The sequence below is a fragment of the Nocardioides sp. SRI_004 genome, assembly GCF_057586415.1.
Genome location: NZ_JBYCZV010000007.1, coordinates 113,087 through 169,445 on the forward strand (window position 1 = coordinate 113,087; position 56,359 = coordinate 169,445).

Annotated in this window: 54 protein-coding genes (2 of these 54 cut by a window edge); 21 read left to right on the forward strand and 33 right to left on the reverse strand. The window is 71.8% G+C overall.

Translation table 11 applies throughout. From position 1 onward, the window contains the following. The 6 genes from AC2YHB_RS11515 to dnaA all read right to left on the reverse strand — a co-directional run. Positions 1-717, reverse strand: partial view of a DUF2189 domain-containing protein gene (locus AC2YHB_RS11515; protein WP_036543849.1) — the 5' portion only. The gene continues 117 nt to the left of window position 1, outside the view; 717 of the gene's 834 nt are visible here — the first part of the coding sequence; it begins with the start codon at positions 715-717; the stop codon falls past the left edge of the window. A gap of 133 nt (positions 718-850) precedes the next feature. Beyond that, positions 851-1,453 carry a DciA family protein gene (locus tag AC2YHB_RS11520; RefSeq protein WP_207007788.1) on the reverse strand — a complete coding sequence of 201 codons (603 nt, stop codon included), beginning with the start codon at positions 1,451-1,453 and terminating at the stop codon, positions 851-853. Beyond that, a complete protein-coding gene (recF, locus tag AC2YHB_RS11525) occupies positions 1,446-2,615 on the reverse strand; it encodes a DNA replication/repair protein RecF (protein WP_487353962.1) in 1,170 nt (389 codons plus the stop codon). Before recF ends, AC2YHB_RS11520 begins: the two co-directional genes overlap by 8 nt. Positions 2,616-2,688: 73 nt before the next feature. Beyond that, positions 2,689-3,597, reverse strand: a complete 909-nt coding sequence (gnd, locus tag AC2YHB_RS11530) for a phosphogluconate dehydrogenase (NAD(+)-dependent, decarboxylating) (protein WP_036543855.1) — start codon at positions 3,595-3,597, stop codon at positions 2,689-2,691. Positions 3,598-3,635: 38 nt separating this feature from the next. Continuing rightward, positions 3,636-4,781: a DNA polymerase III subunit beta gene (dnaN, locus tag AC2YHB_RS11535; RefSeq protein ID WP_487353963.1), complete on the reverse strand. Its 1,146-nt coding sequence runs from the start codon at positions 4,779-4,781 to the stop codon at positions 3,636-3,638. A gap of 458 nt (positions 4,782-5,239) precedes the next feature. Continuing rightward, positions 5,240-6,826, reverse strand: a complete 1,587-nt coding sequence (gene dnaA / locus AC2YHB_RS11540) for a chromosomal replication initiator protein DnaA (protein WP_487353964.1) — start codon at positions 6,824-6,826, stop codon at positions 5,240-5,242. 598 nt (positions 6,827-7,424) lie between these two features. Here dnaA and rpmH point away from each other — a divergent pair. The 8 genes from rpmH to AC2YHB_RS11580 all read left to right on the forward strand — a co-directional run bounded on the left by rpmH (position 7,425) and on the right by AC2YHB_RS11580 (position 12,995). Beyond that, positions 7,425-7,562 carry a 50S ribosomal protein L34 gene (rpmH, locus tag AC2YHB_RS11545; RefSeq protein ID WP_036517902.1) on the forward strand — a complete coding sequence of 46 codons (138 nt, stop codon included), beginning with the start codon at positions 7,425-7,427 and terminating at the stop codon, positions 7,560-7,562. 51 nt (positions 7,563-7,613) lie between these two features. Then, entirely contained in the window at positions 7,614-8,024 is a 411-nt protein-coding gene (rnpA, locus tag AC2YHB_RS11550; protein WP_487353965.1) for a ribonuclease P protein component, read from the forward strand. Then, positions 8,021-8,332 (forward strand): membrane protein insertion efficiency factor YidD, encoded by a 312-nt coding sequence (gene yidD / locus AC2YHB_RS11555; RefSeq protein ID WP_051932076.1) that lies wholly within the window; start codon positions 8,021-8,023, stop codon positions 8,330-8,332. Before rnpA ends, yidD begins: the two co-directional genes overlap by 4 nt. Positions 8,333-8,368: 36 nt before the next feature. Beyond that, positions 8,369-9,409, forward strand: coding sequence for a membrane protein insertase YidC (gene yidC / locus AC2YHB_RS11560; RefSeq protein WP_218865015.1), 1,041 nt, complete (start codon positions 8,369-8,371; stop codon positions 9,407-9,409). Further along, positions 9,406-9,981: a Jag family protein gene (locus AC2YHB_RS11565; RefSeq protein WP_487353966.1), complete on the forward strand. Its 576-nt coding sequence runs from the start codon at positions 9,406-9,408 to the stop codon at positions 9,979-9,981. The genes yidC and AC2YHB_RS11565 overlap by 4 nt, the downstream gene beginning before the upstream one ends. A gap of 97 nt (positions 9,982-10,078) precedes the next feature. Next, positions 10,079-10,816, forward strand: a complete 738-nt coding sequence (rsmG, locus tag AC2YHB_RS11570; RefSeq protein WP_487353967.1) for a 16S rRNA (guanine(527)-N(7))-methyltransferase RsmG — start codon at positions 10,079-10,081, stop codon at positions 10,814-10,816. A gap of 182 nt (positions 10,817-10,998) precedes the next feature. Next, on the forward strand, positions 10,999-11,949 hold the full coding sequence (locus AC2YHB_RS11575) for a ParA family protein (protein WP_036543862.1): 951 nt from the start codon (positions 10,999-11,001) through the stop codon (positions 11,947-11,949). Then, positions 11,946-12,995, forward strand: coding sequence for a ParB/RepB/Spo0J family partition protein (locus AC2YHB_RS11580; protein WP_487353968.1), 1,050 nt, complete (start codon positions 11,946-11,948; stop codon positions 12,993-12,995). Before AC2YHB_RS11575 ends, AC2YHB_RS11580 begins: the two co-directional genes overlap by 4 nt. A 138-nt stretch (positions 12,996-13,133) precedes the next feature. On the opposite strand, the gene AC2YHB_RS11585 is transcribed toward AC2YHB_RS11580, so the two are convergent. After that, positions 13,134-14,501, reverse strand: a complete 1,368-nt coding sequence (locus AC2YHB_RS11585) for a calcium-binding protein (protein ID WP_487353969.1) — start codon at positions 14,499-14,501, stop codon at positions 13,134-13,136. A 159-nt stretch (positions 14,502-14,660) separates the two neighbouring features. Here AC2YHB_RS11585 and AC2YHB_RS11590 point away from each other — a divergent pair, with 159 nt between their 5' ends. After that, complete coding sequence (locus AC2YHB_RS11590; RefSeq protein WP_179648588.1) at positions 14,661-15,179, forward strand: SigE family RNA polymerase sigma factor; 519 nt, start codon at positions 14,661-14,663, stop codon at positions 15,177-15,179. Further along, positions 15,176-16,066, forward strand: coding sequence for a hypothetical protein (locus AC2YHB_RS11595; RefSeq protein WP_179648587.1), 891 nt, complete (start codon positions 15,176-15,178; stop codon positions 16,064-16,066). Before AC2YHB_RS11590 ends, AC2YHB_RS11595 begins: the two co-directional genes overlap by 4 nt. Positions 16,067-16,084: 18 nt before the next feature. Here AC2YHB_RS11595 and AC2YHB_RS11600 read toward each other — a convergent pair whose 3' ends face one another. Together AC2YHB_RS11600 and AC2YHB_RS11605 are read right to left on the reverse strand one after the other, a co-directional pair. After that, a complete protein-coding gene (locus AC2YHB_RS11600) occupies positions 16,085-16,867 on the reverse strand; it encodes a lysophospholipid acyltransferase family protein (protein ID WP_487353970.1) in 783 nt (260 codons plus the stop codon). A gap of 98 nt (positions 16,868-16,965) precedes the next feature. Then, the gene (locus AC2YHB_RS11605; protein ID WP_218864658.1) at positions 16,966-18,189 is read right to left on the reverse strand and encodes a pyridoxal phosphate-dependent aminotransferase; all 1,224 of its coding nucleotides are present in this window, start codon (positions 18,187-18,189) and stop codon (positions 16,966-16,968) included. A 54-nt stretch (positions 18,190-18,243) separates the two neighbouring features. Between AC2YHB_RS11605 and AC2YHB_RS11610 the strand changes: the two genes are divergently transcribed. After that, entirely contained in the window at positions 18,244-18,903 is a 660-nt protein-coding gene (locus AC2YHB_RS11610) for a GNAT family N-acetyltransferase (protein WP_179648584.1), read from the forward strand. A 25-nt stretch (positions 18,904-18,928) separates the two neighbouring features. On the opposite strand, the gene trxA is transcribed toward AC2YHB_RS11610, so the two are convergent. From trxA to AC2YHB_RS11645, 7 genes are all read right to left on the reverse strand, one after another. Further along, positions 18,929-19,261 carry a thioredoxin gene (trxA, locus tag AC2YHB_RS11615; protein ID WP_036543871.1) on the reverse strand — a complete coding sequence of 111 codons (333 nt, stop codon included), beginning with the start codon at positions 19,259-19,261 and terminating at the stop codon, positions 18,929-18,931. A 48-nt stretch (positions 19,262-19,309) separates the two neighbouring features. After that, positions 19,310-20,302, reverse strand: a complete 993-nt coding sequence (gene trxB / locus AC2YHB_RS11620) for a thioredoxin-disulfide reductase (RefSeq protein WP_036543873.1) — start codon at positions 20,300-20,302, stop codon at positions 19,310-19,312. A 115-nt stretch (positions 20,303-20,417) separates the two neighbouring features. After that, complete coding sequence (locus tag AC2YHB_RS11625; protein ID WP_487353971.1) at positions 20,418-21,248, reverse strand: hypothetical protein; 831 nt, start codon at positions 21,246-21,248, stop codon at positions 20,418-20,420. Between the two features lie 46 nt (positions 21,249-21,294). Beyond that, complete coding sequence (gene sigM, locus AC2YHB_RS11630; protein ID WP_051932080.1) at positions 21,295-22,017, reverse strand: RNA polymerase sigma factor SigM; 723 nt, start codon at positions 22,015-22,017, stop codon at positions 21,295-21,297. Next, entirely contained in the window at positions 22,007-23,929 is a 1,923-nt protein-coding gene (locus tag AC2YHB_RS11635; RefSeq protein WP_487353972.1) for a hypothetical protein, read from the reverse strand. The genes sigM and AC2YHB_RS11635 overlap by 11 nt, the downstream gene beginning before the upstream one ends. A gap of 43 nt (positions 23,930-23,972) precedes the next feature. Further along, a complete protein-coding gene (murJ, locus tag AC2YHB_RS11640) occupies positions 23,973-25,661 on the reverse strand; it encodes a murein biosynthesis integral membrane protein MurJ (protein ID WP_487353973.1) in 1,689 nt (562 codons plus the stop codon). Beyond that, positions 25,658-27,907, reverse strand: coding sequence for a DUF6049 family protein (locus tag AC2YHB_RS11645; protein WP_487353974.1), 2,250 nt, complete (start codon positions 27,905-27,907; stop codon positions 25,658-25,660). Before AC2YHB_RS11645 ends, murJ begins: the two co-directional genes overlap by 4 nt. 90 nt (positions 27,908-27,997) lie before the next feature. Here AC2YHB_RS11645 and AC2YHB_RS11650 point away from each other — a divergent pair, with 90 nt between their 5' ends. Then, positions 27,998-29,482 carry a CCA tRNA nucleotidyltransferase gene (locus AC2YHB_RS11650; protein ID WP_207007760.1) on the forward strand — a complete coding sequence of 495 codons (1,485 nt, stop codon included), beginning with the start codon at positions 27,998-28,000 and terminating at the stop codon, positions 29,480-29,482. Between the two features lie 8 nt (positions 29,483-29,490). On the opposite strand, the gene AC2YHB_RS11655 is transcribed toward AC2YHB_RS11650, so the two are convergent. Continuing rightward, entirely contained in the window at positions 29,491-30,534 is a 1,044-nt protein-coding gene (locus AC2YHB_RS11655; protein ID WP_487353975.1) for a hypothetical protein, read from the reverse strand. Further along, positions 30,531-32,288, reverse strand: a complete 1,758-nt coding sequence (locus tag AC2YHB_RS11660) for a hypothetical protein (protein ID WP_487353976.1) — start codon at positions 32,286-32,288, stop codon at positions 30,531-30,533. Before AC2YHB_RS11660 ends, AC2YHB_RS11655 begins: the two co-directional genes overlap by 4 nt. A 133-nt stretch (positions 32,289-32,421) precedes the next feature. On the opposite strand from AC2YHB_RS11660, the gene AC2YHB_RS11665 reads away from it, so the two are divergent. Together AC2YHB_RS11665 and AC2YHB_RS11670 are read left to right on the forward strand one after the other, a co-directional pair. Further along, on the forward strand, positions 32,422-32,904 hold the full coding sequence (locus AC2YHB_RS11665) for an SRPBCC family protein (RefSeq protein WP_036543882.1): 483 nt from the start codon (positions 32,422-32,424) through the stop codon (positions 32,902-32,904). A 69-nt stretch (positions 32,905-32,973) separates the two neighbouring features. After that, positions 32,974-34,071: an endonuclease/exonuclease/phosphatase family protein gene (locus AC2YHB_RS11670; protein ID WP_487353977.1), complete on the forward strand. Its 1,098-nt coding sequence runs from the start codon at positions 32,974-32,976 to the stop codon at positions 34,069-34,071. Between the two features lie 147 nt (positions 34,072-34,218). On the opposite strand, the gene AC2YHB_RS11675 is transcribed toward AC2YHB_RS11670, so the two are convergent. Next, positions 34,219-35,301, reverse strand: a complete 1,083-nt coding sequence (locus AC2YHB_RS11675) for an inositol-3-phosphate synthase (protein ID WP_036543884.1) — start codon at positions 35,299-35,301, stop codon at positions 34,219-34,221. Positions 35,302-35,368: 67 nt separating this feature from the next. Then, entirely contained in the window at positions 35,369-35,956 is a 588-nt protein-coding gene (locus AC2YHB_RS11680; RefSeq protein ID WP_036543891.1) for a PadR family transcriptional regulator, read from the reverse strand. A gap of 185 nt (positions 35,957-36,141) precedes the next feature. Between AC2YHB_RS11680 and AC2YHB_RS11685 the strand changes: the two genes are divergently transcribed. The 3 genes from AC2YHB_RS11685 to AC2YHB_RS11695 all read left to right on the forward strand — a co-directional run bounded on the left by AC2YHB_RS11685 (position 36,142) and on the right by AC2YHB_RS11695 (position 40,798). After that, positions 36,142-37,008 carry an alpha/beta fold hydrolase gene (locus AC2YHB_RS11685; protein ID WP_487353978.1) on the forward strand — a complete coding sequence of 289 codons (867 nt, stop codon included), beginning with the start codon at positions 36,142-36,144 and terminating at the stop codon, positions 37,006-37,008. A gap of 84 nt (positions 37,009-37,092) precedes the next feature. Continuing rightward, positions 37,093-39,345: a transglycosylase domain-containing protein gene (locus tag AC2YHB_RS11690; RefSeq protein WP_487353979.1), complete on the forward strand. Its 2,253-nt coding sequence runs from the start codon at positions 37,093-37,095 to the stop codon at positions 39,343-39,345. A 4-nt stretch (positions 39,346-39,349) separates the two neighbouring features. After that, entirely contained in the window at positions 39,350-40,798 is a 1,449-nt protein-coding gene (locus tag AC2YHB_RS11695; RefSeq protein ID WP_487353980.1) for a glycosyltransferase family 87 protein, read from the forward strand. 38 nt (positions 40,799-40,836) lie between these two features. Here the strand turns inward: AC2YHB_RS11695 and AC2YHB_RS11700 are convergent, their stop codons facing one another. The 8 genes from AC2YHB_RS11700 to AC2YHB_RS11735 form a co-directional block, all read right to left on the reverse strand. Beyond that, entirely contained in the window at positions 40,837-41,808 is a 972-nt protein-coding gene (locus AC2YHB_RS11700) for a hypothetical protein (RefSeq protein WP_487353981.1), read from the reverse strand. Between the two features lie 141 nt (positions 41,809-41,949). Further along, on the reverse strand, positions 41,950-43,026 hold the full coding sequence (locus tag AC2YHB_RS11705; RefSeq protein ID WP_487353982.1) for an alanine racemase: 1,077 nt from the start codon (positions 43,024-43,026) through the stop codon (positions 41,950-41,952). Between the two features lies 1 nt (position 43,027). Continuing rightward, positions 43,028-44,158 (reverse strand): lipid II:glycine glycyltransferase FemX, encoded by a 1,131-nt coding sequence (locus AC2YHB_RS11710; RefSeq protein ID WP_487353983.1) that lies wholly within the window; start codon positions 44,156-44,158, stop codon positions 43,028-43,030. A gap of 128 nt (positions 44,159-44,286) precedes the next feature. Continuing rightward, the gene (locus tag AC2YHB_RS11715) at positions 44,287-45,633 is read right to left on the reverse strand and encodes an NAD-dependent succinate-semialdehyde dehydrogenase (protein WP_036543898.1); all 1,347 of its coding nucleotides are present in this window, start codon (positions 45,631-45,633) and stop codon (positions 44,287-44,289) included. 64 nt (positions 45,634-45,697) lie between these two features. Continuing rightward, positions 45,698-46,498 carry an ABC transporter permease gene (locus AC2YHB_RS11720; protein WP_036543900.1) on the reverse strand — a complete coding sequence of 267 codons (801 nt, stop codon included), beginning with the start codon at positions 46,496-46,498 and terminating at the stop codon, positions 45,698-45,700. A 13-nt stretch (positions 46,499-46,511) separates the two neighbouring features. Next, positions 46,512-47,420 carry an ABC transporter permease gene (locus AC2YHB_RS11725; RefSeq protein ID WP_487353984.1) on the reverse strand — a complete coding sequence of 303 codons (909 nt, stop codon included), beginning with the start codon at positions 47,418-47,420 and terminating at the stop codon, positions 46,512-46,514. A gap of 2 nt (positions 47,421-47,422) precedes the next feature. Next, positions 47,423-48,601, reverse strand: coding sequence for an extracellular solute-binding protein (locus AC2YHB_RS11730; RefSeq protein WP_487353985.1), 1,179 nt, complete (start codon positions 48,599-48,601; stop codon positions 47,423-47,425). Between the two features lie 55 nt (positions 48,602-48,656). Next, on the reverse strand, positions 48,657-49,751 hold the full coding sequence (locus AC2YHB_RS11735) for an ABC transporter ATP-binding protein (RefSeq protein WP_487353986.1): 1,095 nt from the start codon (positions 49,749-49,751) through the stop codon (positions 48,657-48,659). A gap of 110 nt (positions 49,752-49,861) precedes the next feature. Here AC2YHB_RS11735 and AC2YHB_RS11740 point away from each other — a divergent pair, with 110 nt between their 5' ends. Together AC2YHB_RS11740 and AC2YHB_RS11745 are read left to right on the forward strand one after the other, a co-directional pair. Beyond that, positions 49,862-50,611: a FadR/GntR family transcriptional regulator gene (locus AC2YHB_RS11740; RefSeq protein ID WP_036543902.1), complete on the forward strand. Its 750-nt coding sequence runs from the start codon at positions 49,862-49,864 to the stop codon at positions 50,609-50,611. A 98-nt stretch (positions 50,612-50,709) separates the two neighbouring features. Then, positions 50,710-51,405 carry a cache domain-containing protein gene (locus AC2YHB_RS11745; protein WP_051932085.1) on the forward strand — a complete coding sequence of 232 codons (696 nt, stop codon included), beginning with the start codon at positions 50,710-50,712 and terminating at the stop codon, positions 51,403-51,405. 19 nt (positions 51,406-51,424) lie between these two features. Here the strand turns inward: AC2YHB_RS11745 and AC2YHB_RS11750 are convergent, their stop codons facing one another. Genes AC2YHB_RS11750 through AC2YHB_RS11770 form a run of 5 tightly spaced genes read right to left on the reverse strand, consistent with a single transcriptional unit; the run spans position 51,425 to position 55,704 of the window. After that, complete coding sequence (locus AC2YHB_RS11750) at positions 51,425-53,095, reverse strand: hypothetical protein (RefSeq protein WP_487353987.1); 1,671 nt, start codon at positions 53,093-53,095, stop codon at positions 51,425-51,427. Between the two features lie 58 nt (positions 53,096-53,153). Beyond that, a complete protein-coding gene (locus AC2YHB_RS11755) occupies positions 53,154-53,651 on the reverse strand; it encodes a group II truncated hemoglobin (RefSeq protein ID WP_179648569.1) in 498 nt (165 codons plus the stop codon). Beyond that, positions 53,648-54,196, reverse strand: a complete 549-nt coding sequence (locus AC2YHB_RS11760) for a hypothetical protein (protein WP_179648568.1) — start codon at positions 54,194-54,196, stop codon at positions 53,648-53,650. The genes AC2YHB_RS11755 and AC2YHB_RS11760 overlap by 4 nt, the downstream gene beginning before the upstream one ends. A gap of 40 nt (positions 54,197-54,236) precedes the next feature. Then, entirely contained in the window at positions 54,237-55,043 is an 807-nt protein-coding gene (locus tag AC2YHB_RS11765) for a deoxyribonuclease IV (protein ID WP_487353988.1), read from the reverse strand. A gap of 34 nt (positions 55,044-55,077) precedes the next feature. After that, entirely contained in the window at positions 55,078-55,704 is a 627-nt protein-coding gene (locus AC2YHB_RS11770; RefSeq protein WP_487353989.1) for a TetR/AcrR family transcriptional regulator, read from the reverse strand. A gap of 84 nt (positions 55,705-55,788) precedes the next feature. Here AC2YHB_RS11770 and AC2YHB_RS11775 point away from each other — a divergent pair, with 84 nt between their 5' ends. Both AC2YHB_RS11775 and rpsF read left to right on the forward strand, forming a co-directional pair. Beyond that, positions 55,789-56,196: a hypothetical protein gene (locus AC2YHB_RS11775; protein WP_487353990.1), complete on the forward strand. Its 408-nt coding sequence runs from the start codon at positions 55,789-55,791 to the stop codon at positions 56,194-56,196. A gap of 125 nt (positions 56,197-56,321) precedes the next feature. Then, positions 56,322-56,359, forward strand: the beginning of a protein-coding gene (rpsF, locus tag AC2YHB_RS11780; protein WP_036543915.1) for a 30S ribosomal protein S6. 250 nt of this gene lie beyond the right edge of the window; only the first 38 of its 288 coding nucleotides appear in the window; its start codon is at positions 56,322-56,324; its stop codon lies beyond the right edge, outside the window.

Consider the following 56,359-nt stretch of genomic DNA (forward strand, 5'->3'; position numbering starts at 1 on the left):
CACGACGGCGACGAGGTACCAGATGATCGCCGAGCCGACGTTGTTCTTGGTCAGGTCGATGCTGGCCTTGATCGCGTCGACCGGCGAGAGGTTCTTGTCGACGACGAAGAACAGCGAGTACATCGACAGGAACGCGAAGATGATGCCGGGGATGAAGCACAGCAGGTAGCCGATGAACGTCCCGGCGCCGACCAGCAGGGCGGTGACGATCACGTTGCCGATGTTCTGGAACTTGAAGACCCCGGCGGTGGTGAACGGGCGGCCCTCGGTGACACCCAGCGCCTCACGGATCAGGCCGGCGCCGATGACCTGCGCGTAGATGAAGAACAAGACACCGACGAAGGCCGAGATCAGGAACGTGAGGACGAACGGCCAGCCGTCGTCGTAGGTGTAGGTGCCGGTGCGGGCGTTGTACTCCGCGTCGGCCGAGCTCAGCGGCACGATCGCGAAGAGGTAGAGCAGACCGATGACCACGGCGCCCGCGAAGATCGCCAGCGACGCCAGGATCATCTGGCCCATGTTCTGCTGGAACTTCGCCCAGCCGTAGCCGACGGCCGAGCCGACGTCCCACGGCTGCGCACCGGCCGGCGGGCCACCGAAGCCGCCACCGGCGGGCGGACCGCCGTAGCCGCCTCCCGGAGGACCGGCGGGAGGCGGGGCACCGTAGCCACCGCCACCGGGGGGCGGGGGCGGTGCCGGAGGCTGGTAGTTGCTCATGTCGGTCTCCTTGCCGGGCGCGTGGTCATGGGGGCCACGTCGGACGAACGGGTCATCGAACAGTCCGTCATCGTAGCGAGATCGGCACCCCGGGAAGGGTCAAAAGAGAGGACGCTCCGCGCTCAGTCCTGGCTCAGCCGTAGGTGTCCCGCGGCCCGCGCCCGTCGCGGAGCCCACGCCGGCCGTGCTTCCACGACGGCGCGTGCGGTCCGAGGACCTCGACGAGGGTCACCGTCCCGTCACCGAGCTCCGCGTTGAGCCGCTGCACGAGGGTCGCCGCGAACAGCTTCAGCTGGGTGGCCCAGGCCGTCGAGTCGGTACGGACGACGAGGGTCCCGTCGGTCAGCGTCTCGGGCGTCGAGTGGGCGCCGATCTCGTCGCCGACGATCTCCGTCCACCGCCCGAACACGCCGCGGACCTGGAGGTCGAGCGCCCAGCCGCGGGCGCCGACGAGCTTGTCGACCTCGGCCCCGAGGCCCTGCGGGTCGCGGCCGTCGGGCCGGGCCCCGGAGAACTGCGCCTCGCCCGACCGGCCGCGGCTGCGGAAGCCGGTCCCGGCAGGGCGGCCGTCGGAGCTGCGCGGGAGACGGCGGCGGGCGGGCGTCGTACCCGCGGCGGCGGTGCCGAGGGTGAGTGAGCGGGCGAGGTCGAGCCCGTCGGCGCGGTGCTCCTCCTCGGCCGCCTCGGGCGCCACGGGGGTGGCGCCCTCCGTCGTCTCGTCGTCCGGGTCAGGCACGGGTCACCTCGCCGGCCGCCACGTGGAAGGTCGCACCCCGCAACGCGTCGGGGACATCGGCGGCGACGGCCGCGGTCACCAGGACCTGCTCGGCACCGGCGACGAGCGCCGCGAGCTGCTCGCGACGGTCGGCGTCGAGCTCGGCGAAGACGTCGTCGAGGATCAGGATCGGGTCGTCGCCGTCGGCCCGCAGCAGGTCGTACGACGCCAGCCGCAGCGCCAGCGCGAAGGACCACGACTCGCCGTGGCTGGCGTACCCCTTCACCGGCAGGCGGTGCTCGTCGCCCGGGCCAAGGGTCAGCAGGAGGTCGTCGCGGTGGGGGCCGACGAGGGTCACGCCACGCTGGATCTCCTCGGACTGGCGGCGGGCGAGCTCCTCGCGGAAGGCTTCGGCGAGGGGGTTGCGGGGGTCTCGTGACGGTTGCTGCGCAACCTCCTCGACCACCAGGGCGGGAACGGTCGCGGAGTACTCGATCCGGGCGTCGTCGCGGCTGGCGCCCCGCGCGACCGCCTCGTACGCCTTCCCCAGGTACGGCGCCAGGTCGGTCACCAGCCGCTGGCGGGCCAGCAGCAGCTCGGTCCCGGTGGTGACCAGGTGGTCGTCCCACACCGACAACGTCGCGAGCGCCGCGTCGCGGGAGGAGCCGCGGGCGGCGTACAGGGTCTTGAGGAGGGTGTTGCGCTGGCGCAGCACCCGCTCGTGGTCGGCGATGACGCCGGCGTAGCGCGGGGTCCGGAGCACGAGCAGGTCGTCGAGGAAGCGGCGCCGCTGCGACGGGTCGCCCTTGACCAGGGCGAGGTCCTCGGGGCTGAACACGACCGTGCGGACCAGGCCGGCGAGCTCGCGCACCCGCGGCAGCGGCGAGCGGTTGACCCGTGCCCGGTTGGCGCGGCCGGGGTTGAGCTCGACCTCGAGGACCGCGGTCCGGCCGTCGCGGACGACCGCCGCCCGCACGATCGCCTGCTCGGCGCCGGCCCGGATGAGCGGGGCGTCCGTGGCCACGCGGTGCGACGAGAGCCGCGAGAGGTAGTCGATCGCCTCGACCAGGTTGGTCTTCCCCTGGCCGTTGCTGCCCACGAAGGCCGTCACGCCCGGTTCGAGCGCGACGTCCACGTCGGCGTACGACCGGAAGTCGTGGAGGGTCAGGTGGGCGACGTGCACGACACCATTGTCCCTCTCTTCGCTCGGGCGCCTCGTGACGGTTGCCGCGCAACCTGCTCGACGACCGGAAGCCTCAGGCGTCGGGGTTGGCCTCGCCGCCCGGAGGCGGGTCCGTGTGCACGGCGTGGCCGCCGAACTGGTTGCGCATCGCGGCGATCGCCTTCATCGCCGGGCTGTCGTCCTGGCGCGAGGTGAAGCGGGCGAAGAGCGAGGCGGCGATGACGTGCATCGGCACCGCGTTGTCGATCGCGGCCTGCACGGTCCACCGGCCCTCGCCCGAGTCGTCGGCGTAGCCGCGCAGCGCGTCGAGGTGCTCGTCGTCCTCGATCGCCTCGGTGAGCAGGTCCAGCAGCCACGAGCGGATGACCGTTCCGTGGCGCCACGACTCGAAGATCGCGGGGACGTTCTCGACGATGTCGACCTTCTCGAGCAGCTCCCAGCCCTCGGCGTAGGACTGCATCATGGCGTACTCGATGCCGTTGTGGACCATCTTCGCGAAGTGGCCGGCGCCGGGCGTCGGACCGGCGTGGACGGCACCGCCCTCCTCGGGCTTGAGGGTGTCGAACGCGGGCTGCACCTTCGCGATGTCCTCGGCCGCGCCGCCGTACATGAGCGCGTAGCCGTTCTGCAGGCCCCAGACGCCGCCGGAGACGCCGCAGTCGACGAAGCCGATGCCCTTCTCGGCGAGCGAGGCCGCGTTGATCGCGTCGTCGGTGTACTTCGAGTTGCCGCCGTCGACGACCAGGTCGCCCTCGCCGAGGAGCTCCTTGAGGTCGGCGATCGTCGAACGGGTGGGCTCGCCCGCGGGCACCATCACCCAGACGACCTTCGGCGCCGGGAGCGCCTCGACCATCGCCGCGAGGCTGTCGACGTCGGCCAGGTCCGGGTTGCGGTCGTAGCCGACGACCGTGTGGCCGCCGTTGCGCAGGCGGGTGCGCATGTTGCCACCCATCTTGCCGAGTCCGACCAGTCCGATGTGCATCCGAGGGAGTCCCTTCAGGTCGCTGCGGGTGGGATGTGTCAGCTGAGCAGGCGGCGCGGCATCAGCAGGTAGCGGAACGAGCCACCGTCGTCCTGGGCGGACTCGTCGGCAGTGCCGCTGATGACGACCGGCTTCGACGCCTGCGTGAACGCCAGCTCCACCACAGCCTCGTCGATGGCACCAAGCCCGTCGAGGAGGAAGGTCGGGTTGAAGCCGGTCACCAGGTCGTCGCCCTCGATCTGCGCGGCGACCGACTCCGAGGCCTGGGCGTCGTCGCCGGAGCCGGCGTCGAGGACCAGGGCGCCGTCGCGGAAGCTCAGCTGGACCGCGGTGTTGCGGTCCGCGACGAGCGAGACGCGCTTGACCGACTCGATGAGCTCGGCGCGGTCGATCTTCGCGACGGTGAGCTTCTCGCTCGGGAAGAGGCTGCGGACCTTGGGGAACTCGCCGTCGAGGAGCCGGGTCGTCGTACGACGCACGCCGCCGGGGCCGGTGCCCTCGAAGCCGATGATGCCGTCGCCGGAGCCCGACGCGGACAGCGCGATGGTGACCTCCGGGCCGGCGGTCAGCGACTTCGCGGTGTCGCCGAGGACCTTCGCGGGGACGAGCGCGGCGAGGGTCGCGTCGGGGGTGCCGGGGTTCCAGGTGAGCTCACGCTGCGAGAGGCGGAAGCGGTCGGTGGCGAGCAGGGCGATGGTGTCGCCCTCGATCTCGATCCGGACACCGGTCAGCACCGGGAGCATGTCGTCGCGGCCGGCGGCGGTGACCGCCTGGGCGACCGCGTGCGCGAAGACGTCGCTCGGCACGGTGCCGGTCGCGGCCGGCATCTCGGGGATCGTCGGGTAGTCCTCGACCGGCATCGTCTGCAGCGAGAAGCGCGAGGAGCCGCAGGTCAGCGAGACGCGGGCACCGTCGAGGGTGAGCTCGACGGGCTTGTTCGGCAGGCTGCGGCAGATGTCGGCGAGGAGCCGGCCGCTGACCAGGGCCTTGCCCTCGTCGTGGACCTCGGCGCTGAGCGTGGCGCGGGCGGAGGTCTCGTAGTCGAACGTCGAGAGGATCAGGCCCTCGTCACTGGCCTCGATCAGCAGGCCGGCGAGGACGGGGGCACTCGGACGGACCGGCAGGCTGCGCGCGGCCCACGCCACGGCGTCGGCAAGGACATCGCGGTCGACACGGAACTTCACGTTCGTCGTACCTCATCTGGGTCGGGGTGGGCGGCGCTCGGCGACCGTGTGGTCAGCGGAGCGTGCACGCGGGTGGGGTTGCATCCTGCCACGTCGCTCCTGAGCGCGGCACTGCCTGTCGGCTCGTGTGGTTCGCCGGGGTGGTGACAGGAACGCGCCGAGGGTGGTCGATCCACAGGTCGGGGGTCGTGAGGAGTTCCGCGGAAGATCGATCCGTACGTCGGTAGGGAGTGGTCATAGGTTCGGTGGAAACTGTGGAGAACCACCGTTTGCGCAGGTCAGCGGCCGTGGGGCCGGTGGATGACCTGTGGGGAGAGCCCGGGACGAACTACCCGCTCGTGGGGATGACCGGCGTCGTGTGGAGCACCGGCCTGTGGACTCCACGGAATCCTCCCCGTGTAGTTCGCACAATTCGGACGTGGTTGTCCACAGGCTCGAACGACAGGAATCCGTGGCCCTCAGACCTGCCGGGCCTGCATCTTCACGCGGTTGGTGAGCTCGCTGACCTGGTTGAAGACGGCGCGGCGCTCACCGAGCAGCTGGTTGATCTTCCGCTCGGCGTACATCACCGTCGTGTGGTCGCGGTTGCCGAACTGCGCGCCGATCTTCGGCAGCGAGAGCCCGGTGAGCTCGCGGCACAGGTACATCGCGATCTGCCGGGCCATGACCAGGTGGCGACCGCGGCTCGGGCCGGTGAGCTCCTCGATCGAGAGCCCGAAGTAGGCCGCCGTCTGCGCGATGATCAGTGGCGCGGTGATCTCCGGCTCGCCGCCCTCGGGGATCAGGTCCTTCAGCACGATCTCGGCCAGGGTCATGTCGACGTCCTGGCGGTTGAGGTTGGCGAAGGCGGTCACCCGGATCAGCGCGCCCTCCAGCTCGCGGATGTTGGTCTGGATCTTGCTGGCGATGAACTCGAGCACGTCGGACGGCGCCGTGAGGCGGTCCATCGCGGCCTTCTTGCGCAGGATCGCGATCCGGGTCTCGAGGTCCGGCGCCTGCACGTCGGTGATCAGGCCCCACTCGAACCGGTTGCGCAGCCGGTCCTCCAACGCCTCGAGCAGCTTGGGCGGACGGTCGGACGTCAGCACGATCTGCTTGTTGGCGTTGTGGAGGGTGTTGAACGTGTGGAAGAACTCCTCCTGGGTCTGGGTCTTGCCCGCCAGGAACTGGATGTCGTCGATGAGGAGCACGTCCACCTCGCGGTACTTCCGCTTGAACCGGTCCTGCCGGTCGTCGCGGATCGCGTTGATGAACTCGTTGGTGAACTCCTCGCTGGAGACGTAGCGCACCTTGGAGCCGGCGTAGATCGTGCGCACGTAGTGGCCGATCGCGTGCAGGAGGTGCGTCTTGCCCAGGCCGGACTCGCCGTAGACCAGCAGCGGGTTGTAGCTGCGGCCGGGCGCCTCGCTCACCGCGACGGCGGCGGCGTGGGGGAAGCGGTTGGAGGAGCCGATGACGAAGGTCTCGAAGGTGTACTTCGGGTTGAGCCGCGACTCACCGCTCGCCGGCGGGCTGGCGCCGGGCGCGGGCAGCACGGCCGGGCGGTCGGTGCTCGCGTAGCCGTCGTCGAAGGCGGGTGCGGTGCGCGGGGCGTCGTACGTCGACGAATCGATCTGTGGACTTGTCGGCATGTCGACATTCGTGAGGTCGACCGGTGCCGGCTGCTCGAAGGAGGGCTGCTCGTAGGAGGGACCGTCGTCGTAGCGCTCCGCGGGGAAGCCCGGCTCGGTGACCGGCTCGTGCTGCAGAGAGCTGTCGACGGTGACCGCGAGCTGGACCTCGTGGCCGAAGCGCTCGGTGAGGGTGTCCTCGAGCTGGCCGCGCAGCCGGCCCTCCAGACGCTTGCGGGTGAAGTCGTCGGGCACGGCCACGATCGCGGTGGTGCCGTGCAGGGTCACCGGCTTGCTGGCCTGGAGCCAGGCCCGCTGGTGGGCCTGCAGGTCGCCGACGACGGCGGCCCACTCCCGCTCGAGGCGGGCGATGGGTGCCTCGGGGGCGCTGCCGTCGGTGGTCGGGTTCGGGGGCTGATCGGGGTTGCCGGTCACGCCTCACACCTCTCGCTGTTGTCTGTCTGTGGTCGGGGCCCGGTCTGGCTCCACAACTTTGTCCACAGGTTGTGAACAATTGCATCATCGACGTGACGATGCTCGACCGAGGCCGCCCGAACCATCCATCAGACCTCGTTTGCGCAGGTCAGAGGCACCGAGACGGTGACAGTGGCACGGCTGACGAGTGAGGTCGTCGGGGACTTTCGGGACCGGCGGGGAAACCCGGAGTAGTCGAACCTAACGGGCGACCGGCCTGTGGATCAACCCGCTATCCACAGGTTTCGCAGGCACCTGCGGAAATCGATGCACCGTGGTCGGCACTCGCGGGCGCGGATCATCTGGCCCGCGGGCCGGTACGACGGGGAGGCGCGCCGGTTTGACCCCCGATCCGGCCTCCGCGTACCGTTGATTGGTCAACCGGGGTCGACCGGTGCCGCATGTCCACGAATCATCCCTCCTCGCAGGTGCGCAGCAGCTGCAGGGATCGGACCTCGTGGCTGCGCGGTGCCGGCCGACGTGCCTCACGGCTCCTGATCGGAGTCGCTCGCAGGCTGCCGCGCGACCCTTCCCGATCCTGCACCTGAGAGGCCGATTCGTGAGCAAGCGGACGTACCAGCCGAACAACCGTCGTCGTCACAAGACGCACGGCTTCCGACTGCGGATGCGCACCCGCGCGGGCCGCGCGATCCTGGCGAACCGCCGCCGGAAGGGCCGCTCGAGCCTCGCTGTCTGAGGCCGGGCAGGTCCGGGGGTGTCCGCTCAGCGGAACCCGCGGGGCTGACCGATGCTCGCCGCCGGCAACCGGCTGACGGACCCAGAAGGATTCCGGGCCGCCAGCCGACGGGGCCATCGAGCCGGTGCCCGCACCGTCGTCACGCACCTGTTGCTCCCCCCGGAGCAACAGGTCGTCGGCATGTCCGGAACCTCGTCCCCCGCAGGTCCGACGCTGCCCGCTGCGCGGGTCGGCTTCGTTGTGAGCAAGGCCGTCGGCAACGCCGTCGTGCGCAACCGCACCAAGCGGCGGCTGCGGCACGCGGTGCGCGAACGACTCGCGGTGCTGCCGCCCGGCTCGCTGCTCGTGGTGCGCGCCCAGCCGGCGGCCGCCCTGGCGTCGTACACGGAACTGGTGGCGGACCTCGAGCGTTGTCTGCAACGCGTGACCGAGCGCGTCGTCCAGCCCGGGGAGGCCCGATGAAGTGGCTGCTGATCGGGCTGGTGCGCGGCTACCAGCTGGTGATCAGCCCGTACCTGGGCCCGACCTGCCGGTACTACCCCTCCTGCTCCGCGTACGCCGTCGAGGCGCTGCGGGTGCACGGTGCGATCAAGGGCAGCTGGCTCGCCGCACGGCGTCTGCTGCGCTGCCACCCCTGGTCGCCCGGCGGGGTCGACCACGTGCCGCCCCGGCACGACCACTCCCCCGCCCGCACCGAGGCCCCGGCCCGGAGCGACTCAGCACTCCTGCCGGCGACCGCCGGCGGTTCCGACTCCCAACTAGGAGCCTGACTCGTGGGTTTCATCGGCGACATCGGCCACTTCATCATGGTGCCGCTGTACTACATCATCTCGGCGGTGCTGCTCGGGTGGCACAAGCTGTTCACGGTGCTCGGCCTCGACGCTGACGGCGGCCTGTCCTGGGCCCTCTCGATCATCGGGCTCACGCTAGTCATCCGCGCTGCCCTGATCCCGCTGTTCGTCAAGCAGATCAAGTCCAGCCGCAACATGCAGCTGCTGCAGCCCAAGGTGAAGGAGCTGCAGAAGAAGTACGGCCACGACCGCAACAAGCTGGCCGAAGAGACCATGAAGCTCTACCGCGAGGCGGGCACCAACCCGTTCGCGTCCTGCCTGCCGATCCTGCTGCAGATGCCGATCTTCTTCGCCCTCTTCCGGCTGCTCTCGCAGGCGGCCAAGAGCGACAAGGCGCACGGCTTCCTGACCAAGGAGAAGGCGCACCAGTTCGGTGAGTCCGAGATCTTCGGCGTACTGCCGATCAACGGCTCGTTCTGGCAGTCGCGCACCTGGGGCGAGGACCCGCACACCGGCGTCATGCTCGTGGCGGCGTTCCTGGTGCTCGCGATGACGGCGACCACCTTCACCACCCAGCGCCAGCTGATGGCCAAGAACATGCCGGCCGAGGCGATGAGCGGCCCGTACGCCCAGCAGCAGAAGATGCTGCTCTACATCCTCCCGGTGGCCTTCGGCCTCGGTGGTGTCGCGTTCCCGATCGGTGTCCTCCTCTACTGGACGACCTCGAACCTGTGGACCATGGGCCAGCAGTTCTACGTGATCCGCAACAACCCCGCGCCCGGCACGCCGGCCTTCAAGGCCAAGCAGGACCGCGACCGTGCGAAGGCCCTGCGCCACGGCCACGCGCCGGAGGCCGAGACCGTCGCCGAGGGTACGACGACCACGACCGACCGGCGCCCGGCCACCCGCCAGCAGCCGAAGCGGCAGACGCGCTCGCAGCGCAAGACCGCCCCCAAGCCCGGCGCCCCGGGCGCCAAGAACAAGTCCGCCGACTGGGAGAAGTACGAGGCCCAGGACGGCACGGAGCCTGAGACGAACGAGGGAGACAGCAAGTGAGCGCCGAGATCGAGACCGAGGTCGTGACCGACGAGACCACCGCCGACGCGGGTGCCGTGGAGTCGACCGAGGAGGACGAGGCCGCGGCCCCGGCCGCCGAGAGCGACCGGGTGGCCCGCCTCGAGCAGGAGGGTGACATCGCCGCGGACTACCTGGAGGAGCTCCTCGACATCGCCGACCTGGACGGCGACCTGGACATCGACGTGGAGGCCGACCGCGCCGCCGTGTCGATCGTGGGTGCCGACCTCAGCCAGCTGGTCGGGCAGGACGGCAAGGTCCTCGAGGCCCTGCAGGAGCTGACCCGCCTCGCGGTCTACCGCGAGACCGGGGAGCGCTCGCGACTGATGCTGGACGTGTCCGGCTTCCGTGCGGACAAGCGCACCCGCCTCTCGCAGCTGGGCGCCGACACGGCCGCCCGGGTCGCCGAGTCGGGCGAGCCGGTCTCGCTCGAGCCGATGTCGCCCTTCGAGCGCAAGATCGTCCACGACGCCGTCGCCGCCGCTGGCCTGCGCTCGGAGTCGGCGGGCGTGGAGCCGCGGCGCTACGTCGTCGTACTGCCGCCCGACGCCTGATCCGTTCCACGACCGCGCCCTCGGTGTTTCACGTGAAACACCGGGGGCGCGTCGGTTCTCCATCCATCACCGCACGACCACCAGGGGGAAGCACCAGATGACTGTCGAGCTCCCCCCTCCCCCGCCGGCCGTCACCGCGCTGTTCCCCGCCTCCCGGGTCGACGCAGCCGTGGCGTACGCCGAGCTCCTGGCCACCGACGGGGTCGTCCGTGGCCTCATCGGCCCTCGTGAAGCGCCCCGCCTGTGGGAGCGCCACGTCCTCAACTGCGCCCTGATGGCGCCCGCCCTGCCTCCGGACGCCCGGGTGGCCGACATCGGCTCCGGCGCCGGCCTGCCGGGTCTCGTGCTGGCCATCGCCCGGCCGGACGTCACGATCACCCTGGTCGAGCCGCTGCTGCGTCGTACGACCTTCCTGGAGGAGGCCGTCGCCTCCCTCGGCCTCACCAACGTGGTGGTCGTCCGCGGCCGTGCCGACGCGCTCCACGGCACCTCCGACTTCGACGTCGTCACCTCCCGTGCCGTCGCCCCGCTCGACCGCCTGCTGGAGTGGTCGATGCCCCTCGTTGCCCCGCACGGCGCCCTCGTCGCGATGAAGGGGAGCTCGGCACCCGAGGAGGTCGAGGCGGCGGCTCCCGTCCTCGCCCGCCTGGGTTGTGCCGCTCCGGTCATCGAGACGTGGGGCGACGGGGCCGATGCTCTCCCCGACGTGAGTCCGATCCGCGTCGTGCGGGTGACGTGGGCCGACCCGGCCCGCGTATCGTTGCCGTCCCGGCCGCAGCGTGATGTTCGGGCATCACGTCCTTCCCGCGGCAGGAACAAGAGGAGGAAGTCGTGACCGACGCCGAGGCCCCTGGCGGGTTTTCCACCGATGGGGGTGGGGGTGCTGAGCGTGAGCATCCACAGACTGAGCCCGGTTATCCACAGGCAAGCCTGCAGCGCGCCCTGCGTGGGGATGACGACGTTTCACGTGAAACCGGCTCCTCGGAGGAGCCGCACGTTTCACGTGAAACGGGCACGGTGACCAGTACGGGGGTCCTGACCGCCGCGCAGCTCGCCGAGCGCAACGCCGGCTTCGAGGATGACCAGACCCCCCTCGCCCGGGCCGCGCAGGCCACGGTGATGGTGCGCGCCGGCATCCCCCAGGAGCAGCTGGGCCGGCCCTCGGAGACGCGCGTCTTCGTCGTCGCCAACCAGAAGGGTGGGGTCGGCAAGACCACGTCGACGGTCAACCTCGCCGCCGCCCTCACCCAGCTCGGGCAGCGCGTCCTGGTCATCGACCTCGACCCGCAGGGCAACGCCTCCACGGCGCTCAACATCGAGCACCGGCAGGGCACCCCTTCGACGTACGAGCTCCTCGTCGACGGCCTCGCGATCGTCGACATCGCGCAGCCCTGCCCCGACGCCGCCGGCCTCTGGGTGGTCCCCGCGACGATCGACCTGGCCGGTGCGGAGATCGAGCTGGTCAGCGTGGTCGCGCGCGAGCAGCGGCTGAAGAAGGCGATCGACGCGCACCCCCGGGTCGGCACCGCCGCCGAGATCGGCGAGGAGCGCTTCGACTACGTCTTCATCGACTGCCCGCCCTCGCTCGGCCTGCTGACCCTGAACGCGCTCGTCGCGGGCGCGGAGATGCTGATCCCGATCCAGGCCGAGTACTACGCCCTCGAAGGGCTCGGCCAGCTGCTCGCCACGGTCGACATGGTGCGCGCGCACCTCAACCCGGAGCTGGCCGTCTCCACCATCGTGCTCACCATGTACGACGCCCGGACGCGCCTGGCTGCCGGCGTGGCCCAAGAGGTGCGCGAGCACTTCGGCGACCAGGTCCTCAAGACGGCCATCCCGCGCTCGGTGCGCGTGTCCGAGGCGCCGTCGTACGGGCAGACCGTGATGACCTACGACCCGGGCTCGCCCGGTGCCCTCAGCTACCTCGAGGCAGCCCGCGAGATCGTCACCCGAGGAGCTGCCCTGTGAACGCGAACGCGCCCCGTCGGGGCCTCGGCCGGGGCCTCGGATCGCTGATCCCGACGGCACCGCCCGCCGCTCCCCCGGCGCCCGGAAATGCCCCGGCGACGGACGTGGTTGTCAACCCGGACGCCCAGAATTCGGACCTTGCCGCAGGAGCGCCTTCCAGCGCCTCGGTGGACCTGAGGTCCACGGACACCACGAGCGGCCCGCAGACGGCGGATTCGGCTCTGGCACCCGTCGAGGGCGCCTTCTTCGCCGAGCTGCCCGTCGACCAGATCCGGCCCAACGCGGTGAACCCGCGGACCGTCTTCGACGAGGAGGCGATGGCCGAACTGGTCCACTCGATCAAGGAGATCGGCCTCCTGCAGCCCGTCGTCGTCCGCAAGACGGCCCCGGACGCCTACGAGCTGGTCATGGGCGAGCGCCGCTGGCGCGCCACCCAGGCCGCCGGCCTCACCACGATCCCCGCGATCGTGCGCGAGACCGAGGACACCGACATGCTCCGGGACGCGCTCCTGGAGAACCTGCACCGCAGCAACCTCAACCCGCTCGAGGAGGCGGCGGCGTACCAGCAGCTGCTCGAGGACTTCTCCTGCACGCACGACGAGCTGGCCCAGCGCATCGGCCGCTCGCGCCCGCAGATCAGCAACACCCTTCGCCTGCTGAAGCTCTCCCCGGCCGTGCAGCGCCGGGTGGCCGCCGGCGTGCTGTCCGCCGGCCACGCGCGAGCGCTCCTCGGCGTGCCCGACGCCGACCAGCAGGACCGCCTCGCCCAGCGGGTGGTGGCTGAGGGCATCTCGGTGCGCGGCCTGGAGGAGATCGTCGCGGTGGGCGACGACACCGGTACGCCGAAGCGCACCACGCGTCCGAAGCCGAAGGCCCCCGGCTTGGCCGAGCTGTCGGAGCGCCTGGGTGACCGGCTGGAGACGCGGGTGAAGATCGACCTCGGCAAGGCCAAGGGGAGGATCAGCATCGAGTTCGCCAACACCGGCGACCTGCAGCGCATCGTCGACCTCATCGACCCGCGCAACCGCAACGACAGGATCATCTGAGAAGCAGTCCACCCCGGACGTACGACGGCCCGGCTCCCCACACGGGAGCCGGGCCGTCGGCTTTGTCGACATGGCGACATGTCACTTTGACAACTTGTCTCCCTCGAGTTGCACATGTTTCACGGGAAACGTCGTGCGTCAGGAGGCGGGCAAGGGCCATCCCGGGCAGCTGTCCGGGCCGGCGGGCTGCAGCTCGACCGACGTGAGCGTGGAGGACGCAGCGGGCGTGCCCTTCAGGCAGTCGGTGCCGGCCTGCCCGTCGACGTCGACGACGGTGCCTTCGAGGTAGACCAGGACGTTGTCGTCGCCGGCACCCGCGACGAAGGTGAGCGGCGTCAGCACGAAGTCGTCGGTCGCGGGATCGAAGAACGGCAGGCCGGCCACGACCGAGTCCGCGGCGGGCGAGCCGTGCACCGTCGCGCCGAGGCCACGCGGTCCGATCACCTCGACCGATGCCAGTGTCGCCAGGTCGCGGCCGCTCTCGTTCTCGACGACCCCGCTGCCTGCGCCGGTGAGGGAGACGACCACCTTCTGCGTGGAGCCTGTCGGAGGCAGCGCCGTGACGTCGGTCTGGTCGGCTCCCGACCCGCCGTCCAGCAAGCCGGTGCCGCCGCAGGCCTTGCCCAGGAGGTAGGTGTCGACGAGGGTGTCGTTGCCCGCCTGGCCGTAGAGCCGGTCGTACTCGGGTTGGCTGCTGACCCAGCAGGGCTCGGTGTCGGTGAGGCGGTCGTCGCCGTCGCCTCCCTCGAGCGTGTCCCGGCCGTAGCCCTCTGCGGTGAGGGTGTCGTTGCCCGTCCCGCCGACGAGGCGGTCGTCGCCACCGGAGTCCTCCACCCAGTCGTCGTCCGCGCCGGCCCACACCTGGTCGTTGCCCGACCCCGGGGACAGCAGGTCGCGGCCGCCACCGCCCCAGATGCGGTCGGCTCCCGGGCCACCGGCGATGGAGTCGCGGTCGTCCGTTCCGACCAGCCGGTCGGCGTACGCGCTCCCGACGAGTCCTGGGCGCGTGTTGAACACCAGACGGTCCGAGCCGTCGCCGGCGGCCGTCCCGGTCGCGAGGTTCACCGAGACGTCCCGCGGCGCGGTGTCGTAGAGCACCTTGTCCGCGTTGTGCAGCTCGTCCCGCGGGTCGACACCGGGCACGAGGGTGTCGTCGCCGGCCCCGCCGCGCAGCTTGTCGCCGACGTGCCAGGTCTGGTCGGACCCGTCCACGTAGACCTCGTCGATGCCGCCGTACAACCGGTCGTTGCCCGCATTGCCGCGGAGGTCGTCAGCCCCCTCGCCGCCGCAGATGGTGTCGTTGCCACCGAGCCCGTTGATCACGTCGTTGCCGCCACCACCGTCGATGACGTCGGCCCGGGAGGTTCCCCGGATGACGTCGCCTCCGGCAGTGCCGTGGATGGTCACCCGCTTCCCCGCGCACGTGGAGGCGGCGTCCGACGGAGCGGGCACGAGCACGAGTCCGGCGAGGGTGAGGGCGGCGACCGCCCCGAGCTGCGTGCGCATGCCCTGAGCCTATGTCGGCGACGGAGACGTGGTGGGCCTCGCCGACATCGACTTGTCGACAAGACGACAAAGCGACATGTCGAGAGGACGACATGGCGGCCACCTGTCACGGCGGCAGTCCCCCGTGCGTCGAGGAGGATGAGGACAGGAGGAAGCACCATGGGACGGCGCGGACGAGAGCGGGCGGCGGAGTTCAGCGACTTCGCACGCACCGCCATGCCCGACCTCTACCGCACCGCGTCCCTGCTGTGCGCCGACCGCCACCGTGCCGAGGACCTGGTCCAGGAGACCCTGGCCCGCGTCTACGCCCGGTGGAGTACGACGATCGACAACCCAGCTGCGTATGCCCAGACCACGTTGACCCGCACCTGGATCAGCCAGCAGCGGCGACGCAGCACCCACGAGCGTCCGATGGACCGGCTGCCGGAGCACCCGGTCCCGGCTCCGGACGACGCCCTCCGGCTCACGCTGCTCGACGCCCTCGCCGGACTCGAGCCGCTGGACCGGGTGATCGTCGTGCTGCGGCACGTCGACGACGTGCCGACCGCCGAGGTCGCGCTGCGCTTGGGGATGACCGACGTCGCCGTACGGGCGCGCCTGATGCGGGCCCTGCGAAAGCTGCGAGCGGTGCTCGACCTGCCCTTCCCCGACCTCGTCACCGAAGGGACCACGCCATGACCGACCACGGACTCACCGACCTGCTCCAGCGCGCGACGGAGCCGTTCGACCCGTCGAGCGCGGACCGGATCATCGCCGACAGCATCCACGGGGGCGCCCGCAGGCGTCGCCGCCGTCACCTCGCCGTCACCACGACCGCCGGGGTGGCCGCGGCCGCCGTCGCCGGGCTCGTCGTCCTGATCGCGGGCGGTGGCGACACGGTGCGCGGCGAGGACCCGCTCGCCACCCAGCCGGGCTCCCCCACCAGCGCGCCCGCGGACGGCCCGACCAGCTACGACCCCGGCTCGGAGACCGAGGTGCCCGGTGGACCCGAGATCCCGACCGACCGCGGCATCGTCGGCGACGCCCGGCTGGTGGCGGCCGTGCAGGAGCTGCTCGCGAGCAGCGGCACGGTCACCGGCGCCGAGGTGGAGCACGTCTCGACCGGGGTGACGGGGCACCTGGCCGACACGACCCGCGAGGGCCGGCGGATCGACCTCCTGCTGGACGGCATGGGCACCTCGATCACGATCCAGCGCTGGGACGGGTACTCCGCGGTCGGCGTCGCCGAGCCCGGGCCGACCAGCGAGGAGGACCCGGGCCAGCGGGTCGCCACCACCGCCCAGGAGGCCTGTGCCGGGGCCTACCGGGTGTTCCCGCCCGTCGAGTGCACGTCCGTCGCCGGCGGCGCGTACGAGGCCGGCTGGCCGTCCCAGGGAGCCGGGATGCCCGACACGTACAAGGAGCTGGTGGTCACCCTGTTCACCGACGACGGCTGGGCGATCCAGGTCGACACCTACAACACGCCCGGCGAGAAGACCGGCGGGCCGCTCCGGGAGCTGCCCCCGCTCTCCGCGGCGCGGGCGCTGGAGATCGCGCAGAGCCCGCGGTGGTTCACCGAGGGCTGAGCCGCGCGCTCGGGACTCCTACTTCCCGGCCTTCTTCTCGGCGGCCCGGGCCGCCCGCCTCGCCGCCCGCTCCCGCAGCTCGGCCTTGTCCATCTCGTCGGCCTTCTCCGGTGTCGGCGCCGAGCCGCCGAAGCGGGCGGGCGTCCACCAGGAGCCCGGCTCCTTCTCGGCGTCGGGGTACTCGGCGATGACCTCGTCGAGCATCCGCTGCATCGCCGCCCGCAGCTCGGCGGTCTCGGCGGCGATGTCCTCACCAGTCGGGTGCAGCGGCTCCCCCACCTTGACGACGATGGTCTTGGGCGAGCGCGAGAAGTCCTTCTCGTGGTCCTTGGTCATCAGCCGGTGGGCACCCCAGACGATGACCGGGATCAGCGGGACGCCGGCGTCCGCGGCGATCCGCGCGGCGCCGGACTTGAGCTCCTTGATCTCGAAGGAGCGGGAGATGGTGGCCTCGGGGTAGATCCCGACCACCTCGCCGGCCTTGAGATAGGCCAGCGCGTCCTTCATCGACTGCAGCCCCGAGCCGCGGTCGACGCGGATGTGGTGGAAGGAGCGCAGGAGGTGGCCCACACCGGGCTTGTCCATCATCTCCTTCTTGATCATGAACCGGACCAGGCGCTTCTGCGGCTCCGCGCCGGCACCGGCGTAGATGAAGTCGATGTAGCCAGTGTGGTTGATCGCGAGCAGCGCGCCGCCCTTGCGTGGGATCGACTCCGACCCGGAGACCACCACCCGCTGGCGCATGAGCTTGAAGAGCACCTTGGCGGTGACGATGACAGGCGGGTACGTGATGTCGAGCACCGGTGGAGTCTGACAGCCCGACCCGCGAAAGCGCGACTGCCTGTCGCGCAGAAGTGCCCGGAAAAGCTACTCCGAGCGAACAAAAATGGTGGCTGCCCTCAGCGTCGGGTGGCGAGGAACTCCGCGATCCGCCCGATCGCCTCCTCGAGTACGTCGACGTCCGGGAGTGTCACGAGCCGGAAGTGGTCGGGGGCGAACCAGTTGAAGCCGGTGCCGTGGGTGACCAGGATCTTCTTCGCCCGCAGCAGCTCGATCACGAACTGCTCGTCGTCGTCGATCGGGTAGACCTCCGGGTCGAGCCGCGGGAAGCAGTAGAGCGCGCCGCGCGGGCGCACCGAGGTCACGCCGGGGATCTCGTTGAGCAGCCGGTCGGCCAGCATCGCCTGCTCGTAGAAGCGCCCGCCGGGCACGATCAGCTCGTTGATCGACTGGTAGCCGCCGAGCGCGGTCTGGATCGCGTGCTGTGCCGGCACGTTGGCGCACATGCGCATGTTGGAGAGCAGGGTGAGCCCCTCGAGGAAGTCCTCGGCGAGCTCCTTCGGGCCGGACACCATGACCCAGCCGGCACGGTAGCCGCAGACCCGGTAGGCCTTGGACAGGCCGCTGAAGGTGAGGCAGAGGACGTCGTTGCCGGCCGCGGCGGCCGCGTGGTGGTGGACCGCGTCGTCGAAGAGGATCTTCTCGTAGATCTCGTCGGCGAACACGACCAGGTCGTGGCGGCGGGCGATGTCGACCAGCTTGGCGACCATCTCCTTGCTGTAGACCGCGCCGGTGGGGTTGTTCGGGTTGATGATCACCAGGCCGTGGGTGTTCTCGGTGATCTTCGACTCGATGTCCTCGAGGTCCGGCATCCAGCCGTTGTCCTCGTCGCACCGGTAGTGCACGGGCGTGCCGCCGGACAGCGACACCGCGCCGGTCCACAGCGGGTAGTCGGGCGCCGGCACCAGGATCTCGTTGCCGTCGTCGAGGAAGGCGGTGAGGACCATGGAGATCATCTCGGAGACGCCGTTGCCGATGAAGACGTCCTCGACGGCCGTGTCCTTGAGGCCGCGCGACTGGTAGTACTGCGCGACCGCGGTGCGCGCGGAGTAGATGCCACGGGAGTCGCTGTAGCCCTGGGCGTCGGGCAGGTTGTGCACCATGTCGGCGACGATCGCCTCGGGCGCCTCGAAGCCGAACGGTGCGGGGTTGCCGATGTTCAGCTTGAGGATCTTGTGGCCCTCGGCCTCGAGGCGCTGGGCCTCGACGAGGATGGGTCCCCGGACGTCGTACCGGACGTTGCGGAGCTTCCTGCTCTGGCTGATCTTGCGCACGAGCCCCATTCTCGCAGGTCCCCGCCACCCCATTTCAGGGCGGCGACGCCTACTGTTGGAGACGTGGCCCGCACCACCGTGCCGCTGACCCTCGACCTGCTCGACGCCCTCGACGCGCCGTGCCGGACCTGCCTGTTCTGGGAGCGCGACCCGGTGCACCGCGACGGGCTCTCGCCCGCCGAGCGGGCCCGCGAGAAGGAGGCCTGGGTCTCCGAGGTGCTGCGCGAGTGGGGCTCGTGCGGGCGGGTCGCGGTCGTCGACGGCGAGCCGGTCGGCTACCTCGTCTACGCCCCGGCCGCGTTCGTGCCGGGTGCCGCCGCCTTCCCCACCGCCCCGGTCTCCCCCGACGCGGTGCTGCTCACCACCGCGTGGATCCGCCCCGACCACGCCGGCGGCGGGCTGGGCCGCCTGCTCGTGCAGGGGATGGCGCGCGATCTCGTCGGACGCGGGGACATCCGGGCGGTCGAGGCGTTCGCCCGGACCGGTCGCATGTCGCCGGGCAGCCACGCGGAGTGCGTCGTACCGGCGGACTTCCTGGCCCGGGTCGGCTTCAAGACGCACCGGGCGCACCCTCGCACGCCGCGGATGCGGATGGAGATGCGCTCGCTGGTGACCTGGCGGGGCGAGATGGAGGCCGCGTGGGAGCGGCTCATCGGCGTCGTACGACGCCCGAAGCACGCTCCCGCACCGGTGCCCCGGGAAGCACGAAGCCCCCGGTCCTAGGGGGACCGGGGGCTCCGCTGCGACGTCAGGCGTCGATGAACTCGGAGAGCTCCTTGAGGATCGCGGCCTTCGGGCGGGCGCCGACGATGGTCTTCACGACCTCGCCGCCCTGGTAGACGTTGATCGTCGGGATGCCGGTGACCCGGTACGACGCCGGGGTGACCGGGTTCTCGTCGACGTTCAGCTTGTAGAACGTGATCTTGTCGCCGTGGGCGCCGGCGATCTCGTCGAGGATCGGGGCGACCTGGCGGCACGGACCGCACCACTCGGCCCAGAAGTCCACGAGGACGGGCTTGTCGGACTTGAGGACCTGCGCGTCGAACTCGGCGTCGGTCACGGCGGAGATGTTGTCGGCCACTGGGGGCACCCCTTCGGTATCGGTGAACGTGAAGTCTGTTGGTGGAACCTACGCGCCCGCGCTGGCATTCCCGGCGAGGGCGTTGCCGGCGGTCGCGGCGGCGTGGTCGAGCGCAGCGATGTAGCGCTCCGCGTCGAGGGCGGCGGCGCAGCCGGTGCCCGCGGCGGTGATCGCCTGGCGGTAGGTGTGGTCGACCAGGTCGCCGGCGGCGAAGACGCCGGGGACGTTGGTCGCGGTCGAGCCCGGCTGGACCAGGACGTAGCCGTTGTCGTCGAGGTCGACCTGGCCGGTCAGCAGCTCGGAGCGCGGCTCGTGCCCGATCGCGATGAACAGGCCGGTCGCGGGCAGCTCGCTGGTCTCGCCGGTGACGGTGTCCTTCAGGGTCAGCGACTCGAGGGAGTCCTCGCCGTTGATCGACTCGACCACGGAGTTCCAGACGATCTCCAGCTTCGGGTCGGCGAAGGCCCGCTCCTGCATGATCTTGGAGGCGCGCAGCTCGTCGCGGCGCACGATCAGCGAGACCTTCGAGCCGAAGCGGGTGAGGAAGGTGGCCTCCTCGACGGCGGAGTCGCCGCCGCCGACGACCGCGATGTGCTGCTCGCGGAAGAAGAAGCCGTCGCAGGTGGCGCAGTACGAGACGCCTCGGCCGGACAGCTTCTCCTCGTTGGGGAGGTCGAGCTTGCGGTAGCCGGAGCCGGTGGAGAGGATCACGGCCCGCGCGGTGTAGGTGTCGGTGGCCGTCTTGACGACCTTCACGTCACCGGTGAGGTCGACCTCGACCACGTCGTCGGCGACGAGCTCGGCGCCGAAGCGCTCGGCCTGGGCGCGCATCTCGTCCATCAGGGCCGGGCCCTGGATGCCGTCGCGGAAGCCGGGGAAGTTCTCGACCTCGGTGGTGTTCATCAGGGCACCGCCGGCGGTGACCGAGCCCTCGAAGACGAGCGGGTTCAGCTGCGCCCGCGCGGCGTAGATCGCTGCGGTGTAGCCGGAGGGACCGGAGCCGATGACGATGACGTTGCGGGGCTCGGTGGACTCGGTCATGGGACTCCCTGTCAGGGTGGAAGGACTGCACTCGCTGAACCCGATCGTAGGCTCCGGCATTCCCGGGGGCGAACCGCGCCCAGCGGATGGTTCAGCGGCTGGCTCAGAGGATGGTTCAGCTGGCGGCGAGGATCATCGAGTGCAGGACGTCGCCGGTGCCGCACGCCAGCACCTCGGCCGCCTGGTTGGACCCGACCGGCTCCCGGAACGCGACCACGGCCGGCTTGCCGTCGTACAGGACGCCGACGAGGTAGCCGCTGCCGAAGTCGGCGGTCTCGCACATGAAGTCGGCGGGGGCGGTGAGGGTCGCCCGGCCGTAGTCGGCGGCGGCCGGGTGCGGCAGGGAGTAGTGCTGCAGCGCGACCAGGTCCTCGCGCAGGTGGTCCGGACGGACCCGGCGCAGCTGTTCCTCGGTGACCACCCGGCGCGGCGTCGCGCTGGACGCCTCGGGCGCGGCCGTCGGGCTGGCGTCCTTCTCGGCGTTGCCGCTGACGAAGTCCTGGGCCTCGCCCAGCGCGTCGTCGTCAGCCGCCGAGCCCGCGGCGTCGCGGGCGGGCGCCTCGTCGGAGCTGGCGGTCGCGGCGTCGCTGCCGTCGCCCTGCCGGTCGTTGTTGACGATCCCGGCGCCGGCTGCGACGGCGACCACGGCCGCCGCGGCGCCGAGCAGCACCCGGACCCGGACCCGGCGGCGCCGGGCCGCGGCGTCGAGGGGTACGACGATGCCGGGGTTCTCGGGGTGGGAGACGGTCGCGCCGGACGCCGACCTGTCCGCGACCAGCTCCTCGATGACGCCGTCGAGGCGCGCCGTCACGTCGGCGGGCATCGGCTCGGGGCCCCCCGCGGCCGCGAGGGTACGACGGACCGCCGCCTCGACCTGCGGGTCGAGGGGCGCGTCGCCGGCGTCGGCGGCGTCGGCCGGGGCGTCCGGCTCGGTGGGATCGGTCATCTCGGGTTCCTGGTGGGGCGGTGCCGCACCTCGGGAGTGCGGCAGGTCAGTCGACGGTCGGGGCCTGCGGGACGGCGCCCGCCTCGGCGGCGGGTGGTCCCCGGCGAGTCAGGGATCCGACGTCCGGTCCGCTCGCGGGGTTCCCGTCGGTGGCGCCCGCGGCCGGCCCGGCGCCCGTGGGCTCGGTCACGTCGAGCACGTCGGCCAGCAGCACGGCCAGCTTCGCCCGCGCCCGCGAGCACCGGCTCTTCACGGTGCCCTCGGCGCAGTCGAGGATCAGCGCGGTCTCCGCGACGGAGTAGCCCTCCATGTCCACGAGGACGACGGCAGCCCGCTGCTCCTCGGACAGCCGCCCGAGGGCAGCCCTGACCAGCGCGCGCCGCTCGGTCGCGACGGACTGGTCCGCGGGGTCGACCGCGTCGCCCACCGTCTGGCGGACCGGCCGCAGGTCGTCGACGTCCTCGGGCAGGGGCTCGGCCCGTCGTACCCGGGCCGCCCGGAGGCGGTCGAGGCAGGCGTTGACCACGATGCGGTGGAGCCAGGTGGTGACGGCGGCCTCGCCCCGGTAGGACCCGGCGCGGCGGAACGCCGCGATCAGGCCCTCCTGCAGGCCGTCCGCTGCGGTCTCGGGATCGTTGCAGGTCCGCAGCGCGACCGCCCAGAGCCGGTCACGGTGCCGGGCGAAGAGGGTGCTGAAGGCGGAGTCGTCGCCGGCGACGTGGGCCGCCAGGAGATCGGCGTCGGTCGGCTCGCTCAGCTCACTCGCCACGAACCACCACCTCTGCGATCTCGCCACGGAAGTCCCCGCCGTCGACCTCGGGCAGCGAGGTCAGCCAGAGCACAAGGTAGCGGGCAGCGACCGGCTGGCGGTCGGCCGGCGCGAGCCCGACCACGCCGGTGCCGCTGGCCTGCGCCAGCGGCTTGCCCGTCGGGGCTCCCGTCGGCGCCGCGTCGAAGCCGTAGACCGCGAGGGTGGTCTGCCCGTCGAGGCGTACGTCGACCGCGCTGACCTGGCGCACCTGGCCGAGGTCGAGCAGCACGCCGACCCCCGTCTTCAGGCCGGGTGGCGGGCCGAGCTGGTCCTTGTAGGTGCTGGTGCGCCAGGTGGTCGAGGCCTTGCCGTCGACGAGGTTGTCGACGTCGCCGGCGTTCTCCTCGCCGTCGGTGCCGAGCGGGTCGAAGTCGCGCACGGTGACGCCGCGCAGCACCGAGGCCTGGCTGGCCGTGCTCGACGGCGTGGTCACCGGCTCGTCGTCGGGGTCGCCGCCGAGCGGGGTGCGGCCGCGGCCGAGGTTGAAGGCGATCGCGATGCCGACCAGCAGCAGCACGGCCACGGCGACGCCCATGGCGAGGCGCAGCCAGTTGCGCCCGGGCACGATCTCCCCGGTGCCGTCGAGGTCGGCCGACGGGGGCGCGCCGTCCTCGTCCCACGGCCAGTACCCCGTGGCCGGGGGGCCGTCGTCGCCGACCGACGCCGGCCAGCCGTTGCCGGCCGGACCCGGTCCGAGGTCGGGTCGCGGTCGTCGTACGCCTTCGGCGAAGAGGGGGCGCTCGGGCAGGTCCTCGAAGGGCGGCGGGGGCGGCGGCGGGGTGCTGCGGGTGCGCAGCCACTGCACGTCGTCGTCCTCGCCGTCGCCGAAGACGGGCATGCCCGCCTCGGTGGGCAGGTCGGTCACGTCGGCGGGCGTCGGCACGGGCGGGTCGGAGAGGTCGACGCTCTCGAGGTCGAGCTCGGGCTCGGCGGCCGGCACCACCGGGATGTCGTCGCGCGAGGAGTCGTGGGGCAGCGGGTCGTCGACGGCGGGCAGCCACACCGGCCGCAGCTCGTTGACCTGCGGGATCGCCTGGGCGAGCGACTCCGGCATGCCCGCCGGGTCGCCGACGAACGCCAGCAGCTCCTCGGCGATGCCCTGCGCGGTGCTGACGTCGGGGTGGTCGCTGCCCAGCATCCGGCGCCGGGTGTGCACGCCGGTGCACTCGAACTCCCGCCACACCAGGTCGAGCTGCTTCGGGACGCCGGCGCGGACCTGTCGCGGGCTGAGGAAGGTGCCGTTCTCGCGCGGGGCGGCCGGCACGATCGAGCCCGACGGACCGGGCCAGACGCCGGTGAGCGCGCAGTAGAGGAGGCCGCCGAGGTCCTCCAGGTCGCCCTGGACGTCGCCCGGGGGCAGCCCGTGCAGGGCGGCGTCGACGCACATGCCGATGAGGCGGACCGAGCCGTAGCGGTCGATGAGGACGTTCTCCGGGTTGAGCCGCCCGTGGGTGACGCCGGCGGCGTGGGCCCGGGCGATCGCGTCGGCGACGTCGGCGACCAGCCAGGCCGCGCGCCGCGGGCCGAGCGGGCCGGCGTGGGTGACCAGGATGTCGAGCGAGGTGCCGGTCCCCCACTCGTTGACGACGAAGCAGCGGCCGTCCTCCTGCTGGGCGTCGAGCACCCGGAGGATCCGGGGGTCCAGGACGCCGGCCGAGGTGCGGGCCGCCTCGACGAGACCGGGGGCGCGCGCGTCCTCGACGTCGATGACGTGGAGGGCGACGAACCGCTCGAGGACGGCGTCGTGGGCACGCCAGAACCGCCCGCCGCCGCTCTCGCTCAGCAGGTCGATCAACCGGTAGCGGCCGGCGAGCACATCCCCCGACCGCGTCGACGTCGCCACCTGGAAGTCCAGTCCCTCTCTCGTCACTCCATCCTAGGCACCAGCGGGCACCCTCGCAGGCACCTGGCCGTCAGCGCCGCACGCGGGCCAGCACGGTGCCCACGACCGAGTTCACCTCGTCGATCCGGAGCACCTTCGCGGCCGCCAGCAGCGCGGCGCCACCGGCCGCGGAGACCACGGCCAGCTCCACCCCGGCCCACACCCAGCCGGGCGCGCTGGAGACCTCGCCGATGGTGTCGTCGACGATGATCAGCACGAGCCGCGCGACGGCGTACACGACGGCGGCGGCGGCAAGCAGCCGGACCACGAAGCCCCGCCACTGGCGGGCGCCGCCGCGGGCCGGGTGGCCGCCCCGGCGCAGCAGCCGGACCAGCACGATGCTGGAGAGCACCGAGCCGACCGTGTACGACGCCGTGTAGGCCAGCACCAGCATCGGCGAGGTGTCCCACGGGTCCACCCGGCTGACGAACAGCAGCGCCAGCCCGATGTTGGTCGCGGCGATCACGCACTGCACCCAGAAGACCGTCCGGTTGCGCTCGAGGGCGTAGAAGCCGCGCAGGACCAGGTAGTGGACGGTGAACGCCACGACGCCGAACCCGAACAGCACCATCGAGGACTCGAAGCGGTGGTAGCCGTCCGCGGTCGCGCCGTGGCCCCAGATGACCTGGGCCAGCGGCAGGGCGATCGACGGCAGCAGTGCCGCGAACGGTACGACGACCGCGAGCGCCGTGCGCAGCGTGCTGCCCAGCGTCGCGGCCAGCGCCCCGAGGTCGCCGCGCGCGGCGGCGTCGGAGAGCCGCGGCAGGATCGCGGTGGCCAGCGAGACGGTGATGATCGAGTGCGGCACCATCACCACGAGCATCACGCTGGAGTAGATCGTGATGCCGGTGCCGTCGTCGGCCGAGGCGGTGCCGTTGGAGGCCAGGCGCACGACGACGATGTAGGCGATCTGGTTGACGATGACGAAGAGCACCGTCCACACGCCGAGCTTGAAGGTCTGGCCGAGGCCGACGCCCCGGAAGTCGAAGCGGGGCCGGTAGCGGATCCCGGCGGCGCGCAGGTAGGGCACCAGGATGAGCAGCTGGGCCGCGATGCCCAGGGTGGCGCCGATGCCGAGCAGCGCCTCCTGGCCGGGGGTGAACGGACCCAGCTGCTCGGCCTTCGTGGCCGGGCCGAAGACGACCAGGTAGGTCACCAGGACGGCCACCGAGATGACGTTGTTGGCGATCGGCGCCCACATCATCGGGCCGAACCGGCCGCGGGCGTTGAGGACCTGCCCGATCAGCACGAACATGCCGTAGAAGAAGACCTGCGGCAGGCAGAAGCGGGCGAAGTCGATCGCCGACTGCCGCTGCTCGGCCAGCGCGGGGTCGTCGAACTTCGAGCCCAGGACGACCTGCATCACCAGCGGGGCCGCGACGACGAGGAGCACGGTCACCACGCCGAGGAAGGCGATCGCGAGCGTCATCAACCGGTCGACGTACGCCGCGCCGCCGTCCTCGTCGCGCAGCATCGCGCGCTTGAGCTGCGGCACCAGGACCGCGTTGAAGACACCCCCCGCGATGAGGATGTAGATCATGTTGGGCACGGTGTTGGCCACCGTGAAGAGGTCGGCGTGCAGCGAGACGCCGAGCGCCGCCGCCAGCAGGGTGGAGCGGATGAAGCCGCTGAACCGGGAGACGACCGTGCCCGCCGCCATCACCGCGGTGTTGGCGAGGATCCTCCGCTCGTCGGCGCCGGTGTCGTCGGCCGCGCTCACGCGGTCTCCCCCGCGGTGTCGTCGCCCGCCGTGTCGTCGCCCGCTGTGTCGTCCCCCGCGTCGGCGGGCCGGCCGCGCCGCCGGAAGCGGCGGACCAGCCGGATCGCGATCGCGACGAAGAGGATGCCGACGCCGGAGCCGATGATCGCCCAGATCACCACGCCGGCCTGGCCGGTGCGCAGCGGCAGGGTGTCGTCGGCGCCGAGCGCGGTGCCGTCGACGTCGGTCAGGCGCAGGGTCACGTTGTGCACGCCGGTGCGGCTCATGGTGGCGTCGATCGGGACCGAGGTGCGGCTGTGCGCGGCGAGCCGGATCGGGTTGGCGACCTCGATCGTCGCGCCGGAGTCCGCGGTCGCGTCGATCGCGACCGTGACCGGCTCGTCGAGGTCGTTGCGCACCGAGACGTTGAAGCCGCCCGACGTGCCCGACAGGGTCACCCCGTCGGGGGCCTCGATCGTGATCTTGTCCAGCTGGCCCTCGACCCACATCCGGGTCGTCGCCAGCCGCCAGGCCGCCTGGGCGTCGCCGCGCTGTGCGTACGACGACCCGGCGAGCGCCTCGCGGAGCAGCTCGCCCCCGACGGTGTAGTCGTCGCCCAGGATCGCCTGGTAGGCGCGGGCGGCGCGGATCAGCTGCCCGGCCTCGACCAGCACGGTGCCCGGCAGCTCCTCGTCCTCCTGGCCGGGTGGGTAGCTCAGGTCGGCCGGGTCGATCTGCCGGTCGGCCGCCACCTTGCCGTCGGCGCCCGTGCCCGGCTCCACGACGAGGTCGTCGAGCCCGGACAGGTTGATCCAGGGCTGGTCGAGCCCGGACCAGAAGCTCGACGCCCCGGCCGCCGACACGGAGGAGGGCAGGACGACGACCAGCGGGTCCGGGTCCTTGTCGCCGGCGCGCAGCAGGCGGACCACCGCCTCCGCGAGGATCCGCTGGCGCAGCGCGACCGGCGACAGCTCGGCGTCGGGCCCCGGTCCACCGGTCGCGGCGGCCGTGGACGTGATGACCACCGGCCGGTCGCCGACGAGCCCGGCGACGGGCGGGCGCGCCGAGAAGGTCTCCCGGGGGAACATCTGGTCGCCGAGCAACAGCACGGCGCCGTCGTCGACGGCGGAGATCGCGTTCGCCGGCAGGTAGCCGTCGGGCGATCCCGCGATCGGCAGCGCGTCGAGGTCCCACGAGGACAGCTCGGGCCCGGTCTGCTCACGGGCGGCGCGGTAGAGGCTGGGCAGCGAGTCGGCCGCGGAGGCGAGGTCCGGGTCGCCGTACGGGAGCGTGGCGAGGGTGCCGTCGCCGACCTCGCTCTCCGCCTGGGCCAGCCACGAGCGGGCCGACCGGGCGAGCGGGGTGTCGGTGTCCGGCTCCTCCTCGGCCGCGCCGTCGCCGTCGTCGGACGGTTCGTTGCTCGGCGTCGGCTCGTTGGGGTCCGGCACCGGCGTGACCTTGCGCGCCGGGTTGCCGTCGGCCAGCTGGCGGACCGCGTCGGGCACGGCGGGGTCCAGCAGCCAGGTCACCGGCGCGAGGCCGGCCGCCGCCCCGAAGGCCAGCGGGCCGCCGAGCTGGCCGTCGACGCCGAGCGCCTCGGTCCAGGCGCCGGCATCGGCCACCGTGCCGTCCTCGGCGTGCGTGATCCGGCCGCGCAGGGGCAGCACGACCGCCGTGTCGACCTCGGGTCCGTTGGGGCTGCGCACCGAGGGCAGGAAGGTCCGCGCCCGGCCGTCTGCGGTGATGCTGTCGTCCGGGGTGTGGGCACTGCCGCCGAGCGCGTGCACGCCCAGCCAGTAGACGCCGGTCTTCGGGTCGGGGAAGAGGGTGCGCAGGACCGCCTGCGGCACGGTCAGCGTGTACGACGCCGACTGGCCCGGCTCCAGCGTGCCCAGGTCGAAGCGGACGTTCGTCTCCCGGACGCCGATCGGCGCGACCGGGTCGGAGTCGGCGGCGGCGGCGAGGTCGGCCGCGGTCGTCATCACCTCGGCGCAGGACGTCGTGGTGCACTCGGCGCCGACGTTGAACACCGGGTAGAGCCGGATCTTGCTCCAGGTCTCGAGGTCGGTGTTCGTCACGGTGCCGCGGATCTCGAGCGGCCCGTTGCGCGGCAGCACGCCGGGGGTGAGGTCCGCGATCGTGATCTCGAGCGGGGCGTCGTACGTGTCGTCGTCGGGTCGCGCGGAGGCCGGCGCGGCCATGCCGAGGAGGCCGATCAGGAGAGTCGTCAGCACACCCCAGGGCAGGAGCGAGCGACGGACGACCACGTCCCGAGGGTAGTGGGGTGCCCGGTGCGGCTCGGGGACCCCACGTCCCCGTTCGGTCCCAGCAGCGTCCGGCTCATAGACTCCCCACCCGTGACCGACGCCGACCGCCCCGCCTCGCCAGCGCCCGGCGCGCCCCTGCGCCTGGTCGACGTGCAGGCCGCTGTCGACGCCGAGCTGGACCGCATCGGACCGGTCATCGACGAGCTCGGAGCGCTGTTCACCGAGGCCGGCCACGAGCTCGCCCTGGTCGGTGGCCCGGTCCGCGACGCGATGCTCGGCCGTCGCTCCAACGACCTCGACTTCACCACCTCCGCGCGGCCGGAGCAGATGGACAAGCTGCTGCGTGCCTGGGGCGACGCCTGGTGGGACATGGGCCGCGACTTCGGCACCATCGGCTGCCGCAAGGGCGACTGGGTCGTCGAGGTGACGACCTACCGCTCCGAGGCCTACGACCCCGACAGCCGCAAGCCCGAGGTGCAGTACGGCGACAGCCTCGCCGGCGACCTCGGCCGCCGCGACTTCACGGTCAACGCCATGGCGGTGCGCCTGCCCGGCCGCGAGCTCGAGGACCCGTACGGCGGCCTGATCGACCTCGCGCACCGCGTGATCCGCACGCCGGGCACCCCTGAGCAGTCGTTCTCCGACGACCCGCTGCGGATGATGCGGGCCGCCCGCTTCGCGGCCCAGCTCGGCTTCTCGGTCGACCCGTCCGTCGTACGCGCGATGACCGAGATGGCCGACCGGATCCAGATCATCTCCGCCGAGCGGGTGCGCGACGAGCTGGTGAAGCTGATCTGCGCGCCGCACCCCCGGCTGGGCCTGAGCCTGCTCGTCGAGACCGGCCTCGCCGACCGCGTGCTGCCGGAGCTGCCGGCGCTGAAGCTCGAGCGCGACGAGCACCACCGCCACAAGGACGTCTACGAGCACACCCTGACCGTGCTCGAGCAGGCGATCGACCTCGAGCCCCGCCTGGCCGAGCGGGGCGACATCGCGCCCGGCCCGGACTTCGTGTCCCGCTTCGCCGCGCTCATGCACGACGTCGGCAAGCCGCGGACCCGCCGCTTCGTCGACGACGGCACGGTCACCTTCCACCACCACGACGTGGTCGGCGCCAAGCTCACCCGCAAGCGGATGAAGGCGCTGAAGTTCAGCAACGACGAGATCGACGCCGTCAGCGACCTCGTGGAGCTCCACCTCCGCTTCCACGGCTACGGCTCGGGCGAGTGGACCGACTCCGCGGTCCGCCGCTACGTCCGCGACGCGGGTGACCAGCTCGAGCGCCTCCACGTGCTCACCCGCGCCGACTGCACCACGCGCAACCGCAAGAAGGCGGAGCGCCTGCGCCGCACGTACGACGACCTCGAGGCCCGCATCGACCGGCTCTCCGCCGAGGAGGAGCTCGCCTCGATCCGGCCGGACCTCGACGGCAACCAGATCATGGAGATCCTCGGGATCCCCCCGGGCCGCGAGGTCGGGCAGGCCTACCAGTTCCTGCTGGAGCTGCGCCTCGACAACGGGCCGATGTCCGAGCAGGACGCCACCGCCGCGCTGAAGGAGTGGTGGGCGAGCCGCTGAGGCGCGGGTCAGGGAAGCGGCGTCGGCACCACTGCCCCGCCGGCGCGCGACTCCGGCAGGATCGCGCCGTCCTCGGTCCCCGGGACGACGCGGCAGGCACCGTCCGGCACCGTGCAGGTGACCAACGGGAAGGTCTGCGCGCCGTCGAGCGAGGCGCTGACCGTGGCGATGCCGGCGGCCGTGGCGTCGTCGAGCCAGGAGTCGAGCCTCCAGCCGAGGTCGCGTGGCTGCGGCTCGAGCGGGTCGACGCCGAGGTCCGCGGCGGTGAGCCGGGTGGTGACCGGCGCGCCGCCCGCCGCCGGCACCAGCTGAGGAGCACCGCGCGGCGGCTGCCGGATCGTCCACGCCCCGCCGGGGCTGGTCAGCTCCGGCTCGGAGGAGAGGGCGGCGTACCAGGGCTGGTCGTCGTAGCCGCTGTTCGCGTCGCTGACGACCTCGGCCTCGCCGGACGCGAGCTCGACCGCGACCACCTCACCGGGGGTGAGGAAGTAGGCGTGGTCGGCGCTGACACCGAGGACGGCGGGAGGCGCGTCCTCGTAGAGGTCGGCCAGGTCGTCGGTGGCGGGATCGCCCATGCCCTCGGCGCTGCGGTTGACCTCGCGCCCGGTCCGCAGGTCGACGACGACCGCCTCGGCGAGCGGGGTGTCGTAGGCGTCGCGCTCCCCGCCGTGGTCGAGGAACGCGAGATACCGCCGGTCCGGCGAGAGCGAGAGGCTGTCGGGCTCCGCGTGCACCCCGAGGCCCTGGCGTCCCTGCCCGTCCACCCGGACCAGCTCGGGCCAGGTCTCGTCGTCGGAGCGCGTGTCGGGTACGACATACGCCCCGCCCTCCCCGACGACGAAGGCGCGCACCGGGTCGCCGGCGTCGAGGGTGGTGCCGTCGCCGAGGTGGATCGTGGGGCCGGCGGCCCAGACCAGGCCACGCGCCTCCACGGTGCCCTCCGCAGCGGGCCAGCCGCTGCCGGCCTCCGGTGCCGGGTCGTCGCCGCAGGCCGCGAGCGCGGGGACGAGGAGGAGCGCGAGCGCGGGCAGCACGGTGCGGTGCGTGGTCACTGCTTCCAGTCCTTGTCGACGAAGGCGCCCAGCCGGGCCTGCAGGAAGGCGGACCCGAGGGCGGAGAGCTGGTCGGAGTGCTCGTACTCGATCGCGCTCTCGATGACGCCCCGCGCGGTCACCCCCGAGGCCAGCTTGCCAGCGTCCAGCCAGCGGGCGGTCTCGTCGAAGAAGGTGACGACCCCGGTGGCATAGGTGTGCGCCTGCGGTACGTCGCCCAGGCTGCTCGCCGGCAGGCCCAGGCCGTGGATCTCGGTCTCGCACACGTCGAAGGCGTCCTGCGCCTCCTTGAGGTGCTGGCCGGCCTTGTTCATGGACTCGTACTCGCTGTGCAGCTCGCTGCCGGCGTACGACGAGCGCGAGTAGAACAGGCTCGGCCACAGCGAGTCCGCGGAGCCGCCCTTCGGCGTCGAGTAGCCCTCCGACCCGCTCTCGTAGGTGCCGTGGATCCCGTCGTCGAGCGGGGCGATCCCCTCGAGCATGGTGGGCAGCGTCGTGGTCTCGACCGGCGCACCGAAGCCGCCGCCGTCGCCCTTGTTCGCCAGGTCGTAGGCGATGATCCGGCCCGGGTTGCTGTAGTCGCCCGGCTGGTGCCCGGTGTCCTCGTTGTGCCGCTTGTGCGACGTGCTGAAGTAGATCCTCCCGTCGCGGATCGCGACGCCCTGGGCGCGCTCCGGCGTCTCGTAGGGGCCGTCGACCCGGACCCACTCCATCCGGCCGCTCTTCGCGTCGTACTGCTTCTCGTAGACGTTGAGCACGCCGTTGTCGTCGTCGTCGAAGGTGCCGACGTAGAGCCTGCCGCCGTGGAACGTGGAGTACGCGCCCTCCGGCATCTCCTGCGGTGGACCGGTGACGCCGATGGTGCTTCCCGGCGCCTGGGCGCCCGGGCCGAGGATGTCGTTGCGGTCGTACTCGTAGACCAGCGGGTCCTCGCCGAACGGTCCGCCGCCCTTGGAGGAGTTCACGTGGACGGTGCCCGTCTCGGGGTCGACGCTCACACCACCCGCGTGGTCGGGGGCGATCCCGGCGTCCCCGGCGGCGCCGAGGCGGACGGTGTTGATGATCTCGCCGGTCGCCGGGTCGACCACGGTGAGGACGGCCTGCCCCTTGTCGTTGTACGACGTCTGGAGCAGGTAGCCCGTCTGGGGATCCACGCCCAGCCCCTGCGGGGTCCAGCCGTTGTCGTCGTCGCCGGCGGCGAGGGTGTCCGGGATGACCGGCCCCGGCAGCACACCCCGCTCCAGGTCGTCGAGCAGGGTGCGGGCCAGGCCGTTGGCGAACCACGCCTGCTGGTCGTCGGTCAGCTCGTACTCGAAGTAGTCGCGCGCGACGTCCAGCTGCTTGCCGTACGTGCTCTTGACCTTCTCGAGCGCCGCCACCGTGTGCAGGAAGGTGATGAACCATGCGAGGCTGCCCTTGACCGCGGTCTTCTCCCAGTCCAGCCAGAGGTGGTGGATCCGGTCGGCCTCGCCGCTCGCCCACGAGTACGCCGAGCCCGCCATGCCGAGCGAGACCTTCGCCCGGTTGAGGCGCAGGTGGCAGACCTCGGCCACGGCGCGGGTCGCCCAAGCGCTCATGTTGAACAAGGCGCGGGCGTCGATGCTCTCCCAGTTGGGGGTGTCCCGCGCGAGGTGGATCAGGTCGATCGCGGTGCGGACGTGCTCCATCGCCTTGTCGACGTCGTCCGCCCGCATCGTGATGGTGGTGAGGTTGCCGGAGGTGAGCTGGGAGTGCAGCTGTGCCGGAACCGCCATCCCTGCCGGGTGCCCGCGCCACGGCCGGCCGAAACCCCGCGCCGCCGCTGTGGCGGGCATCACGTACCGCCGGTCTGCTACCGGCAGGTAGGTTCCGGGGATCCGACACCGCCGTCACCCGAAGGGCTCCACCATGGCCGAGACGTACGAGAAGCTGCTCGAGGACTCCATCGACATCGCCGCCCCGGCCGACCGGGTGTGGGCACTGGTCACCGACATCCCGCGGATGTCGAAGTGGAGCCCGCAGGTGGTGAAGTCGACGGTCAAGGGCGGCGAGGTCAAGCTCGGCGCGACCTTCTCGAACCTCAACAAGCAGGGCATCAAGCGCTGGCCGACCGCCGGCAAGGTCGTCCGGTTCACCCCGCCGGCCGACGGCGCGACCGGGGACTTCGCCTTCAAGATCCGCGAGAACCGCACGGTGTGGTCCTTCGAGCTGGCGCCGACCGCCGACGGCGGCACCCGGCTGACCGAGCGCCGGGAGACCCCGCAGGGCATCTCGAACGTCTCGCTCGTGCTGACCAAGGCCGTCCTCGGCGGCCAGAAGGGCTTCACCGAGGAGCTGCGCCGCGGTATCCGCCAGACCCTGGAGAAGATCAAGGCCGAGGCCGAGGCCTGACCGGGTCCCGGGGGTCCCGGGTCCGCGGGTCCTGCCGCGGCCCTTCGGGGACCGGGGTTGAATGACCCCGTGAGCGACGACCTCCCCGACGAGCCCGGCCCGGACGAGTCCGAGCCCGCCGGGGACCAGTCCGCCGAGACGCCGGACGAGCAGCCGGCCGCGAAGAAGGCGAAGCCCGTGCCGCCGCCGCTGCCCGCGGCGCGGCCGGGCGCCAGCCCGGCCACCCAGGTGGCCACCGTCGCGGTGGTCGTCGTCGTGCTGCTCGTGCTCGGCATCGTCTTCGCGCTGCAGGGCGGCAACGAGGCGCCCCCGGCGCCGGACCGGAACGACGCGGTGACGACCGTCCCCGACGTACCGTCCTCCGGGTTCCAGCCCTCCGCGAACTCCTCGTTGGGCGCTCCCCCGCTCGACATCCCGTCGAGCCTCTGCCCGAAGGACCTCACCCTCGAGCACCCGTTCACGGTGCTGTCGTTCAACATCCACTCCGCCATCCGCAAGCACGGCGGCCTCGCGGCGGGGACGCTGATCAAGGAGATCGGCACCTGGAAGCCGGACATCGTCCTGCTCCAGGAGGTCGACAACAACCGCGGGCGCTCCGGGAACGTGATCCAGGCCCAGCAGATCGCCGACGCCCTGGGGATGAGCTGGGTGACCGGCAGCGGCGAGACCGGCAACGCGATCCTGTCGCGGTTCCCGGTCAAGGAGCACGACATCATCGGGCTCCCCCAGGCCGGCGGGAAGTTCCCGCGGCACGCCGTGCACGCGGTCGTCGACATCGAGGGCACCGAGGTCAGCGTCTACTCGACCCACTTCGACCACATGTCGCAGGGCGCCCGGATCGCGCAGGCGACCGCGCTGGCCAAGGTGGTCCGCGCGGACGCCCGCCCGACGGTCGTCGCCGGCGACCTGAACAGCCGGGTCTCCTCCACCGCCGTCAGCACGCTGCGGGGCGCCGGCCTCGGCGACGTCTGGGCGGTCGGCTCGGGCGCGGGCGACACCGCCCCGGCAGCGAACCCGCGGGTCCGCATCGACTTCATCCTGCACGACGCCTTCCTGCAGCCGCTGCAGGCCGTCGTCCTCGCCTCGAGCGTCTCCGACCACCGGGCCGTGTGGTCGCGGCTGCAGCTGAGCGAGACCATCGGCTGCCTCGACGTCGGCCTGGGCTGACGCGGGGCTGCGCGGCAGCGCGGCGCGAGCCGCTCCACCTGCGAGCTTGCTCGCCGCCCGGCGGCGCAGACGCGCTCGCGCCGAAAAACCAGTCCGCCCCGGTTCGTCGTACGAACCGGGGCGGTGCTGCTGGTCAGCGACGCGAGGTCACTCGCCGGCGATGAACTTCTCGAGGAGCGCGCGGCCCTCGGTGTCCTCGATCTGGACCGGCGGGCTCTTCATGAGGTACGCCGACGCCGGGATGATCGGGCCACCGACGCCACGGTCCTTGGCGATCTTCGCGGCACGGACGGCGTCGATGATGATGCCGGCCGAGTTCGGGGAGTCCCAGACCTCGAGCTTGTACTCGAGGTTCAGCGGGACGTCACCGAAGGCGCGACCCTCGAGGCGGACGTAGGCCCACTTGCGGTCGTCGAGCCACGCGACGTAGTCGGACGGGCCGATGTGGACGTTCTTGTCGTCGATCTTGTCGGCCAGCGGGCCGGTGAGGTTCGACGTGACGGCCTGGGTCTTGGAGACCTTCTTGGACTCGAGGCGCTCGCGCTCGAGCATGTTCTTGAAGTCCATGTTGCCGCCGACGTTGAGCTGGTAGGTGCGGTCCAGCGTCACGCCGCGGTCCTCGAACAGCTTCGCCATCACGCGGTGGGTGATGGTGGCGCCGACCTGCGACTTGATGTCGTCACCGACGATCGGGACGCCCGCGTCCTCGAACTTCTTGGCCCACTCGGGGTCGGAGGCGATGAAGACGGGGAGGGCGTTGACGAAGGCCACGCCGGCGTCGATCGCGCACTGGGCGTAGAACTTGTCGGCCTCCTCGGAGCCCACCGGGAGGTAGGACACCAGGACGTCGACCTGGGCGTCCTTGAGGACCTGGACGACGTCGACCGGCTCGGCCGACGACTCGTCGATGGTGGCCTTGTAGTACTTGCCGAGGCCGTCGAGCGTCGGGCCGCGCTGCACCTCGACACCCAGGGTGGGCACGTCGGTGATCTTGATGGTGTTGTTCTGCGAGGCGTTGATGGCCTCGGAGAGGTCCTTGCCGACCTTCAGGTCGTCGACGTCGAACGCCGCGACGAACTCCACGTCACCGACGTGGTAGTCGCCGAACTGGACGTGCATGAGCCCCGGAACGGTGCTCGTGGCGTCGGCGTCCCGGTAGTACTGCACGCCCTGGATGAGGGACGTGGCGCAGTTGCCCACGCCCGCGATCGCTACTCGAACCGAACCCATGGGGTTTCCTTCCTTGGTACTCATGACATCTCGTGAATGTTCTGTGCCTGATCGGGGGGTGGGGTGATCAGGACGTCGTCGGGGACGTCGGCGTCTCCGGCGCTGGTGCTGCCTGGCCTTGCACGCTTCGCTCGGCGTTGATGAGGTCCGAGAGCCACCGGACCTCACGCTCGACCGACTCGACACCGTGACGCTGCAGCTCGGCGGCGTACCGGTCGGCCTCGGCCTGGGTCATCGCGAGCTCGCGCTGGACGCGGTCGAGTCGCTCCTGGAGGCGCGAGCGACGTCCTTCGAGGACGCGCAGGCGGATCTCCATGTCGGTGGACGAGAAGAACCGGAACCGGATGTCGAAGTTGTCGTCCTCCCACGCGGCAGGACCCACCTCCGACATCAGGCGCGAGAACTCCTCGGTGCCCAGGTCGGTGACCTTGTAGACGATCCGCTGCCGGCGGGTCTGGGGACCCGAGGGCACGGTCTCCTCGATGAGGTTGCCGCGGAGCATCTTCTTCAGCGCCGGGTAGAGCGACCCGTAGGACAGCAGTCGACCCCAACCGAGCATCAGGTTGAGCCGCTTGCGCAGCTCGTAGCCGTGCATGGGTCCCTCGTGCAGCAGTCCGAGGACCGCCAGCTCGATGGTGTCGCCACGCCGTGCCATGCGATCTATCGTAGCGATATATCCGCGGAACGTGAACTCCCGATGGATCGGGAGTGTCTTCCGAGGGGACGGGCAGCACCCGTGCCGCGCCCGTACGACGGGACGCGCCGCCTCCGATGAGTCCGGCCGGCGGCGGCGGTCTCCCCCTCGTCCGACCCGCGACCCCACCCGGCGAAGGAGCCCCGATGCCGACCACGACCACCCACCAGCTGCCCGTCCCCGGCGCCGTCCTGACCTACGACGTGCACACCCCGGACGCGCCGGGCCCGCACCGGCCGGTCATGGTGTTCGGCTCCCCGATGTCGGCCTCCGGATTCGAGCAGCTGGTCCCGCTGCTCGACGACCGCACGGTCATCACCTACGACCCGCGGATGGCCGAGCGCAGCAAGCTCGACGAGGACGGGGAGGTCTCCTTCGAGATCCACGGCGACGACGTGCACCGCGTCGTCGAGGCCACCGGGCTCGGACCGGTCGACGTCTTCGCGTCGAGCGGTGGGGCGGTGGCGGCGCTGCCCTGGCTGCTCGCCCACCCGGATCAGGTCGGCACGGTCGTGCTGCACGAGCCGCCATTGCCGGCGATCCTGGAGGACCGCGAGGTGCTCGAGAGCGCCTACGCCGACATCGTGGCGACCTACCGCGCCCACGGCCAGGGCCCCGCGATGGCCAAGTTCATCCAGCTCGTGATGGTGCGGGGTCCGCTGCCGGAGGACTACCTCGACCGACCGGCACCGTCGCCCGAGCAGTTCGGTCTCCCCACCGAGGACGACGGCAGCCGCGACGACGCGCTGCTGGGCCACAACATGGCGATCCCGGCGTACCAGCCGGACGTCGAGGCCCTGCGTGCCTCCGGCGTCCGCATCGTGCCGGCCGTCGGGGCCGCCAGCACCACCGAGATGCCGCGCCGCGCCGGCGAGGCGCTGGCCGCGCTGCTCGGCGTCGAGGTGGTCGAGTTCCCCGGGGACCACGGCGGCTTCGTCGCCAACGAGTGGTCGCCGGGCAACGACCCGGCCGCCTTCGCCGCGAGGCTCAAGGACGTCCTCGACCAGCGGTGAGCCGGTCCGGTGAGCTCGCGGTGACCGCTGCGGCCCGGGGTGGGAAATCGAGACCGTGCCCCTCCGCGCCGTACCCTGTCACGCGTGGTCGAGGGAAAGCGCAAGGCAGGCGGGTCCTCCTCCGGACGCAGCGGGCGGTCGGGGAAGAAGGGCGACCGCGCTCCGCGGACGTGGAAGCAGCGGCTGAAGCGACTCACCCTGTGGGGCCTGGTCACGGCGGTGGTGCTCGGCCTGCTGGGCGTGCTGGGCTTCTGGATCGCGTACAAGAACGTCGACATCCCGAACCCCAACGAGGAGTTCCTCACCCAGACGACCCGCGTCTACTACGACGGCGGCAAGTCCGAGATCGGCCAGTTCGCCGTCCAGAAGCGTGACTCGATCGCCTACGACGACATGCCGCAGACGATGAAGGACGCCGTCGTCGCCGCGGAGAACCAGAGCTTCTGGACCGACAACGGCATCGACCCGAAGGGCATCCTGCGGGCGGCGTTCAGCAACGCGCAGGGCAACGCCCAGCAGGGTGCGTCGACGATCACGCAGCAGTACGTGAAGATCCTCTACCTGACCCAGGAACGCACCTGGAAGCGCAAGGCCAAGGAAGCGATCCTCTCCCTCAAGATCAAGAACCAGCTGAGCAAGCAGGAGATCCTCGAGGGCTACCTCAACACCATCTACTTCGGCCGGGGCGCCTACGGCATCCAGGCGGCCGCGCAGGCCTACTTCGACGTCGACGCGAAGGACCTGACCCTGGCCCAGTCCGCGACGCTTGCGGCGGTGCTGAACAACCCCTACTCGCTCGACCCAGCCAACGGCGAGGACGCCGAGGCGCGCCTGCTGGGCCGCTACCAGTACGTCCTGGACTCGATGGAGGACATGGGCACCGCCAAGGCGAGCGACGTCGCCAGCGTCCGCAAGGCGCTGCCGAAGTTCCCGAAGATCAAGAGCGACGAGCAGTACGGCGGCCAGCGCGGCCACGTGCTGACGATGGTCCGCAAGGAGCTGCTCCGGCTCGGGTTCAGCGAGCAGGAGATCAACGGCGGCGGCCTCAAGATCACCACGACCTTCACCAAGAAGGCGATGAACGCCGCGAAGGACGGGGTCAAGGAGGAGCGGCCGGAGGGCTTCGGCAAGAACCTCCACGTCGCCGTCGCCTCGGTCGAGCCGGGCACCGGCGCCGTCCGCGGCATCTACGCCGGCCAGGACTACCTGGAGTCGCAGCTCAACTGGGCGGTCTCGGGCGGCCAGGCCGGCTCGACGTTCAAGCCGTTCGCGCTCGCCGCCGGGATCCAGGACGGGTTCGAGCTCAAGGACACCTTCGACGGCAACTCGCCCTACGACCTGCCCGGCGGCGGCGAGGTCGAGAACCAGGGCGACCACAGCTACGGCCGCGTCAACATGATCAAGGCCACCCAGGACTCCATCAACACCGCCTACATCGACATGACGCTGGCGATGGACGACGGTCCGCAGAAGATCATCGACACCGCGAACAAGATGGGCATCCCGCCGGAGAAGGCGGCCAACCCGCCGTACGGCTTCCCGACCTCGACGCCGGCCCTCGAGCCGCAGACCGGTGTCTCGCTGGGCTCGCAGACGGTCAGCCCGATCAACATGGCCAACGGCTACGCCACCCTCGCCAACCGCGGGGTCGCCGCCGACGCGTACATCATCGAGAAGGTCGTCGACCGCGACGGCGAGGTGCGCTACTCGCACAAGGTCACCGACCACCGCGCGATCCCCGAGGGCGTCTCCGACGACGTGGGCTACGCGCTCCAGCAGGTCGTCCAGCAGGGCTCCGGCACGAAGGCGCTCGCCCTGGGCCGGCCCGCCGCGGGCAAGACCGGCACCGCCACGAACGGCAAGGGCGAGGTCTCCTCGGCCTGGTTCGCGGGCTACACGCCGCAGCTGGCGACCGCGGTGATGTACGTCCGCGGCAAGGGCAACGAGCAGCTCAAGGACTGGCTGCCGTCGTACTTCGGCGGCTCCTACCCGGCCGCGACCTGGACCAACGTGATGCTCAAGGCGCTCGAGGGCGAGCCGGTCGAGGACCTGCCCCCGCCGGCCTACGTCAAGGGTGACGCCCCGAGCGAGGGCCACGCCCCGATCGTGCCGAAGCCGACGAAGAAGCCGAAGCCGAAGCCGAGCAAGACGAGGGACGTCCCGAGCTCGAGCGCGCCGACGGAGACGCCGTCGGAGACGCCGACCACGAAGGACCCCGGCCCGCCGACCGACACCCCGACCGACCCGACGGGCGACCCGACGTCGTCGACGCCTCCCATCCTCGGCGGCAAGCCCACCAAGTCGCCGCGCGGTCGCCGACGTCGTCACGCCGCCTGACGCCGTGACCGAGCGCGCGCCGCACGTCCACCCCACCCTGGACGACCCGGTCGTCGCCGGCCTGAGCGAGGTCGTCGGCGGTCCGATGGGCCAGCGCGCGCGGCCGCACCGGTGGTGGACGCCGCTGCGGGTGCTGCTCCTCCTGACGGCCTGCACGTTCGCGCTGGGGCTGGTGCAGAAGTCGCCGTGCACGCTCGCGGAGGGCAAGGACCAGAACTGGGTCTACTCCCACATGTGCTACACGGACCTGAAGCCGCTCTACGTCCCGCGCGGCATGGCCGAGCACGCATGGCCCTACTCCGGCGACGAGCAGACCCGGGCGCGCTACGAGGTGATGGAGTACCCCGTCGGGATCTCCTACTGGGCGTGGGGCACGGCGTGGATCACGCACTGGCTCAACGGCTCCCCCGACGTCGAGGCGCGCTACCGCGCCCCCGTCTCCGACCTGTACGACGACCCGGAGGTCGACCAGGAGCAGACCATCTTCCTCCTGGTCAACGGCCTCGGCTTCGCTGCGCTGGCGCTCGTCGCCACGTGGCTGCTCTCCCGGGCCCACCCCGTGCGACCGTGGGACGCGGCGGCGTTCGCGCTGTCACCGACCCTGCTGCTCACGGGCCTGATCAACTGGGACCTGATCCCCGTCGCGCTGGTGGCCGGCGCCCTGTGGGCGTGGTCGCGCGACCGGCCGCTGCTGACCGGCATCCTGATCGGTCTCGGCACCGCCGCGAAGCTCTACCCGCTCTTCCTGCTCGGCGGCCTGCTCGTCATCTGCCTGCGCCGGCGCCGACCGGGCGACCTGGCCCTGGCGGTCGTCGGCGCCGCGGTGGCGTGGCTGCTGGCCAACGCGCCGGCGTACCTGCTGGGCAAGGAGCAGTGGAAGGTCTTCTGGAGCTTCAACGCCGAGCGCACGGCCGACCTCGGGTCGGTGTGGATGCTCATCGACCAGGCCGGCGACGTCGGGTTCTCGGCGCACACGATCAACCTCTGGTCGTGGATCCTCTTCGGCGCCTGGTGCGCCGCGGTGTTCGTGATCGGCATGACCGCCGGGCGCACCATCCGCCCCGAGGCCGTGGTGCCGCGGCTGGCCCAGCTCGGCTACCTGATCGTGGTCGGCTTCCTGCTGGTCAACAAGGTCTACTCCCCGCAGTACGTCCTGTGGCTGCTGCCCCTGGCCGTGCTCGCCCGCCCGCGCTGGCGCGACCAGATCATCTGGCAGGCCAGCGAGGTGCTCTACTTCTGCACGATCTGGTGGTACCTCGGCGGCTACCTCTCGCCCGCGGGCGGCGGCGACGCCGGGTTCTACTGGGTCGGCATCGCGGTGCGCGTGCTCGGCGAGCTCTACCTGGCCGCGGTGATCGTGCGCGACATGTACCGCCCCGACCGCGACCCGGTGCGCGAGCAGGTGGGCTTCGACGGGGTCCATGCGCTTGCGATGCGGCCTGCTCACGCCTGAGGTGAGCAACGCGCACCCGAGGTCGTCGCGAAGCTTGCTCAGGCCGCCGCGCGCACCACGGGCGGGCACCGGGGACAGCGTCGAGGGGTGCCCTCCCAACCGAGCCGCTGGAGGACGGTCGCGATCCACGCCGCCGTGCGGCAGCCGGTCCGGAAGACCAGCCCGTAGGTGATGCGCAGGGACTCGGACCCGCCCACCGCCCGCTCCGCCAGTTCGCGCTCGGCGTCCGCGTCGTACGCCTCGGGTGAGTCGTGGAAGGCACGGCCGTGCAGCTCGACGATGAGCCCGAACTCGTCGTAGCGCACATCGATGACCGTACGACGGCCGGTCGACCTGCTCACCACCTGGCGTGAGCCCGTGGGCAGGCCATGGGGCCGCTCGACGTGGTGGAGGTAGCCGCGCTCGAGCACGGAGCACGCGCCGTCGCGCAGGTCCACCAGCAGGGCCTCGATCATCCGGCGATGCGCGACCCGCGGGCGTTCGGCCAGGCTGCTGAGGATCGTGCGCGGCAGGTCAGGGCGGCCGAAGCAGGTGCGCGCCAGCTCGCTGAAGGCGGCCGCGACATCGTCACCCGCGAGGTGCTGGACCATCAGGTCGATCACCGCATGCTCGATGCGGACCCGGGGTGGCTGGGTGCTTCGCCGCAGGCGTCCGGCCAGGCCCGAGACCCGGCGGAGCGCCACGCCGGCCGGAACGCGCACCGTGCGGCCGCGTTCGACGGCAACGGTGATGGTCGGCGGGCGGCGGCCGGGGATCGCTGACTCCCCGCAGAGCGCGGCCGGCCATGCGGCGAGGACGGCGACCCACTCCCGCTGCTCGTAGGTCAGTGGTCCGGTGTGGTCGACGTACACGCCGGCGTGCACGCGGCGGATCTCCTTGCGCCGCCGCATCCGAGTGATGTCACCCTCGCTCGCTCCGGCGCCGATCAACTGCGCGCGGGTCAGCACGCCGCACTGCACCCGCAGCAATCTCACGAGCTCCGGGTGCCCCAGGTCGACCCGAGCAGCCATCCGTCGACCGTGCCACGCGGTGCGGCGCCCGTGCCACGCCCGTCCCCGGCGCCTGTGGACAACGGACTGCAGCGTGCTTGCGGTGCGTTCCGCTCACACCAGGCGTGAGCGGAGCCCACCACAGGTCGTCGTGGAGAAGACTCAGGCCGTGACGGTGATGCGGTCGAACGTCGTGGCGGTGTAGCGGACCCGCACGTCGACGTCCTCGCCGACCTCGGGCACCCGCGCCCCGTGCGGGACGAAGAGCATCGAGGCCTGCATGTGCGGCGGCTCGGCGAAGAGCCGCTGCTTGCCGTCGATGGAGTACGGCGAGCGGACGAACCCGACCGCGTCCATGCCCCCGCGGGCGATGGTCGCGGCGCGTGCCTTCATCGACTGGTCGCCGGTGGGCGCCTCGAGGCCGATGCCGTGCGCGGTGCCGCCGCTGACGACCAGCACGTGCCCGGACTTCGGGGCGGTGCGGCCGCGGTAGCCGAACGCGTCGCCGCGCTCGACGGGGTGCACGTCGAGCACCGTCGCCGTCACCCGCAGGGCGCCCCGGTCGCCGAGCCAGAGGCCGGTGCCGATGCGGGGGCGGAAGCCGAAGTCGCCGTACTGGCTGCGCAGGGTGGCCAGCTCGGCGTCGGTGAGGTGGCTGACCCACACGTCGGGGGCGCCGTGGGCGGGGACCTCGGCGGCGACGAAGTCGTTCATCAGCCGGGTGACCTCGCCGAGGTGGGTGCCCTGGCCGAGCGGCAGGTGGAGGGCGAGGCCCTCGATCCGGGCGCCGGGGTGCTTGCGGAGCAGCTCGCCGGCCTCCCACAGCTCACGCGCGGCCATCCCGTGGCGGCGCATCGAGGTCATCCGCTCCAGCACGATCCGGGCGGACGGGTCGGCGTGCAGCAGGTCGCGCAGGTCGCCGACGCGGCTGACGGTGTGAACGAGCCGTCGGGACAGCGCGGGCTCGGGGAGCGGCACCCACGGGCGCCACGGGGTGAGCACGAGGAGGTCGCCGTGCCAGCGCTGCGCGACCTCGGGGAGCTCGTCGTAGGTGCCGACGGCGAGGGTACGCACGTCGTGGCCGCGCTCGGCGAGCCACTGCGCCTTGCGGGCCAGGCGGCCCAGGGTGAAGCCGTAGCCGTTGCCCTTGGCGACCGGGACGATGCCGGGGTGGGTGTCGGCGACCGACTCGAGGTGGGTCCGCCAGCGCGGGCCGTCGACGGTGAGCGACAGGCTCATGTCAGCCCCTCCGCGCCAGGTAGACCTGGAAGGCCTTGTAGAGGGCACGGTTGACCGGCAGGTCCCACTCGCCGGCGTGCTCGACCGCCTCGCCGCCGGTTCCGACCTTGAACTGGATCAGCCCCACGTGCGGGTCGTCGGCGTCGAGGGTCTCGGTGATGCCGCGCAGGTCGTAGACCGCCGCGCCGGCGGCGATCGCGTCGCGGATCATCGCCCACTGCACCGCGTTGGAGCCGCGGACCTCGCGCTTCTCGGTGGAGGAGGCGCCGTAGGAGTACCACGCGTGCTCGCCGACCCGGATCGCGATCGTCGAGGCGACCAGGTCGCCCTCGTGCCGGCCCATCCAGAGCGTGAACCGCTCCTCGCCGTCGGCGCGGAGGGCGTCGTACATGGTCTCGAAGTAGCGCAGCGGACGCGGGGTGAAGTGGTCGCGCTCGGCGGTGTGCACGTAGAGCTCGTGGAAGGCCTTGAGGTCCTCGCGGCTGCCGGTGGCGACCTCGACGCCTTCCTTGGCGGCCTTCTTGATGTTGCGGCGCCAGAGCTGGTTCATGCCCTTGAGGACCTCGTCCTCGGTGCGCTGCGTGCCGTCGGCGTGGCGGAGCGGGACCTGGAAGACGAACTGCGGCTGGCCCGCGGCGAAGCCGCCCTCGACACCCTGGTGGCGCCAGCCGAGCTCGTGCAGCTGGGCGACGGTGCGCGCGCCGATGGGGTTGCGCTCGGCCGGCGGGATCTGGCTGAGCAGCCGCACCTCGGCGTCGGCGATGCCCTCCTTGACCTGCGCGGTGGTCCAGCGGCGGGTCACCACCGGCGGGCCGATCCGTACGGCGAACGCACCCTGCTTCCTCAGGTGCGCCACCATCGGGTCGAGCCACGCGGCGAGGTCGTCGTCCGCCCAGTCGATCACCGGCCCCTCGGGCAGGTAGGCGAGGAAGCGCTTGAGCCTCGGCAGCTGGCGGTAGAGCACCAGGGCGACGCCGACCTGCTTCCCCTCGTCGTCGAACCACCCGAGCGACTCGCTGCGCCACTCGGACTTCACCTTCCCCCAGCCGGGGGTCTGCAGGAAGCTCGCCGACGGCAGCGTGGCGAGGTAGTCGCGGTGCTCGGTCGGGCTGATCGGGCGCACGCTGGGCATGGGGATCAGGCTATCGGGCGAGCTGCGGGGTTCCGGAGTCGGCGACGCAACTACCGAATTCGCTGCGATCTCGGCGGATCGACGACGAATTCGGTAGTTGCGTGGCAGATCAGGAGCCCCGGACAGGGTCAGACGGTGCGGATGAGCTTCTTGTTGACGAACTCCTCCATGCCGAAGCGGCCCAGCTCGCGGCCGAAGCCGGAGCGCTTCACGCCGCCGAAGGGCAGCTCGGCCGCGTCCAGGCCGACGCCGTTGACGAAGACCATGCCGGCCTCGATCTGCTCGGCGACCCGCTGGGCCTGGGCCGGGTCGCTGGAGAACACGTAGGAGCCCAGGCCGTAGGGCGTGTCGTTGGCGATCCGGACGGCGTCGTCCTCGTCGGCGGCACGGAACACCATGGCGACCGGGCCGAACAGCTCCTGGTGGTACGCCGGGTTGTCGGTCGTGATCCCCGACAGCACGCCGCTGGGGTAGAACGCACCCTTGCGCTCGCCCGCGGTGGTCAGCTCGGCGCCGCCGGCGACCGCCGTCGCCACCTGGGCGTCGAGGTTGTCGGCCGCGGTGACCGACGACAGCGGGGAGCCCTCGGAGGCGGCGAGGAGCTTCTCGGTGAAGCGGCCGACGAAGTCGTCGTACAGGCCGTCGGCGACGATGAAGCGCTTGCCGCCGTTGCAGACCTGGCCGGCGTTGTCCATCCGCGCGAACACCGCGGCGTCGACGGTGGCGTCGAGGTCGTCGGTCGAGAGCACGATGAACGGGTCAGAGCCGCCGAGCTCGAGCACGACCTTCTTGAGGTTGCGCCCGGCGATCTCGGCGACGGCCGCACCGGCGCGCTCGGAGCCGGTGAGCGAGACGCCCTGGACGCGGGGGTCGGCGATCACGTCCGCAATCTGCTCGTTGGTGGCGTAGATGTTGACGTAGGCGCCCTCGGGGAAGCCGGCGTCCTTGAAGATCTGCTCCTGCAGCGCGGCGGAGCGCGGGCACTGCGGGGCGTGCTTGAGGACGATCGTGTTGCCGGTCGCGAGGTTGGGGCCGGCGAAGCGGGCGATCTGGTAGACGGGGAAGTTCCACGGCATGATCCCGAGCAGCACGCCGACCGGCATCCGGCGGATGACCGCGGTGCCCTCGCCCTCGCCGAGCGGGATCTCCTCGTCGGCGAGGAAGCGCTCGGCGTTGTCGGCGTAGAACTCGTAGATCGAGGCCGAGAAGTCGACCTCGCCCTCGGCGTCGCTGAGCGGCTTGCCCATCTCCTCGACCATCGCCGCGGCCAGCTCGGCGCTGCGCTCGCGGTGCAGCTCGGCGACCCGGCGGATCAGCGCGGCCCGGTCGGCGACCGTCGACGTCCGGCCCCAGCTCGTGTACGCCGCCGCCGCGGCGTCGACCGCCGCACGCACCTCGGCGTCGGTGGCGGTGGGGAAGGTCTCGACCAGCTCGCCCGTGGCGGGGTTGCGGACGGCGTACTCGATCTCGGTCATGCGGGGTTCTCCTGGGGGTGGTGGTGCGGTCGTCGGTGGTCGGTGCGGTGCGGTGCGGGGCAGGTCAGCGGGCGGCCTCGACGTCGGAGGACAGGCGCTGGGCCAGCCACACCGGGACGATCGAGAACACGATCAGCACGACCGCGACCACGTTGACCACCGGCGCCTGGTTGGGCCGGAACATGTTGTTGAGGATCCAGATCGGCAGGGTGTTGGCGCCCTGGCCGGCCGTGAAGGTGGTCACGATGATCTCGTCGAAGCTGAGCGCGAATGCCAGCATGCCACCCGCGAGAAGGGCCGAGCGGAGCTGCGGCAGGGTGACCAGCCAGAAGGTCATGAAGACCCCCGCCCCGAGGTCGGACGACGCCTCCTCGAGGCTGGTGCCCATCCGCCGCAGGCGGGCCTGGACGTTGTTGAAGACGGTGACGATGCAGAAGGTCGCGTGCGCGATCACGATCGTCCACAGCGACAGGTCCACCCCGAGGATGGTCCGGAAGCCGTTGTTGAGCGCGATACCCGTGACCACGCCGGGCAGCGCGATCGGCAGGATCACCAGCAGGTTGACGGAGTTCTTGCCGAAGAAGGAGTACCGCTGCAGGGCCAGCGCCAGCAGCGTGCCGAGGACGAGTGCGATCAGCGTCGCGACGGCGCCGACCTGCAGGCTGGTCAGCAGCGCCTCACGGGCGCCGTCGCTCCGGGCCGCCCGGCGCCACCACTCGAGGGTGACGCCGTCCAGCGGCCAGGTCATCGACTGGCTCGGGTTGAGCGAGTTGGCCACGACCACCAGCAGCGGCACGTAGATCAGCGCGAGGACACCGAACGTGAGGGCCGCCAGCAGGCGGCGGGCCAGGGGGCTGAGGGTCATCGGACGCTCTCCATCACAGGTTCTCCAGTGCTCCGGTACGACGGATGGCCGTCAGCAGCACGAGCATCACCACGATCGGGATCATCGCGATGGCCGCGGCGAGCGGCAGGTTGTTGGCCGCACCGGCGTTGACGAAGACGAGGTTGCCGAGCATCTGGCTGGCACCGCCCACGATGTTGACGGTGATGTAGTCGCCCATCGTCAGCGAGAAGCTGAAGATCGCGCCGGCGACGATGCCCGGCACCAGCAGCGGCAGCACGACCGAGCGCATCACCATGCCGGATGGCGCGCCGAGGTCGCCCGCCGCCTCGAGCAGCGAGTCGGGGACCCGCTCGAGTGCCGCGAAGATCGGCAGGATCACGTAGGGCAGCCAGATGTAGGACTGGGTGATGACGACGGCGGTCAGCCCGTAGCCGGGGGTGCCGAGGCCGGTCCACTCGGCCAGGCCGCCCTCGGACAGGACGACCCGCCAGGCGAACACCTTCACGAGATAGCTCGCCCACAGGGGGGTGAGCACCGCGACGACGAGCATCCGCCGGGCTCGCGGGGTGGCGACCTTCGCCATGTAGAAGGCGATCGGCAGGGCGATCGCGACGTCGACCACGGTGACCGCGGCGGCCACGCCGACGGTGCGGATCGTGACCTTCCGGTAGACCTCGTTCTCCCACAGGGTGCGGAAGTTCTCGAGCGTCCAGGTCTTGTCGATCTCGCTGCTCAGGCTGTCCACCGACCACAGCGACGTGATCAGCAGCGCGGCCAGCGCCACGACGTACACGAGCAGCATCCACGCGAGCGGCGCGGACAGCAGGAGGGACAGGCGCACCCACACCCAGCGGTGCAGGAACCGGGAGACCGGCCGGGCGGCCGGCCCCCGCAGGGCGGGGGCCGGCGCCTGGTCGGGCGTGATCGACGAGGTCGACATCGTTAGCCCTTGATCTCCGTCCAGGCCTGCGTCCACTGGGCGTAGTCGGTGCACTGGACGTCGGTGCGTCCGTCGAGGCACTCCTTGACCGGGGTGCGCCAGAACCACAGCTGCTTGGCGTACTCCTGGTCACCGGCGTGGAAGGTCTCGCAGTGCTTCGGGTCGGTGGTCTTCTCGCAGGCCTGCGGGCTGTTCGGCGCCTCGCCGAAGTACTCCGTCGCCTGCGCGTTGGCCTCCGGGCTGAGGATGTAGTCCATCCACGCGTAGGCGCAGTTGGGGCTCTTCGCCTGCGAGGACAGCATCCAGGTGTCGTTCCACGCGGTGGCGCCCTCCTTGGGCAGCGTGACGTCGACGTCCTTGTTCTTGATGTTGTTCTTGATGACCTGCCAGGTGGTGCCGACCACCGAGTCGCCGGTCTCGAAGGCCTGGATCTCCTTGAGGTAGTCCGACCAGTACTCACCGACGTACTGGCGCTGCACCTTGAGCAGGTCGACGGCCGCGGCGAGCTGGTCCTCGTCGAGCGCGTACGGGTTGGTGATGCCCAGGTCGGGCTGGGTCTTCATCAGGTACAGCGCGGCGTCGGCGATGTAGATCGGCGAGTCGTACGCCGTCACCTTGCCCTTGTTCTTCTCGAGCTGGTCCTTCTCGAAGACCGCGCCCCACGAGCTGGTGTCGGAGACGTTCTTCTTGTTGAACATCAGCAGGTTGGCGCCGTAGCCGTGCGGGACGCCGTAGTTCTTGCCGTCCACCGAGTTCCACTCGGTGTCCTTGAGGAAGTCGTAGACGTTCTCGTAGTTCGGCACGAGGTCGGTGTTGATGGCCTGCGCCTCGTCGGAGGCGATCAGGCGCAGCGACAGGTCGCCGGAGGCGGCGATCACGTCGTAGTCACCGGTCTTGGCGAGGTTCAGCGCCTCGTCGGAGGTGCCGTAGGCCTTGCTGGTGACCTCGCAGCCGGTCTTCTTCTCGAAGGCGGACACCCAGTCGACGTTCGGGTCGTTGGTGCCGTCCTCGACGTAGCCGGGCCAGGCGAGGATCGAGACCTTGCCCTCGAAGTCGCCGAGCTTCTCGACCGCGTCGGTCTTCTTGTCGTCGTCGCTGCTGCCACACGCGGACAGTGCCGAGACCGACACCAGGGTCAGGCAGGCGATGGCCACGCGGCCGCGCCGGAAGGTGGATTTCATGAGAGAGCTCCGCTTTCTTTCGAGGGATGGTGGTGCGGGTTCTGCTGATGGGGGATCAGGGGGCCGCGGCGAGGGCGACGGCGTCGGCCCGTGCGAAGCGGACCGTGACGTGGTCGCCGCGGTGGTCGCTGTCGTCGAGGGAGCCGGTGGACTGCTCGAGGGCGACCAGCTCCAGGCCGTCGTCCGTGCGCAGGTGCACCCGGTTGCCGACGCCGAGGTAGATGGTCTCCGTGACGACCGCGGAGAGGCGGACCTCGCCGGGCCCGGCCTTCTCCATCTCGGCGGCGGGCGAGAGCCGGAGGCGCTCGGGGCGCACGGCGTGCTCGGCGTCGACGCCGAGGAGCTGCTGGGACGTGGCCGCGTCGAGGAGGTTCGTCGTACCGACGAAGCCGGCGACGTACGCCGAGGCCGGCTGCTCGTAGATCTCCTGCGGCGTGCCCAGCTGCTGGATCCGGCCCGCGTCGAAGACGGCGATCCGGTCGCTGAGGGTCAGCGCCTCCTCCTGGTCGTGGGTGACGAACACGAAGGTGATGCCGAGTTCGCGCTGGAGCTGCTTGAGCTCGACCTGCATCTGCTCGCGCAGCTTGAGGTCGAGCGCGCCGAGCGGCTCGTCGAGCAGGAGGACGCGCGGCTGGAGGACGATCGCCCGGGCGAGCGCGACGCGCTGGCGCTGGCCGCCGGAGAGCTGGCTGGGCCGGCGGGAGCCGAGGTGGCCCAGGCGCACCGTCTCGAGCGCCTGCTGGGCCCGCTCGCGGCGCTGGCTGCGACCCATCCCCCGGACCCGGAGGCCGTAGGCGACGTTGTCGAGGACGCTCATGTGCGGGAAGAGCGCGTAGTCCTGGAAGACGGTGTGCACGTCGCGCTCGAAGGGGGCGGCCTTCGTGACGTCGGTGCCGCCGAGCTCGACGGTGCCGGCGGTGGCCGACTCGAACCCGGCGATCAGGCGCAGCACCGTCGTCTTGCCGGAGCCCGACGGGCCGAGCATCGAGAAGAACTCGCCGTCGGCGATGTCGAGGTCGACGCCGTCGACCGCGGCGACGTCACCGAAGTGCTTGACGAGGCCGCGCAGCCGGATGGCCGGGACCGCGTCCTCGGCTCCTGCGGTGGCCTCTGCCGGGAGGTCGGCCGGAGGTGTGGTGGCTTGGGTCACACCGAAAACATATGATCCCAGAGGTTATATGTCTAGAGTCTGCTCTGTAACGTTTCCGTGTCCGGCCGAGCAGCGTCCGGACCGTCGGACCAGTGCCAGGGAGGGGACGGATGACCTCGACGTCCAGCCCGCGCCACGGCACCCGCACGCGCGGCGCGATCTTCGCGCCCCTCGAGGACGTCGGCCGCGCGGTGCGCGTCGAGCAGCGGCTGGCGGACGCGATCCGCTCCGGCGTGCTCCGCGACGGCGAGCGACTGCCGAGCGAGTCGGAGCTGGCCGCGATGCTCGGCGTCGCGACCGTGACCGCCCGCGAGGCGCTCGTCTCGCTGCGCGCCCAGGGCCTGATCAGCACCGTGCGCGGGCGCAACGGTGGCAGCTATGTCACCCGTGCCAAGCTTCACGACCCCGACGCCCAGGCGGCCCGGCTGGCCGCGATGTCCCGCGTGGAGCTGCACGACCGCGGCACCCTGCACCTGGTGGTCCTCGCCGGCTGCGCCGAGCTCGCCGCCGAGTACGCCGACGCCGCCGACGTCGACCTGCTCGCGTCCCTGCTCCCGGAGGCCGGAGACGCGGACCCCGGCCACTGGCGCCATGCCGACGCGGAGCTCCACCTGACCCTCGCCGCGCTGAGCCAGTCCGCCCGGATGACCCGTCAGGTCGTCGGCCTGGAGGCCGACTTCGGCGCCCTGCTGCGGCAGCCGCTGGGTGATCCGGAGTTCCAGGCCTTCACCCGCACCTGCCACGAGGAGCTCTTCACCGCGTTGCGCGCCCACGACGGCGACGCCGCCCGCAAGGCCGTACGACGCCAGCTGGACCGCGCGGTCGACGAGCTCGCCGTGCTGCACGCGAGCTACCGATGAGGTCCACCGGCGCGACGGGCTCCTTGACAGGCGCGCAGCCCGTGCCGTTCCGTAGCCGTGGGGGTGCAGCCGTGCTGGACCCCGGAAGGGATGTGTCCATGGGGTCGATGGTGATCGAGGGGGCGAGCGGGTCCGCGTCGCCGGCGGCGCTCGCCTGCGCGCGCGAGGTCGAGGCCTACTTCCAGGGCGTGATCGAGGCGCTCGACGTCGTCCGCAGCGGGCTCGAGGACGTCTGCCGTCGTACGCCGCTGCTCGCGGCCGACCTCGTCGCCGCGGCGCACCCACTCACCCGTGACCTGCTGGCCGGGCTCCCCCTCTTCGGTGGCGGCTTCGTCGCGGCGCCCGGCTTCCTCGCCGACCACCACCTCTACCTGGCCTGGTGGCAGGGCGAGGAGCAGCAGCTGCTCGCCCAGTCGACCGTCTCCGGCTCGGGCGACCCCGTCGACTACAGCCGGGTGGAGTGGTACCGCACGCCCGTCGAGACGGGTCGCGCCCACGTCACCGGCCCGTTCGTCGACTACGTCTGCAGCGACGAGTACATGCTCACCACGACCGTCCCGGTGGAGGTCGACGGGCGCATCGTCGGCGTCGTCGGTGCGGACACCCTCCTCGACACCTTCGAGTCGCTCCTGCTGGGAGCGGTGCGCGAGGCGGGCGCTGCCGTCGTCAACCAGTCCTTCCGGGTCGTGCTGTCCGCCGACCCGCGGGTGCCGACCGGGCGGCTGATCGCGCCGGAGCAGCGCGGCGCGCTCATCCCGTGCGGCGACCTGCCGCTGGGCGTGCTCGTCGGCTGACCCGGCCCCGCCGCGCGGCTCAGCCCCGGCGGCGCTCGAGCTCGGCGAGCAGGTCGCGGGCGATCGCCTCCAGGGCCGCGCGACGCACCCCCGGCTTGCGCGGGCCGCCGCTCAGGTCGTTCAGGTGGAGGTGCACCACGGCGTTGTCGACGCGGACCACGAGGATGCGCATGCCGGCCCCGATCGCCGCCTCGTCACCGAGGCCGGGGACCGGATCGAACGGCTCGACGTCCTGCGCGGTGTCGCCTTCGGCGGTGTTGGCGAAGGTCGCGTGCGCGATCTCGTCGGCCGTCTTCCCGTCCCCGGCCTGGAGCGCGTAGGCGTTGACCTGGAGGATGAAGTCGCCGCGGCTGTCGGCGGCCTGGTGCGAGAAGGTGCAGGTGGCCGGAACTCCTTCCGTCTCCCGGTAGCCGAGGATCCCCAGCGAGTGCGGCGCGACGCCCGTGCACAGGTCGGCCGTCTCGCGTGCGGTGACCTCACCCTCCGGAGCGGCCGCGACGAACCGGCTGGTCGGGGTGCCGTCGCCGGGCAGGCGGAAGGCGGCCACGCCTCCCTCGACCTCGCCGATCAGCAGGTCGCCGGCGACCGCTGAGGTCGCGGTTCCGAAGAAGCTGCTGATCGACTCCGGGACGGTGCCGAGGACGAGCGGGTCCGCGGGATCCGCCGGGTCGACCAGCCGGACCACGGCGCCCGGTGCGAGCGGGTTGCCGGAGGAGATGGTGGTGACCAGCCGGCCGTCGTACGCACCGACGAGGCTCTCGCCCTCGTCGAGGGCCGGGATCGTGTCGAGGGTGCGGGTGTCGGGGTTCCACCGACCGACGACGGAGGACTTGCCGTACTGGAGGACGGCGGTGCCCTCGAGGCTCGTCACCCGCTCGAAGCGTGGATAGCTGCTGTCGATGGCGCGGCCGACCGGACGGGGCTCGCGTCCTGCGAGGTCCACGAGGGCGAAGCCGTCCGGACCGTTGACGGCGACGACGGGGGGCTCGGCGCCGGGAAGGATCTCCGCGACGTCGTACACGTCGGGCACGGTGACCGTGGTGAGCAGCCGGCCGGAGTCCTGGTCGTGGACCGCGAGGGAGGTGTAGTCGTCGCCTGCCGCGACGATGGTCGCGCCGTTGGCTGACGACTTGGTGCCTGCGACGTCCGGCAGCCGCTTGCCGTCGCTGAGCCGCAGCCGTTGGGCGCCGGCGCCGGCATCGGCGACGGCCACGGTCTTCTCGCCCACGCCGATGGAACCGAGGTAGACCCGCTCCCGCACCGGCCTGGTCCACAGCGTCGTGGCGTCGGCGAGGTCGACGGCGACTGCGCGGGCCGCGTTGCAGGGCGCCCCGCCGCCCCGGGCCCGGCGGCCGACGACCACGACGCCGATGCCGTCGGCGTTGACGTCGGGTGCGACGGCGCAGACCTGTCCGGGGAGGTCGATCGTGCCGGTCGTCGTACCGTCGGCTGTGTCGAGGACGGTGACGCTGTCGGTCGTGATCAGGGCGACCCGGTCGGTGCCGACCCAGATGCCGTCGCCGCGACCGGTGTCGGCGTCGCGGTAGAGGCCCTCGACGTCGACCTGCCAGGCCGTCTCGAGGTCCTCGACCTCTGGCGCGGCAACCTCCGGCCCGTCGTCCTCGTGGGCCGTGGAGCAGGCGGAGAGGAGCAGGGTGGCCGCCAGGGCAGCAGGCAGTACGACGCGCATGGCGTCACCCTCTCCGGCCGGAGTCCTCCGGAAACGGGGGGCTGGTCCGGGCCGTCGGTCAGTCGGACTCGTCGCGCCGGTCCGGCTGCCATGGCGGCGTCTGTCCCCACTGCCAGATCGGGACGTCGGCGGCGTCGATCGGCGGCGGGTCGTCGCCGGAGTAGACCAGCGCCATCCGGGTGCCCCATTCCAGGTAGTAGACGAACACCGCGCGGAACTCGGGGTCCGTCGGCAGCCCCACCTCGTCGGCGGCGTCGAGCAGCAGGTCGACCCACCGCCGCCGCTGCTGCTCGGTGATCCCGCGGCCGAGGTGCTGTCGGGCCATGTGCGGGTGGCCGCCGCGGTGCGCGGTGTAGTCCGCAGGGCCGCCGAAGACCTCGGCGAGCCAGAGGGCGACGTGCTCGGGGTGGTCGGCGTCCATGCCCGCGAACACCGGCGCCAGCACGGGATCGTGCGGCACCCGGGCGTAGAACACGGTGGTCAGCCGGCGCAGTGCGGGCAGGCCGCCGGCCCACGCGAGGATGCTCGGCGTCGTCGGGTCGGGCGACCCGGTCACGCGCTCTCCGCGGCGTTCCCGGCCGGGGCGTCGGGGCCCTGGGCGCGGACCCGGTGGACCTGCTCGAGGGAGTCGCGCAGCTCGACCAGCCAGTCGTCGGCGTGCTGCTGGACCAGCCGGACGCACCAGGCCAGGGCCTCGCTGCGGCTGCGCGCGACGCCTCCGGCGACCAGCGTGTCGAGGACGGCCCGCTCCGGCTGGCGCAGCCGGGTCATCGTCGGTACGGCCAGGTGGGTGAACAGGACGCGGGTGCCGTCGCACTCCACGCCCCAGGCGACCTTCTGGTCGTACTGCCGCTCCGCCTCGCGGGCGATGGCGATCCGGGCGTCGCGGGTGCGCTCGCGGAACTCCTGGATGCGGCCCTGCGCCGCCGCCCTGCGCTCGGTCGGCGAGGCGTCCTCGGCCAGCGCGGGGGGCGCGATGCGGCCGACGACGGTGATCTCCTCGCGGTCGACGGTGACCTCCACCAGCGACTCGAAGAGATCCTCCGGCAGCCGGCCCGCGAACCAGCCGCGGATCTGCTCGTGCTGCTCCGTTGTAATCATGTAATCGAGATTACGCCTCTTCTGCGCGAGCGCAAGGGTGTCAGAGACGCTCGATCCGCTCGACGAGCCACTCGAAGTCGGTGACGTGCTCGGCGGCGCCGCCCGGCGTCTCGCACACCACCGGGGCGCCGGCGTCGCGGACGACCTGCGCGAGCAGGTCGGGGTCGATCTGGCCGGCGCCGAAGTTGGCGTGCCGGTCGGCGCCCGAGTCGAAGGCGTCGCGGCTGTCGTTGGCGTGCACGAGGTCGATCCGGCCGGTGATGGCCCGGACGTCGTCGACGATCGTCTCGAGCGCGTTGCCGCCGGCGTGCGCGTGGCAGGTGTCGAGGCAGAAGCCGACCATGTCGGCGCCCTCGGCGCTGGCGATCGCGTCCCAGGTGCCCTTGATCCGGTCGAGGTAGCGGGTCATCGCGTTGGTGCCGCCGGCGGTGTTCTCGATCAGGAGGGGGACCTTGATGTCGGTCGCCTCGACCGCCTTGCGCCAGTTGTCGAAGCCCTTCGCCGGGTCGTCCTCGTCGGTGACGTGGCCGCCGTGGACGATCAGCCCCTTGGCGCCGAGCTCGGCCGCGGCGTCCATGTGCTGCTGCAGGAGCTTGCGGCTCGGGATCCGCTGGCGGTTGTTCGTGGTCGCGACGTTGATGAGGTACGGCGCGTGCACGTAGAGGTCCACGCCCGCGTCCTCGGCCGCCGCCCTCAGCGCCGCGGCGCCGCCCTCGTAGGAGAGCACGGGACCCTTGTAGGACTGCGGGTTGCCGAGGAAGAACTGCACCAGCGGGGCGTTGCGCGCCGCGGCCTCCGCGATCGGGTCGGTCTGGTCGACGTGGGCTCCGATGCGCAGCTCGCTCATGGGCCCCACTGTAGGGACGGGCGGGGACAGCGGCTCAGGCGGTGGCGCGGCGCACGCGGCGTCGCAGGGCGGTCCGCTCCACGGGGCCGAGCCGGTCGAGGACGCCGACGAGTCCGGCCAGCTGCTCGAGGGCCGCGAAGGCGTCGCTCGCGCCGGCCGGGTCCACGGCGTCGTACAGCTCGATGCCGACGAAGGACGCGCTGATCGCACCCGCGAGCCCGGGTACGTCGACGAGGCCGGCCAGTGGACCGGCGTCGAGCAGCCGCGTGAGGACCTGCTCGACCTCGCTCGCCCACAGCCGCAGGCCGGCGGCCGTGGCCGGGCCGAGGGCCGGGTGGGAGGAGGACCCGGCGAGGAGCTGGCCGAGCAGGGCGACATTGCCGGCGGCCTGCTCCTGCGCGTGGATCGTCCTGGCCAGGGCGACGAGTCCCGCGACGTCGGTGACGGCGGCGAGCGCGGCGCGGTGCGCCTCGATGCGCTGGCGGGCACCGTGCTCGCAGGCCGCCGCGAGCAGCTCGTCGACCGAGCCGAAGTGGTAGAAGACCAGCGCCTGGTTGACCCCCGCCTCCGTCGCGATCGTCCGAGCCGACGCCTTGGCGATCCCCTGGCCGACGACGACGCGCAGGGTCGCGTCCAGCAGCTTCTCGCGGGTCGTCGTCATGGGGCGATCCTGCCGGGTCTTGAGCGTTCGCTCAATCCGTGCGATCGTTTGAGCGAACGCTCAACTCTTGAGAGGGGACACCGGATGGAGCTCGAAGGCCCCAACACCCCCGGTCTCCGCGGCTACGTGGTGGCCTGGGCGACGAGCGTCGTCGTCCTCGCCGTCCTCCTGCTGCTGATGCTGGAGCCGGACCCCGTCCCGCCCCAGGCGATCGTCTGGATCCTCGTCTTCCTGGTGCCGGCCTCGAGCCCGTTCGCCGTCGCGGGCGTGCTGCTCGTCCACCACGTGTGCCGCGAGGAGCGCCGGCAGTGGCTGCACGTGCTGGTCGCGGGTGCCGCGGGAGCGATGGCGGGTGGCTTCGTCACGCTGGTCAACGTGGGCCTCGTGGTCCTGGTCCCGGCGATCGCCGCCTCGACCGCCATCGGCCGCGCGGTCGTCGTCCCGATGGTCTGGCACCGCCGCAATTCGGCTGCCTCCGCCGTGACGGGTTAACCTCTCCTGTCCGGTGCCGTCTGGCGCCGTACACACGTCTGCCCGGGCCGAACCGGTGCGGACATGCAGAGCCCTCCTGCCGCGGAGAGTCCGTGGCCGTCAGTCCAGAGGAGGTGGAGACCGCTTTGCGCAACTACGAAGTCGTGGTCATCCTCGACCCGAG

Excerpts from the sequence above, each read along its gene's own strand:
- AC2YHB_RS11680 (WP_036543891.1), bottom strand. The coding sequence starts at position 35,956 with ATGGCACGGCGTGGCGACACCATCGAGCTGGCGGTCCTCGGACTGCTG.
- AC2YHB_RS11770 (WP_487353989.1), bottom strand. The coding sequence starts at position 55,704 with ATGACGACGACCCGCGAGAAGCTGCTGGACGCGACCCTGCGCGTCGTC.
- AC2YHB_RS11685 (WP_487353978.1), top strand. The coding sequence starts at position 36,142 with ATGCCGACCACGACCACCCACCAGCTGCCCGTCCCCGGCGCCGTCCTG.
- AC2YHB_RS11740 (WP_036543902.1), top strand. The coding sequence starts at position 49,862 with ATGACCTCGACGTCCAGCCCGCGCCACGGCACCCGCACGCGCGGCGCG.
- AC2YHB_RS11765 (WP_487353988.1), bottom strand. The coding sequence starts at position 55,043 with ATGAGCGAGCTGCGCATCGGAGCCCACGTCGACCAGACCGACCCGATC.
- AC2YHB_RS11725 (WP_487353984.1), bottom strand. The coding sequence starts at position 47,420 with ATGTCGACCTCGTCGATCACGCCCGACCAGGCGCCGGCCCCCGCCCTG.
- AC2YHB_RS11585 (WP_487353969.1), bottom strand. The coding sequence starts at position 14,501 with ATGCGCACGCAGCTCGGGGCGGTCGCCGCCCTCACCCTCGCCGGACTC.
- AC2YHB_RS11595 (WP_179648587.1), top strand. The coding sequence starts at position 15,176 with ATGACCGACCACGGACTCACCGACCTGCTCCAGCGCGCGACGGAGCCG.
- yidD (WP_051932076.1), top strand. The coding sequence starts at position 8,021 with ATGAAGTGGCTGCTGATCGGGCTGGTGCGCGGCTACCAGCTGGTGATC.
- AC2YHB_RS11760 (WP_179648568.1), bottom strand. The coding sequence starts at position 54,196 with ATGATTACAACGGAGCAGCACGAGCAGATCCGCGGCTGGTTCGCGGGC.
- AC2YHB_RS11705 (WP_487353982.1), bottom strand. The coding sequence starts at position 43,026 with ATGAGCCTGTCGCTCACCGTCGACGGCCCGCGCTGGCGGACCCACCTC.
- AC2YHB_RS11775 (WP_487353990.1), top strand. The coding sequence starts at position 55,789 with ATGGAGCTCGAAGGCCCCAACACCCCCGGTCTCCGCGGCTACGTGGTG.
- gnd (WP_036543855.1), bottom strand. The coding sequence starts at position 3,597 with ATGCACATCGGACTGGTCGGACTCGGCAAGATGGGTGGCAACATGCGC.
- AC2YHB_RS11750 (WP_487353987.1), bottom strand. The coding sequence starts at position 53,095 with ATGCGCGTCGTACTGCCTGCTGCCCTGGCGGCCACCCTGCTCCTCTCC.
- AC2YHB_RS11730 (WP_487353985.1), bottom strand. The coding sequence starts at position 48,601 with ATGAAATCCACCTTCCGGCGCGGCCGCGTGGCCATCGCCTGCCTGACC.
- AC2YHB_RS11745 (WP_051932085.1), top strand. The coding sequence starts at position 50,710 with ATGGGGTCGATGGTGATCGAGGGGGCGAGCGGGTCCGCGTCGCCGGCG.
- yidC (WP_218865015.1), top strand. The coding sequence starts at position 8,369 with ATGGTGCCGCTGTACTACATCATCTCGGCGGTGCTGCTCGGGTGGCAC.
- AC2YHB_RS11700 (WP_487353981.1), bottom strand. The coding sequence starts at position 41,808 with ATGGCTGCTCGGGTCGACCTGGGGCACCCGGAGCTCGTGAGATTGCTG.
- rsmG (WP_487353967.1), top strand. The coding sequence starts at position 10,079 with ATGACTGTCGAGCTCCCCCCTCCCCCGCCGGCCGTCACCGCGCTGTTC.
- rnpA (WP_487353965.1), top strand. The coding sequence starts at position 7,614 with ATGCTCGCCGCCGGCAACCGGCTGACGGACCCAGAAGGATTCCGGGCC.
- AC2YHB_RS11720 (WP_036543900.1), bottom strand. The coding sequence starts at position 46,498 with ATGACCCTCAGCCCCCTGGCCCGCCGCCTGCTGGCGGCCCTCACGTTC.
- AC2YHB_RS11605 (WP_218864658.1), bottom strand. The coding sequence starts at position 18,189 with ATGGGGCTCGTGCGCAAGATCAGCCAGAGCAGGAAGCTCCGCAACGTC.
- AC2YHB_RS11665 (WP_036543882.1), top strand. The coding sequence starts at position 32,422 with ATGGCCGAGACGTACGAGAAGCTGCTCGAGGACTCCATCGACATCGCC.
- AC2YHB_RS11625 (WP_487353971.1), bottom strand. The coding sequence starts at position 21,248 with ATGACCGATCCCACCGAGCCGGACGCCCCGGCCGACGCCGCCGACGCC.
- AC2YHB_RS11710 (WP_487353983.1), bottom strand. The coding sequence starts at position 44,158 with ATGCCCAGCGTGCGCCCGATCAGCCCGACCGAGCACCGCGACTACCTC.
- AC2YHB_RS11660 (WP_487353976.1), bottom strand. The coding sequence starts at position 32,288 with ATGGCGGTTCCGGCACAGCTGCACTCCCAGCTCACCTCCGGCAACCTC.
- AC2YHB_RS11715 (WP_036543898.1), bottom strand. The coding sequence starts at position 45,633 with ATGACCGAGATCGAGTACGCCGTCCGCAACCCCGCCACGGGCGAGCTG.
- AC2YHB_RS11675 (WP_036543884.1), bottom strand. The coding sequence starts at position 35,301 with ATGGGTTCGGTTCGAGTAGCGATCGCGGGCGTGGGCAACTGCGCCACG.
- AC2YHB_RS11590 (WP_179648588.1), top strand. The coding sequence starts at position 14,661 with ATGGGACGGCGCGGACGAGAGCGGGCGGCGGAGTTCAGCGACTTCGCA.
- trxB (WP_036543873.1), bottom strand. The coding sequence starts at position 20,302 with ATGACCGAGTCCACCGAGCCCCGCAACGTCATCGTCATCGGCTCCGGT.